Source organism: Kitasatospora sp. NPDC048365 (assembly GCF_043200835.1).
Taxonomy (GTDB): Bacteria; Actinomycetota; Actinomycetes; order Streptomycetales; family Streptomycetaceae; genus Kitasatospora; species Kitasatospora terrestris.
Genome location: NZ_JBICYJ010000008.1, coordinates 1 through 57,671 on the forward strand (window position 1 = coordinate 1; position 57,671 = coordinate 57,671).

A 57,671-nucleotide genomic window follows, 5' to 3' on the forward strand; every position below is an offset into this window, starting at 1 on the left:
CAGCGCCACCTCCACCGCGAACAGCGCGGGCTGCGTCCACCCCGTCTCGTCCAACCCCTCACCCGAGGCGATCACCTCCGCCACCGGCAGACCCAGCGCCTCCACCACCGCGTCGAACGCCGCCGCGAACACCGGGAACGCCCCGTACAACTCCCGCCCCATCCCCACCCGCTGACTCCCCTGACCGGAGAACAGGAAGGCCAGGCCGCCGGAGCCGGCGGTGCCGAGCACCACCTCGGGCCCGTCGAGGTCGAGCAGCGCCTCGGCGGTGCCGAGCACCACCGCGCGCTCCTCCAGGTGGGCGCGCGAGGCGGCCAGCGCCTGGGCGACCGCCTCGGCGTCACCACCGGCCGCCAGCGCGGCGATCTGCCCGGCTTGGGCGCGCAGCGCCTCCGCCGAGCGGGCCGAGACGACGAACGGCAGCACCGGCGGCACCACCGGCGCGCCAGACGCGAACGGCTCCTCGACCGGCGCCTGCTCGACGATCACGTGCGCGTTGGTGCCGGAGACGCCGAACGCCGACACGGCGGCCCGGCGCGGACGGCCGACCTCCGGCCACGGCTGCTCCTCGGTCAGCAGCCGCACCGCGCCCGACTCCCAGTCCACGTGCGGCGACGGGGCATCGACGTGCAGGGTGCGCGGCAGCACGCCGTGCTCGATCGCCAGTACCGACTTGATCACGCCCGCCACCCCGGCCGCGGCCTGGGTGTGGCCGATGTTCGACTTCACCGAGCCCAGCCAGAGCGGGTGTTCGCGCCCCTGGCCGTACGTGGCGAGCAGCGCCTGCGCCTCGATCGGGTCGCCGAGTGTCGTCCCGGTGCCGTGCGCCTCCACCGCGTCCACGTCCGCCGGGGCGAGCCCGGCCGCGGCCAGCGCCTGCCGGATCACCCGCTGCTGCGATGGGCCGCTCGGCGCGGTCAGCCCGTTGGACGCACCGTCCTGGTTGACGGCCGAGCCCCGCAGCACCGCCAGCACCCGGTGGCCGTGGCGCCGCGCGTCGGAGAGCCGCTCGACCAGCAGCAGACCCACGCCCTCCGCCCAGCCGGTGCCGTCCGCCGCCGCGGCGAACGCCTTGCACCGCCCGTCGGGCGACATCGCCCGCTGCCGGGAGAACTCCACGAAGGTGGTCGGCGTGGTCATCAGCAGCACGCCGCCGGCCACCGCCAGGTCCGACTCGCCGCTGCGCAGCGACTGCGCGGCCAGGTGCAGGGCGACCAGCGAGGACGAGCACGCCGTGTCCACCGTCACCGCCGGGCCCTCGAACCCGAAGGTGTACGAGATCCGGCCGGAGGCGACGCTGCCCGCGGTGCCGATGCCCAGGTACGCCTCCAGCTCCTCGGGGGCCTGCTGGATGCCGGCGCCGTAGTCGCGGCCGGAGATGCCGGCGAAGACGCCGGTCCGGCTGCCGCGCAGCGCGCCCGGGTCGATGCCCGCCCGCTCGAACAGCTGCCAGGTGGTCTCCAGCAGCAGGCGCTGCTGCGGGTCGACGGCGGGTGCCTCGCGCGGGGGGATGCCGAAGAACTCGGCGTCGAAGTCGCCAATGCCCGTCAGGAATCCGCCGTGCCGGGAGTACGAGGTACCGGGCCGGTCCGGGTCGGGGCTGTACAGGTTCTCCAGGTCCCAGCCGCGGTCGGCGGGGAACTCGGTGAGCGCGTCGACGCCGTCGCCGACCAGGCGCCACAGATCCTCGGGGGACTCGACGCCGCCGGGGTAGCGGCAGGCCATGCCGACGATCACCACCGGGTCGTCCTGGTGCGCGACCGCCGCGACCGGCCCGGCGGCGGCCGGCTCCTCGGCGCCCCACAGCTCCTCGGCCAGCCAGTCGGTCAGCGCGGCGGGGGTGGGGTGGTCGAAGACCACGGTGGCGGGCAGCCTGCGTCCGGTGGCGGCGCCGAGCCGGTTGCGGAACTCGACCGCGGTCAGCGAGTCGAAGCCCTGCTGGCGGAAGGCCCGGGCCGGGTCGATCGCCTCGGCGGAGCCGTGCCGCTGGACGGCGGCGGCCTGGGCCCGGACCACGCCGAGCAGGCTGCGCCGGCGCTCGGCGGCGGGCAGCGCGGCGAGCCGGCCGAGCAGGTCGGTGCCCGGCTGCTCGGCGGCGGCCGGCTCGGTGGGCGCGGTGCGGACCAGTTCGGCGACCAGCGGGTGCCGGCGGCCGCGGAACAGCGCCGACCAGTCGGCGTCGGCGACCACCAGGTGGCCCTCGCCGTGGTCGAGCGCCTGGCCGAGCACCTCGACCGCCCCGGCGGGCGGCAGCGAGACCAGGCCGTGCCGGAGCAGCTGCTCCTCGGCGCCGTCGGCGGCGATGCCGTCGCCCGCCCAGTGGCCCCAGGCGACGGCGGTGGCGGGCAGTCCGGCGGCCCGGCGCTCGGCGGCGAGCGCGTCCAGGTAGGCGTTGCCGGGCGCGTAGTTGCCCTGGCCGGGGATGCCGGCCACGCCCGCGAGCGAGGAGAACAGCACGAACGCGGAGAGCGCGCGGTCGGCGGTCAGCTCGTGCAGCAGCCGGGCGGCGCCGGCCTTGGCCCGCAGGGCGTCGTCGAGCTGCCGGGCGGTCAGGGTCGGGATCAGCCCGTCGTGCAGCGCGGCGGCGGTGTGCACCACGGCGGTGAGCGGCAGCTCGGCGGGGACCGCGTCGAGGACGGCGGTCAGCGCGGCCCGGTCGGCGACGTCGGCGGCGGCGAAGCTCACCCGGGCGCCGAGGGCGGCGAGTTCGGCCTCCAGGACGGCGGCGCCGGGCGCCTCGGCGCCCCGGCGGCTGACCAGCAGCAGGTGCTCGGCTCCGCGGGCGGCCAGCCAGCGGGCGACGTGCCCGCCGAGCGCGCCGGTACCGCCGGTGATCAGGGTGGTGCCGGTCGGCTGCCACGGCTCGGCGGCCTCGCCCGCCGGGGCGGCGGCGACCAGGCGGCGGGCGAACGCCCCGGCGGGGCGCAGCGCGAGTTCCACCTCGCGGTCGGCGGCGGTGTCGGCGATCAGCGCGGCGGCCTGCTGCCAGAGCCGCGCGTCGGGCGCGGCGGGCAGGTCGAGCAGGCCGCCGTGCAGGTCGGGCTGCTCGGCGGCGAGGATCGCGCCGAAGCCCCAGACCAGGGCCTGGGCGGGGTCGGTGACCGGGTCGGACGGGCCGGTGGAGACGGCGCCGGAGGTCAGGTACCAGACCGGGGCGGGTGCGCCGGTGTCGTCGAGCGCCTGGGCGAGGGCCACCGAGGCGGCGTGCGCCCAGGGCAGTGCCGGGTGCTCGGGGTGGGGGCCGTGGCGCAGGCCGAGCAGCGAGACCACGCCGGCGACCGGTCCGGCGGCGGCCAGGTCGGCGGCGAGCCGCTCCCGGTCGGGGCCGCCGACCAGGTGGGCGGTGCGGGCGCCGAGCGCGTCGAGGGCCCGGCCGAGCGCGGCGGTCCACGGGTGCGCGGCGTGTTCCTCGGCGGTGACCAGCAGCCACCTGCCGTCCAGGACGGGCGCGGCGGGCGCGGTGACGGGGCGCCAGGTCAGCCGGTGGCGCCAGCCGTCGGCGGCGGTGGCGGCCTGCCGGCGGTCCCACCAGGTGGCGAGGGCGGGCAGCACGGGGGCGAGCCGCTCGCCGTCCACACCGATCTCCTCGCCGAGCCGGCCGGCGTCGCGGCCGGCGACCAGGTCCCAGAAGCGGCCGTCGGGGGCGGGCGCGGAGGCGTCCAGGTGCTCGGGCGAGCGGCTGGCGTCGAGCCAGTACCGCTGCCGCTGGAACGGGTAGGTGGGCAGCTCGGCGGGGAGCGGGGCGGTGCCCGCGAAGGCGGGGGTCCAGTCCACGGCGACGCCGCGGACGTGGAGTTCGGCGACCGAGGTGAGCCAGCGGTGCCGGCCGCCGTGGTCGCGGCGGAGCGAGGCGCCGACCACCGGGTCGGCGACGCCGGCGGCGTCCAGGGTGTCCTCGATCGCGCCGGTGAGCACCGGGTGCGGGCTGACCTCGACGAACACGGTGTGCCCGGCGGCGGCCAGCGCCCGGGTGGCCTGCTCGAACCGGACGGTGCGGCGCAGGTTCTGGAACCAGTACGCGGCGTCCAGCCCGGCGGTGTCCTGCCATTCACCGGTGACGGTGGACAGCAGCGGCACCGTGCCGGTGCGCGGGCGGACCGGGGCCAGCAGCTCCAGCAGCTCCTCGCGCAGCGCGTCGGTCTGCACGGAGTGCGAGGCGTAGTCGATGTTGACCGGGCGGACCCGGACGCCCTCGGCGGTGTAGGCCTCGGTGAGCTCGGCGAGCGCCGCCAGGTCGCCGGAGACCACGGTGGACAGCGGGCCGTTCACCACGCCGATGGACAGCTTGCCCGGCCAGGCGGTGATCCGCTGCTCGACCTCGGCGAGCGGGCGGGCCACCGACACCATCCCGCCCTTCCCGGACAGGGTGGCGAGCGCCTGGGCGCGGCGGGCGACGATCCGGGCCGCGTCGGGGAGGGTCAGGCCGCCGGCGACGTACGCGGCGGCGACCTCGCCCTGGCTGTGGCCGACCACCGCGTCGGGGCGCACCCCGTACGCCTGCCAGAGCGCGGCGAGGGCCACCATGACGGCCCACAGGGTGGGCTGGACGACGTCGACCCGGTCCGGGTCGGGGCCGCCGGGGACGCCGCGGACCACGTCCAGCAGCGACCAGTCGGTGTGCGGGGCGAGGGCCTCGGCGCACTCCTCCAGCGCGGCGGCGAACACCGGTTCGGCGGCGAGCAGTTCGGCGGCCATGCCGGTCCACTGGGAGCCCTGCCCGGGGAAGACGAAGACCACCTTGCCGGGGCTGCCGGCGGTGCCGCGGACCACCTCGGGCCCGTCCGGGTCGCGCAGCGCCCGCGGGTCGCCGACGGCGACCGCCCGCTCCTCCAGGGCGGCCCGGCCGTGCACCAGGGTGTGCGCGGCGTCCAGCGGGTCGGTGTGCTCCAGGGCGGCGGCGATCCGCCCGGCCTGGGCGTGCAGCGCCTGCGCGGTGCGGGCCGAGACGACGTACGGCAGCACCGGCGGCACCGCGCCGCGCTCGGCGGGATCGGCCGCCGGGGCCTGCTCGACGATCACGTGCGCGTTGGTGCCGGAGACGCCGAACGCCGACACGGCGGCCCGGCGCGGACGGCCGACCTCCGGCCACGGCTGCTCCTCGGTCAGCAGCCGCACCGCGCCCGACTCCCAGTCCACGTGCGGCGACGGGGCGTCCACGTGCAGGGTGCGCGGCAGCACGCCGTGCCGGATGGCCAGCACCGACTTGATCACGCCCGCCACCCCGGCCGCGGCCTGGGTGTGGCCGATGTTCGACTTCACCGAGCCCAGCCAGAGCGGGTGTTCGCGCTTCTGCCCGTAGGTGGCGAGCAGCGCCTGCGCCTCGATCGGGTCGCCCAGCCGGGTGCCGGTGCCGTGCGCCTCGACCACGTCGACGTCCGCGGGGGCGAGCCCGGCGGAGGCCAGCGCCTGCCGGATCACGCGCTGCTGCGAGGTGCCGCTCGGGGCGGTCAGCTGGCTGCTGCGGCCGTCCTGGTTGACGGCCGAGCCGCGCAGCACGGCGAGCACCCGGTGGCCGTGGCGCCGGGCGTCGGAGAGCTTCTCCAGGACCAGCAGGCCGGCGCCCTCGCCCCAGCCGGTGCCGTCCGCGGCGGCGGCGAACGGCTTGCAGCGGCCGTCCGGGGCCAGGCCCCGCTGGCGGCTGAACTCGATGAACATGCCGGGCGCCGAGAGCACGGTCGCGCCGCCGGCGAGGGCCAGCGAGCACTCCCCGGCGCGCAGGGCGCGGGCGGCCAGGTGCAGGGCGACCAGCGAGGACGAGCAGGCGGTGTCCACGGTCACCGCCGGGCCCTCCAGGCCCAGGGTGTAGGCGATCCGGCCGGAGGCGACCGAGGTGGTGGTGCCGGTCAGCACGTAGCCGTCGGTCTGCTCGGCGGGCAGGTGGTGCATGCTCGGGCCGTACTCCTGCGCGATGACGCCCGCGAACACGCCGGTGCGGCTGCCGCGCAGCGCGTGCGGGTCGATCGCGGCGTCCTCCAGCGCCTCCCAGGCGGTCTCCAGCAGCAGGCGCTGCTGCGGCTCGGCGGCGAGCGCCTCGCGCGGCGAGACACCGAAGAAGCCGGCGTCGAACTCGCCCGCGTCGTACAGGAATCCGCCCTCGCGGGCGTAGCTGCGGCCGGGCCGGTCCGGGTCGGGGTCGTAGAGGTGGTCCAGGTCCCAACCGCGGTCGGTCGGGAACGGGCCGACCACGTCGCGCTCCTCGGCGACCAGCCGCCACAGCGCCTCGGGGGTGTCCGCGCCGCCGGGGAAGCGGCAGGCCATGCCGACGATGGCGATCGGCTCCTCGGGGCCGGTCCCGGCCGCCTTGGCCTCGGCCTCGGCGAGGCGTCGGCGGGTCTGGTGCAGCTCGGTCGCGACCTTGTTGAGGTAGTCGCGCAGCTTCTGCTCGTCCGTACTCATAATCTGCGGGCCTTCCTCAGGAGATGCCGAGCTCGTTGTCGATGAAGTCGAAGATGTCGTCGTTGCTGACCTCGCCGATCCGTACGGCCAGGTCGTCGTCGGTGTCCGCCGCGGGCCTCGGCGCACCGAGCGCGGCGAGCAGGGCGGTCAGTCGGGCGGCCGCGCCGGCGCGGGCGTCCGGGTCCTCCCGGAGGGCGTCCAGGGCCCGCTCCAGCCGGGCGAACTCCGCATCCGTGTCCGGGAGTTCCGGCTGCTCGGCCGGGGCCAGCCGCTCCCGCAGGTGGGCGGCGAGCGCCAGCGGGGTCGGGTGGTCGAAGACGGCGGTGGTGGGCAGCCGCAGACCGGTCGCCGCGTTGATCCGGTTGCGCAGCTCGATCACGCCCAGCGAGTCGAACTCCGCCTCCATGAAGCCGATCTCCGGCCGCACCGCGCCCGCGTCCGGGTGGCCGAGCACCGCGGCGGCGGTCGAGCGGACCAGTTCCAGCAGCTCCCGCTCCTGCTCGGCCGCCGGCTTTCCGGCCAGCCGGGCCACCAGGGCGGCTGCGCCGTCGCCGCCGGCCGCCCGCTGCGGGCGCCGCCGGGCCAGGCCGCGCAGCAGCGGCGACAGTCGGTCCGCGGGCACCGCCGCGGTGTCGATCCGCGCGGCGGCCAGCAGCGCGTACGGGGTGCCCGGCGTGCCGTCCGGGCCGCCCAGGGCGGCGTCGAACAGGGCCAGGCCGTACGCGTTGTCCATCGGCGCGAGGCCGGTGGCCGCCAGCCGCTCGGTCTCCGCGGCCCCGAGACCGGCCGCCATGCCGCCGGCCTCCGCCCAGTGGCCCCAGGCGAGCGACACCGCGGGCAGGCCGCGCACCCGGCGGTGCTGCGCCAGCGCGTCCAGCTGGGCGTTGGCGGCGGCGTAGTTGGCCTGGCCCGGGTTGCCGAGCAGGCCGACCGCGGAGGAGAACAGCACGAACGCCGCGAGGTCCAGGTGGGCGGTGGCCCGGTGCAGGTGCCAGGCGGCCTCCGCCTTGGGGCCCGCCACCCGGCGCAGCCGCTCGGGGGTGAGCGAGGTGAGCACCGTGTCGTCCAGGACGCCGGCGGTGTGCACCACCGCGGTCAGCGGGTGCCCGGCGGGCACCCCCGCGACCAGCGCCTCGACCGCCGCCGGGTCGGCCAGGTCCGCGGCGGTGACGGTGGTCTCCGCGCCGAGCGCCGCGAGGTCGGCGGCCAGCTCGGCCGCGCCCGGCGCGCCGATGCCCTGACGGCTCGCCAGCAGCAGGTGCCGGACGCCGTGGTGGGTGACCAGGCGTCGGGCGACCAGCCGGCCCAGTGCCCCCGTGCCGCCGGTCACCAGGACGGTGCCGCCGTCCGCGAGCGGCGCGGGCAGGGTGAGCGCCAGCTTGCCGGTGTGCCGGGCCTGGCTGAGCCGGCGGACCGCCTGCGGGGCGTGCCGCACGTCCTGCGCCAGCACCGGCAGCGGGGTCAGCGCGCCGGAGGCGAACAGCGGCGCCAGCTCGGCCAGGATCGCGGCGATCCGGTCCGGGTCCACGTCGAACAGGTCGAACGTCAGGTAGGCGGCGCCGTTGTGGTCCCGCGCGACGGTCTCCGGGTCGCGTTGGTCGGTCTTGCCCATCTCCACGAACCGCCCGCCCGGGGCCAGCAGCCGCAGCGAGGCGTCCGTGAACTCCCGGGCCAGCGCGTTCAGCACGACGTCCACGCCGCGCCCGCCGGTCGCCGTGCGGAACGCCGGCTCGAAGTCCAGCGTCCGGCTGGAGGCGATCTGTGCGTCGTCCAGGCCCTGCCCCCGGAGCGTGCCCCACTTGCCGGGGCTCGCCGTACCGAACACCGCCGAACCGCCGTGCCGGGCCAGCTGCACCGCCGCCTGACCGACACCGCCGGTCGCGGCGTGGACCAGCACGCTCTCCCCCGGCCGCAGGCCCGCCAGGTCGTACAGCCCGTGGTGCGCCGTCAGGAACGCCACCGGGACGGTCGCCGCCTGCGCGTCGCTCCACCCCTCCGGTACCCGGAACAGCAGCCGGTGGTCGGTCACCGCGACCGGCCCCAGGGTGCCCTGCACCAGACCGGCCACCCGGTCGCCGACCCGCAGGCGCTCCACGCCCGGACCGGTCTCCAGCACCGTGCCCGCCGCCTCCGCGCCGACCCTGGCCCCGCCCGGGTAGACCCCCAGCGCGATCAGGACGTCGCGGAAGTTCAGCCCGGCGGCGCGCACCGCGAGGCGCACCTCGCCCGCGGCCAGCGGACGGCGGGCCTCGGGGGCGGGCAGCGCGGCGAGGCTGTCCAGGCTGCCCGGGGTCTCGGTGTCCAGCCGCCAGGTGTCCCGGCCCGCCAGGTCGAGCAGGCCGTCGCGGTGGTCCCGGACCAGCCGCGGCACCAGCACCTCGCCGGCCCGCAGGGCCAGTTGGGGCTCGTCGGCCGCGAGGGCGGCGGGCAGCGCGGCCAGGGACTCCGGGGTGCCGTCCAGGTCCACCAGCACCAGCCGGCCCGGGTGCTCCGCCTGCGCGGTGCGCACCAGCCCCCACACCGCCCCGGCCGCGGGCTCCGGCACGTCCTCCCCGGCATGCGTGGCCACCGCGTGCTCGGTGGCCACCACCAGCGTCCCGCCGTCACCGGCCAGCCACTGCCGGACGACCCGCAGCGCCTCCTCGGCGTCCCGGACGAGTTCGAGCGAGGTGTCCCCCGGCAGCCCGGCACGCACCGACTCCAGCTCCCGAGCCCCTGCGGGCGCACCGCCCTGCGGCGGGATCGCGGCCACTGTTCCTGTCGTGGCCGCGGGGGTCGCCAGGGGCTGCCAGGTGAGGCGCAGGGCCGCGTCGGCCGCCCCGGCGGGGGTGGCGGCACGGAGGGTGAGGGCGGCGACGGTGGCGACGGGCGTGCCCGTGCTGTCGGCGGCGTCCAGGGTCACGGTGTCCTGCCCGGCCGGGGTGATCCGGACCCGCAGGGCGGTGGCACCTGCGCGATGGACCGTCACCTCGCGCCAGGTGAACGGCAGGACGGTCCGCTCGGCGTCCCGGACGACGGCGTGCAGGGCGGCGTCCAGCAGCGCGGGGTGCAGCGCGTACGCCTCGGCGTCGGCGGCCGGGGCGATCTCCGCGTACAGCTCCTCGCCGCGCCGCCAGGCGGCGGTCAGCCCCCGGAACACCGGCCCGTACCGGTATCCCCGCGCGGCGAGCTCCTCGTACAGGCCGTCCAGCTCGACCGGCTCCGCGCCGGCGGGCGGCCACGCGCCGTCCGCGGCCGGCCGCGCCGCACCACCGGGTGCCAGTACGCCCGTGGCGTGCCGCGTCCAGTCGGCGTCCTCGTGCTCGGCCTGGGAGCGGAGCTGGACCGGCCGGCGGCCGCTCCCGTCCTCCGCTCCGACGACGGCCTGCAGCCGGAGCCCGCCGTGTTCGGGCAGCACCAGCGGGGCCTCCAGGTCGAGGGTCTCGACCTGTCCGGCGCCGCTGCGCAGTGCGGCCTGGAGGGCGAGTTCGAGCAGCGCGGTGCCGGGGAGCAGCACCTGGCCCGCCACCGCGTGGTCGGCGAGCCAGGGGTGGGTGCGCAGCGCGATCCGTCCGGTGAGCAGCAGGCCCGCACCGTCGGGGAGTTCGGTGGCGGCGCCCAGCAGCGGGTGGCCGGTGGGGGCGAGGCCGCCGGCGTCCGCCGTACCGGCCGGCCGGCCGAGCCAGTGCCGCTGCCGCTGGAAGGGGTAGGTGGGCAGGTCGACGCCGGTCGGGGCGCCGGGGAGGGCGGCGTGCCAGTCGACCTCGACGCCGTGCACGTGGAGCCGGGCGAGGGCCTCGGTGACGGTGTCGCGTTCGGGCCGGTCGGCGCGCAGGACGGCGGCGAGCACGCGGGGTTCGTCGGTGTCGTCGAGGCTGTCCTCGGCGAGCGCGGTGAGCACGGGTCCGGGGCCGAGTTCCAGGTAGGCGCCGGTCCCGGCGGCCCGCAGGGCGCGGATCCCGTCGTGGAAGCGGACGGCCTCGCGGATGTGCCGCACCCAGTAGTCGGGGCTGCGAAGTTGCTCGGCGGTGGCGGGTTCGCCGGTGAGGTTGGAGATGACGGCGAGTCGGGGCTCGCGGTACTCCAGCCGCTCGGCGACGGCGCGGAAGTCGGCCAGGACGGCGTCCATGTGCGGCGAGTGGAAGGCCCGGCCGACCTGGAGCAGCTTGGTGCGGCGGCCGCGGGCCCGCCAGGCGTCGGCGATCCGCCGGACCTCGGCGCCGTCGCCGGAGAGCACGACGGAGGTCGGCCCGTTGACGGCGGCGAGCGAGACGGCTGGGCCGAGGTCGGCCGCGACCTCGGCCTCGGTGGCCTGGACGGCGGCCATCGCGCCGCCGGCGGGCAGGGCCTCCATCAGTCGGCCGCGGGCGGCGACCAGGGTGACGGCGTCGGGCAGGGAGAGGACGCCGGCCAGGTGGGCGGCGCTGAGTTCGCCGACCGAGTGGCCGATCAGGTGGTCGGGGCGCAGCCCGTACGACTCGGCGAGGCGGTGCAGGGCGACGTGCAGGGTGAACAGCGCGGGCTGGGTGTAGGCGGTGGTGTCGAGCAGGGCGGCGTTCTCGGTGCCGGGTCCGGCGAACAGGACCTCGGTGAGGGGGACGGCGAGTTCGGCGGCGAACAGGGCGGCGATCTCGTCCACGGCGGCGGTGAACACCGGTTCGGTGGCGTACAGTTCGCGGCCCGCGCCGGGTCGCTGGCTGCCCTGGCCGGAGTACAGGAAGGCCGTGCGCACGTTCCGGGCGGCGGTGGCGCGCAGCAGCCCGGCGGATTCGCGGCCGTCGGCCAGCGCCCGCAGGCCCTCGGCCGGGTCGCCGAGGACGGCCGCCCGGTGCTCGAAGTGCGTCCGGTCGGTGGCCAGCGCCCAGCCGAGGCCGGCCTGCCCGGCGAGCGGCAGCAGCCGCTCGGCCTGGGCCCGCAGGGCGGCCTCGCTGCGTCCCGACACCAGCAACGGCAGCCCGCCGTGGGCCGGTTCGGGCGCAGCGGGCTCGGCCGGCGGCTCCTCCAGGATCAGGTGGGCGTTGGTGCCGCTGATGCCGAAGGAGGAGACGGCGGCGCGGCGCGGGCGGCCGGTGGCGGGCCAGGGCGTGGTGCGCTCCAGCAGGCGGACGTCGCCGGCCGTCCAGTCGACGTGCGGGGAGGGCGCGTCCAGGTGCAGGGTGCCGGGCAGTTCGCCGTGGTGCAGGGCCTGGACCAGCTTGATCACGCCGGTGACGCCGGCGGCGGCCTGGGTGTGGCCGAGGTTGGACTTGGCGGAGCCGATCAGCAGCGGCCGCTCCCGTCCCCGGCCGTACGCGCCGATCAGGGCGCCCGCCTCGATCGGGTCGCCGAGGGCGGTGCCGGTGCCGTGGGCCTCGACGGCGTCCACGTCGCCGGGGGCGAGTCCGGCCTGGGCGAGGGCCTGGCGGATGACGCGTTCCTGGGCGGGGCCGTTGGGGGCGGTGAGGCCGTTGGAGGCGCCGTCCTGGTTGACGGCGGAGCCGCGGACCAGCGCGAGCACCCGGTGGCCGCGCCGCCGGGCGTCGGAGAGGCGTTCCAGCAGCACCAGGCCGACGCCCTCGGCCCAGGCGGTGCCGTCGGCCGCGGCCGCGAAGGGCTTGCAGCGGCCGTCGGGCGCGAGGCCCCGCTGGCGGCTGAACTCGGTGAACATGCCGGGCGTGGACATCACCGTGACGCCGCCGGCCAGGGCGAGGTCGCACTCGCCGGTGCGCAGCGCCTGGGCGGCGAGGTGGATCGCCACCAGCGAGGAGGAGCAGGCGGTGTCGACGGTGATCGCCGGGCCCTCCAGGCCCAGGGTGTAGGCCAGCCGGCCGGAGGCGACGGAGCCGAGGGTGCCGGTGAGGGCGTGGCCCTCGTAGCCGACCGGGGTCTCGTGCAGGCGCGGCCCGTACTCCTGCGGCATGGCGCCGACGAACACGCCGGTGCGGCTGCCGCGCAGGGTGGCGGGGACGATGCCGGCCCGCTCGGTGAGCTCCCACGCGGACTCCAGCAGCAGGCGCTGCTGCGGGTCCATCGCGGCGGACTCGCGCGGGGCGAGGCCGAAGAACGCGCCGTCGAAGCGGTCGGCGTCGGCCAGGAAGCCGCCCTGCCGGGTGTACGAGCTGCCGGGCCGTTCGCCGTCGGGGTCGTAGAGCGCGTCCAGGTCCCAGCCGCGGTTGTCGGGGAACGGGCCGATCGCGTCCCGGCCCTCGCGCAGCAGCTCCCACAGTTGCTCGGGGGTGTCGGCGCCGCCGGGCCAGCGGCCGCTGAGCGCGACCACGGCGATCGGGTCGTCGTCCGCCGCCCCGCCGGGGCCGTACGCGGGCGCGGCGGGCCCGGCGGACCCGGCGGCAGCAGCGGGTGCGGCCAGCCGGGCGGCGACGGCGCGCGGGGTGGGGTGGTCGAAGGTCAGGGTCGACGGCAGGGTGAGGCCGGTGGCGCCGGCCAGCCGGTCGCGGAACTCCACGGCGGCGACCGAGTCGAAGCCCAGGTCCTTGAAGCTGCGGTCGGGGTCGACGGCCTCCGGCCCGTCCTGCCCGCGCACCAGCGCCGCCGCGGACCGGACGGCGGCCAGCGCCGCCTCCTCGCTCCAGCCGTCGGCCGGCTCCGTCACCGGGGCCCGGACCGGCTCCGGGCCGACCGTCAGCGGCGCGGTCTCCCCGTCCAGCCACAGCCGGCGGCGCTGGAACGCGTACGTCGGCAGCGGCACCGGGCCGCCGCGCCCGCCGTACCGGGCCGTCCAGTCGACGGCACCGCCGCGCGCCCACAGCTCGGCGAGCGACGCCGCGAACTGCCCGGGCCCGCCGTGGTCGCGGCGCAGCGTGCCGGTGACGGCGGCCGCTCCGTCGGTGATCTGCGCCAGACCGACCGTCAGCACCGGGTGGGCGCTGGACTCGACGAAGCTGCGGTGCCCGTCGGCGAGGGCGGCCCGCACGGCGCGCTCCAGCTGCACGGTGCCGCGCAGGTTGCGGTACCAGTAGTCGGCGGTCAGCTCGGTGGTGTCCAGCAGGCCGCCGGTGACGGTGGAGTAGAACGCCAGGTCGGCGCGGCGGGGCCGGATGCGGGCGAGCAGGGCGGGCAGCGTGTCGCGCAGCGGCTCGACGTGCGGGGAGTGCGAGGCGTAGTCGACGGGCACCAGCCGGGCCCGGACGTCCTCCGCGCGGTACTCCTCGACCAGCCGCTCGACCGCCTCCCGGTCGCCGGAGACCACGGTGGCGGCCGGTCCGTTGACGGCGGCGACGCTGATCCCGCCCGGCCGGGCTGCGAGCCGCGCGGCGACCTCCTCGGCGGGGGCCGGGATCGCGGCCATCGCGCCCCGGCCCGAGGCGCCGAGCCCGGCGATGGCCTGCGAGCGCAGCGCGACCACGGCGGCCGCGTCCTCCAGGGTGAGCGCGCCGGCCACGTACGCCGCCGCGATCTCGCCCTGCGAGTGGCCGATCACCGCGTCCGGCCGGACGCCCTCCGCGCGCCACAGCGCGGCCAGCGCCACGTTCACGGCGAACAGCACGGGCTGCACCACGTCCACCCGGTCCAGCCCGGGCGCCCCGGGCTCGCCGCGCAGCACCGCACCCACCGACCAGTCGGTGTACGGGGCCAGCGCCCGCTCGACGGCGGCCAGCTCCTCGGCGAACGCCGGTGCGGTGTCCAGGAGTTCGCGGGCCATGCCGTCCCACTGGGAGCCCTGGCCGGGGAAGACCAGCACGGTCGGACCGCCGGTGTGCGCCCGGGCCTGGACCAGCCCGGCGGCCTGCCCGCCCCCGGCGAGCGCCGCCAGGCCCGCCAGCAGCTCCGTCCGGTCGGTGCCGGTGACGGCGGCACGGTGCTCGAAGGCGGTCCGGGTGGTGGCGAGCGCCCGCCCGAGCACGGCCGGGGCGAGGTCGCCCCGGGACTCGGCGAACTCCCGCAGCCGCGCCGCCTGTTCGCGCAGCGCGGCCGGGCTCCGGCCGGACACCGGCCACAACACCTGCGCACCCGCGCCCTCCGCGGTCGCGGCCTGCGTACCCGCAGGCTCTGCCGTGGCGTCCCCGCCCTGCGGACCCGCGGCGACCACGACATGGGCGTTGGTGCCGCCCACCCCGAACGAGCTCACGCCCGCGACCGGCGCCCCGCCGTCCCCGGGCCACGGCCCGGACTCGGTCCGCACCCGCAGGCCGAGCTCCCCGAACGGGATGTCCGGGTTGGGCGTGGCGAAGTTGAGGCTGGCCGGCAACCGGCCCCGGTGCACCGCGAGAACGGTCTTCAGCAGCCCGACGATGCCCGCCGCGCCCTCCAGGTGCCCGACGTTGGTCTTGGCCGAGCCGACCAGCAGCGGCGACCCCGCTGCCCGGCCGGCGCCGAGCGCGTCCCCGAGCGCGGCGGCCTCGATCGGGTCGCCGACCCTGGTCCCGGTGCCGTGCAGCTCCACGTACCCGACCCGCGCGGGCTCGACCCCGGCCCGGCGCAGCGCCCGGCGCACCACGTCCGCCTGGGCGGCGGCACTCGGCACGGTCAGCCCCTCGGTGGCACCGTCACTGTTGACCGCGCTGCCGAGCAGCACCGCGTACACCCGGTCGCCGTCCGCCAGCGCCCGCACCAGCGGCTTCAGCACCAGCACCACGCCGCCCTCGCCGCGGACGAAGCCGTTGGCGCGGGCGTCGAAGGTGAAGCTCCGGTCGTCCGGCGACAGCGCGCCGAACCGCTCCATGGCCAGCGCCGAGTCCGGCGCCAGGTTGAGGTGCACGCCCGCCGCCAGCGCGTACTCCGCCTCGCCGGACCGCAGCGCCTCCACCGCGAGGTGGACGGCGACCAGCGAGGACGACTGCGCGGAGTCCACCGTCAGGCTCGGCCCGCGCAGGTCCAGCGCGTACGACACCCGGTTGGCGATGACACCCCGGTTGAGGCCGGTCAGCGTGTGCCGGGTGGGCGAGCCGGTCCGGGCCGCCAGCGCGGCGTAGTCACCGCCGATCGCGCCGACGAACACCCCGGTCCGGCTGCCCGCCAGCCCGGCGGGCACCACCCCGGCGTCCTCCAGCGCCTCCCACGCCAGTTCGAGCACCAGGCGCTGCTGCGGGTCGGCGGCGGCCGCCTCGGCCGGGGTGATGCCGAAGAAGTCGGCGTCGAACCGGTCGACCTGCTCCAGATACCCGCCCGCCCGGACCGGCTCGCCCTCCGCGAACCGGCCCGCCGGAGGCGCCCCGACCGCGCTGCGGCCGGCGTCCAGCAACTGCCAGAACGCCTCCGGGTCCGCCGCGCCGGGCAGCCGGCACGCGGCGCCGATCACGGCCACCGCCTCCGGTGAGCCGGCGTCGAGCACGGACGGGTCGGGGAATTCCGCCATGGTGGGTTCCACTCCTGGGGCCGGTGTCGTCTTCCGTCCCGCAGCGTCCCCCGCCGACCCGACCCGCCGGGCCCCTACGCAACCCCTGTCGTACCCCTAGCCCCGAGGCCGAACGGCACCCCGACCCCGGTCCCGCCCGCCGACGCTGCCGCACCGCCGTCCGCGCCGCCGACCACCGCTGCCAGGTCCACCCGCCGGCGGACCCCCAACTTCCGGTACACCTTGGTCAGATGCTGCTCCACGGTGCTCACCGTGATGAACAGCCTGCGCGCGATGTCCCGGTTCGACAGCCCGCGGACCGCCAGCTCCACCACCCGCCGCTCGGCGTCCGACAGCCCCTCCGCGGGCGGCCCGACGGCCGGTTGCAAGGCTCCGGGATGCACGGGCACCGGGTGCGCGGCGGCCGGAGGGCCGAGCGTCGGAGCGGTGGGCGTCGGAGCGGTGGGCGTCTGCGGCTCGACGGCCGGATCGGCGACCGCCGCGTGCGCCACCGCGGCCTGCGTGAGCGCCGGGACCACCGACAGGGCCGGGCTGCGGCGCAGCCGACGGTCCGTCAGCCGGGCGCCGCCCGGGTCGCCGTCGGTCCGCTGCGCCTCGCTGAGCTCGGCCAGTGCCCCCGCCAGGTCCGCCTCCGCGCCCGCTTCCTCCAGCAGCTCCACCGCCTGCTCCAGCAGCGCGGTCCGCTCCGCCCGCTCCCCCGCCGCCGCCCGGATCCACAGCGCCTGCCCGCGCAGCCGCAGCGGACCCGCCTCGCCCAGCCTGGCCAGTTGCTGGTCCGCCAGGAACGCGGCCGCCTGCGGACGGCCCAGCGCGAGCTGCGCCCGGGCCGCGCCGAGCCGCCACGGCGCCATCGCGGGCAGGTGCTCCAGGCCCCAGCGGGCCATGGTGTCGCCGCACGCGCGGTACTCCCCCAGGGCCTCCTCGGCCCGTCCGACCGCCAGCAGGTGCCCGGCCCGGGCGTACCGCAGGTGCAGCCCGGCGGGCGTCCGCGCCATGCCGTCCGGTACGGCCAGCCCCAGGAAGCGCGCCGCGTCCTGGTGCAGGCCCAACGCCGTCCGGGCCGCCACCATCGTGGACAGCGGCAGGCCCACGGCCACGCCCCACGCGTCCGGCGTGACCTGCGCGAACGCCGCCCGCGCCGCCTCGTCGGCGGTCCGCAGGTCGCCCTGGCGCAGGGCCGCCTCCGCCCGCAGCGCGGAGTACAGCGCCTGCCACGGCGTGCCGCAGCGCAGCGTGCCGCGCTCCGACAGCACCCCGCACCAGTACGCCGCCCGGTCGGCCCGGTCCGCGTACAGCAGCACCGTCAGCGCCGCACTCAGCGCCTCCATCCCGGGCCCCTCCACCCGCTGACCCGGCCGGCCGTCCCGCAGCAGCGCCTCGGCCCGGACCACCGCCTCGCCGACCGCGACCGTCCCCGCGAGCAGCCCGGCCAGCAGCCGCATCCCGCCGGGTGCCTCGGCCTCACCGGCCGCGCGTGCCGGCAGCAGGGAGGGGTACCAGTACCCCAGCCAGGTCCGCAGTCCCGCGCTCGCGCCGGTGTTCCCCGCGCCCGCCTCGAACCGCTCCAGCGCGGCCACGCCGTCCTCCGCGCGACCCTGCCAGAACAGGTGCCGGATCTCCTTCAGCTCGTGGCGCAGCGCCCCCGCGCCGTCCCCGACCGTCCCGGGCAGCGACGGCACGCACCGGAACGCCACCGCATCCCCGTACGCCGCCCCCGCCCCGGGCACCACGGACGCGTACGCCGCCGACCCGGCCACCGGGGCGTCGGCCCCACGGCCCACCGACGGCCCGGCCGCGAACGCCGCAACGCCGCCGGAACCCACGCCGGCCGCGGACGTCCGAGCGCCGCCGGGCACCGCGACCGCCCCCTGCTCGGCGCTCGCCCCCACCCGGACGTCACCACCACCGTCGCCGGCGCCCGGACCGTCCACCGCCACCGCCACCGCCGGCCCAGCCACCTGCACCGCCGCGACGGCGGCCGCCGGCTCGCCCTCGGCCGCCGTGTCCGCGGACCACGGTGGCCGCCGGTAGCCCTCGGCCGCGCGGGCGTGGCCGGCCACGGTCCGGGGTTCGGCCCCGGCGGCGCTCAGCAGGCGGGCGGCCCGCTCGTGCAGGCTCGCCAGTTCCTCGGGCCGCATCGCGGCGAGCAGGTCCCCGGCCGCGCTGGCGTGCCGGAATCCGCCGTCCCGGAACAGTCCGGCCGCGTGCAGCAGGTACAGCGCCCGCGGCAGCGCCTCGGCGGGCAGCAGCAGCAGTTCGGCGAGCAGCGCGGGGCTCGCCGCGGCTCCCAGCACCGCGACGCCGCGGGCGTACCGCAGGGCCAGCGGGTCGATCCGGTGCAGGCAGTGCATCAGTCCGCGCCGGTAGCCCTCGCCGGCCACCAGGTCGGCCACCAGGTCGGCCGGTGTCCCGGCGCGTTCCTGATCGTCCATCAGCGCGTGGACCAGCAGCGGGTTCCCGCCGGTCAGTTCGTGCGCCGCGCGGCCCGTCCGGACGGCGGTCGCGGCCCCGAACCGCTCCCGGACGAGCTGGTCCACCAGCTCACGCGACAGCACGTCCAGCCTGACCTGCCGGTGGTGCGGCTGGCGGGCCAGCTCGACCTCGAAGAACGGGTTCGGCGGGGTCATCGTCTCGCGCGAGCTGAGGACGGTCAGCACCCCGCTGTTCCTCGTCCGGCGGACCAGGTACAGCAGGAACTCCAGCGACTGCGGGTCGGCGTCCTGCCGGTCGTCGACCGCGATCAGCACCGGACCGCGTGCGGCCAGCCCCCGCACCAGGCCGAACAGCCCTTCCAGCGTGGGCTGTCCGAGCCGGCCCTCCAGCCCCTCCGCGGATCCCGGCCCGGCCGTCCGGGCCCGCCGCGCGGCCTCCACCGCGCCCTGCGCGAGCAGGGTCTCCGCGGCGGCCTCCTCGGTCGGATCCAGCGGCGCGCTCTGCAGCAACTGCCGGGCCAGGCCCAGCGGGAAGTCCCGCTCCAGCGGGGATCCGGTGCCCATCAGGACGGTGGCGCCGCGCTCGGCCGCCACATCGCTGAAGCTGTACAGCAGTTCACTGCGGCCGCTGCCCACCGACCCGTGCAGGGCGACGACCGTGCCGACGCCGGCCTCGCACCGGTCCAGGGCCTGCGCCAGGTGCCGGTACTCGGCCTCCCGGCCGGCCGGCAGCGTTCTCGGAAGGGCGTGCGACGCACGCACGGGGGCGATGGACATCCGTACTCCTGAAGCAGGCCGCGAGGGAGCGCGGCCGCACGGCGCCCCCTACGCGGAAATCGCGAAGTTCATGGTCGGGTCCTCCTGTCGGCCCACCGGACGGCACGTCACGCGCCCCGGTCCTCGGCCGACCGTCCTCAACGACACAGCGAACTGGCACGCCTCAGCAGGTCGATGTCGAGCCTCGCCACCAACCGGAGCCCGACCGTGCGACGTCCGACCGCCCCCTGGGCCACGACCTTCTCCATCCCCGCCCCCGAGGGGCACACGACTGCGCTTGCGGCATGACGCCATGCCACCTGGCTTATCCCCGGGGCACCCCACCGCAGTGTGGGGGTTGCCGGTCAGTCGGCCGGGGCCGTGGGACTGACACTCTTCGCCGCGTTCGAGTCTAGGAAGCCGCTGGTCGGCCCGTCAATCCGATCCCGAGTCGCGGAACACCGCTCACTCGTCGAACCACACGACCAGGCGCACGTTGTCGTCACCGTGCTGCGCCGCGAGCGCCTCCATGGCCGTCCACACGGCCTGCCACTCCCCGGTCGCGGTGACGGCGTCCTTGCGGCGGAGGGTCACCGATCGGTAGAGCGTGTCCCCGACGAGCCACTCGCTCCCTTCGGGCCACTGCCGCTCCTCGCCCCTCGCCAGACCGACGGCCTCGGCGAACGCGGGACTCCAGGACGACTTGCCCGTCAGCCGGAGCCCGTGCGCGGTCCGGCGGTACTCGTGGAGCCGGCTGTCGGGCCGCTCCGCGGGCTCGTCCCAGTCGACCGCCTTCACCTCGGCCCAGCCGATCCAGGTGGTGCCGTGGAAGCCGTCCTCGCCGTACCACTCCGTCAGCTGCGCGAACCGCGCGGCCACGCCGGCCGAGGCGTCGACGGGCAGACCCCGGCCCGCGGCCAGGGGGCGGAAGTTCGCGTAGTTGCGAACCCCGAAGAGGCACCCGAACACGTCGTAGTCACGGTCCGGGAAAAGGGATTTCAGATCGTGTGCGGTGTTCCAGATCGACTCCTGATCGTCCTGCGGCGCCCGGTACTCCAGGTAGCCGCTGATATCCGTACCCATGCCGGACATCATGCCGAGCCGGTCAACTGCTTTCGCCCGCGCCGACCCGAACCGCCCCGCGGCGGGGACGGGCGACGAGCTCGCCGCCGCAGTTGGGGCAGATGTCCTGCATGGCCTCGCTGCAGGGCACGCAGAAGGTGCACTCGTACGTGCAGATCCGGGCCGGCGAGGTCTCGGTCAGCTCGGCGACCTCGCAGCGTTCGCAGCGGTCGCGCATCTCCAGGGCCATGACGGTCTCCGTTCCGGGTTCGAACATCCACCTCCATGATCGCCACCGCGGATCGCCGCCCGGAAGCACCACCCGTGACACCTTTCCGCAAGATCCCGCCACTCCGACCGGCGCGTTCACCGCCGGAGGAGCTCGCAGAAGCGGTCCAGCGCCCGGTCGGTGCGGTCACGGTCGCCGGTGTTCGCGAGGTCGAACAGCAGGCCCCGGACGACGGCCATGACCAGAGTCGGCGTGGCGGTGTCGTCGGGGCCCGTGGTGACGCCGCGCAGTGCGGCACCGAGGGTGCCGAACCAGCCGGTGATCGCCTCGGCCCGGTCCGGGTAGTTCTCGGGGTGGACGAGGCCGTCGGCGTGCACCTCGAAGAACAGCCGGACGAACGGGGCGCGCTCCGGTGCGCTGATCCAGGCCCAGATGCCGCGCAGGTGCTCCTCCGGGGTGGCCGCCTCCACCGGCAGGCAGTCGGCCATCCGGTTCGCGCCGCGGCGGCGGGCCTCGGCGAGGACGGCGGCGACCAGCTCCTGTTTGCTGCCGAAGTCGTAGAGCAGCATCCGCGGGCTGGTGTCGAGCGCGGCAGCGAGCGGCCGCAGGCTCAGCCCGGCGAGGCCGTGCGCGAGGACGTAGTCGGTGGCACGCGCCAGCGTCGCCTCGCGCCGCGCGGGATCAGGGGGTCGCCCCACGGTCGGTCGTCCCTCCTGTCGGGCGCATCTGACACTGCATCAGTATATGGTACGACTGTTTCACTAACGGGGAGGGAGACAGTCATGCACGCACCCGAGAGGGCACCTGACCGGGCACTCGTCCTGGGCGCCGGAGGTCTCGTCGGCACGGCCTGGACCGCCGGGCTGGCCCGCGGACTGCGCGACCGGGGAGTGGATCTCGCCGAGGCCGACCTGTTCGTCGGCACCTCGGCCGGCGCGATCGTCGCCGCGCTGCTGGCCACCGGCCAGGACCCCGCCCGGCTCGCCACCCCGGCACGCCCCGCCGGGTCCGCCGCCACCCCTCCCCGGGTGGACGGGCGCCGGCTGGGCGAGGTCTTCGCCGAACTCGGCAACGCCGCCGCCGACCCGGACGGCGCCCGACGCCGGGTCGGCCGGATCGCCCTCGCCGCCGACACCGGCCCCGAGCAGGCCCACGTCACCCGGATGCACGCCATGGTCGGCGCCGACACCTGGCCGGACCGGCCGCTGCTCGTCCCGGCGACGGACGCCGAGACCGGCGAGCAGGTGGTCCTCGACCGTACGAGCGGCGCTCCGCTCGCCTCTGCCGTGGCAGCCGGCACGGCCTTCCCCGGCCTCTACCCGCCGATCACCGTCGACGGCCGCCGCTACCTGGACGGCGCCCTGCACTCCACCACCAACGCCCGCCTCGCGGCCGGAGCCCGCACGCTCGTCGTCGTCGACCCGCAGGCGCACCTGTTCCCCCGCACGCTGCTCGACCGCGAACTCGCCGTCGCCGCAGCGCACACCGCGGTGACCGTCGAGCCCGATCCGGCCTCCCTGCGCGCCTTCGGCCCCGACCTCAACGACCGGACGGCCTGGGAACCCGCCTACCACGCGGGCCTCCACCAGGCCGCCGATGCCGCCGAGCAGCTCCGTGCCGCCTGGTGCGAGCCCTGACCGTGTCCGCTCCCGCCGTTAGCCTGGCGGGATGGAGAGCAGCGAGACGATCGCCGGGGTCGAGGTCCTGCCGTTCGCGGACGAGCAGGCGTTCACGGAGTGGCTGAGCGGCCATCACACCCGCACCGAGGGCGTGTGGTTGAAGCTGGCGAAGAAGGGCAGCGGGATCCCGTCGCTGACCAGTGACCAGGCGGTCGACGTGGGCCTGTGCTTCGGCTGGATCTCGGGTCAGCGGCGCGGGCTGGACGAGCGGTACTACCTGCAGAAGTACGTGCCGCGGCGGCCGGGCAGTCTGTGGTCGCAGGTCAACGTCGAGAAGGTGGCGGTGCTCACCGCGGAGGGCCGGATGCGCGAGCCGGGCCTCGCCGAGGTCCGCCGCGCGCAGGCGGACGGGCGTTGGGAGCGCGCGTACGAGTCGCAGCGCACCGCGACCGTGCCCGAGGACCTCGCCGCCGCGCTGGCGGCCGATCCGGACGCGGACCGCGCGTTCCGGGCGCTCGACCGCACCGGCCGCTACCTGGCGGTCCTGCCGCTGCTCCAGGCGCCGACGGACCTGGTCCGGCGGGCCCGTCTGGAGCGTACGGTCTCCCGCCTCGCCGACGAGGGCCGCACCGGCGCGTAGCCCCGGGCGCCCGTCAGTCCAGCAGGTCCTCCGGTGTGGCGCGGGCGACCCGGGCGAGGGTGTCGAGTGCCTGGGTCAGGACGGGCAGCGGCGGCGAGGCGAGGCCGACCCGGACCGCGGACGGCGTGGAGCGGGTGTCGACGGCGAAGGCGGCGCCGGGGGTGACGGCGATGCCGTGGCGCGCGGCGGCGGCGACGAAGGTCTCGGCGCGCCAGGCCGCCGGCAGCTCCCACCAGAGGTAGTACGAGCAGGGGTCGGCGCGCAGTGTCTGGCCGGCCAGGCAGTGGCGGGCCAGGAGTTGACGTTCCGTGGCGTCGGTGCGCTTGGCCGCCTCGACCGCGCTGACCGTGCCGTCGGCGATCCAGCGGACGGCCGCTTCCAGGGCGAATCCGCTGGGCGCCGATCCGCCGGAGCGCAGGGCGGCGCCGACGGCGGCCCGGTGCGCGGCGGGTACGACGGCGAAGCCGGTGGTGAGGCCGGGGGCGAGGCGTTTGGAGAGGCTGTCGACGAGGACGGTCCGTTCCGGTGCGAGCGCGGCCAGCGGCGGGCTGTCGGGGCGCAGGTAGGACCAGATCGCGTCCTCGACCACGGGCAGGTCGAGGCGGCGCAGTGCGGCGGCCAGGGCCTCCCGCCGCTCGGGGTCGAGGGTGGCGCCGAGCGGGTTCTGGATCCGCGGCTGCAGGTAGAGGGCGTGCAGCGGGGTGGTCCGGTGGACGGCCGCGAGGGCGTCGGGGAGCAGGCCGTCCTCGTCGGTGGGCAGCGGGACGAGCGTGATGCCGAGGCGTTGCGCGACCGCCTTGACCACGGGGTACGTGAGCGCTTCGACGCCCAGGCGCCGGCCGGGCGGAACGAGTGCGGACAGGGCCGCGGCGACGGTCTGGCGGCCGTTGGCGGCGAACAGCACCTCGTCGGCGGTCGCGCTCCACTGCGACCCGAACCCCGCACGGCCGGTGCCCGAGGCGAGGGCCGCGAACGCCTCCCGGGCGGCGGCCGTGCCGGCCGCGCCGACCGGGCGGAGGGCGGCGTCCAGCGCGTCGGCCCGCAGCATGGGGCCCAGCGCGGCGGCGAGCAGCGCGGACTGCTCGGGGACGACCGGGTAGTTGAGTTCGAGGTCCACGGGCGCGGCGGCCGGTTCGGCGAGGGCCACCGGTGCGCCGGGCCGGCCGCCGCCCGCCCGGACGAAGGTGCCGCGCCCGACCTCGCCGACCACCAGCCCGCGCCGGACCAGTTCGCGGTAGACGCGGCCGGCGGTGGATCCGGCGATGCGGCGCCGGCGGGCGTAGGCGCGCTGCGTGGGCAGCTGTTCGCCGGGGCGCAGGCGTCCGTCGGCGATGGAGGCGGCGATCTCGTCCGCGATCGCGCGGTAGTCGTCCATCAGCACATTCCTCCCGATTGCACCGAGCGCAAAGTCATCATTGCACCGAGTACGCACCGGCGCCTAGCCTCGGCGCATGGACGCTCTCACCTCCGCCGTCGACGCGCAGGCCGTACTCGGGATCGCCGCCGTGGCGACGGGCATGGTGCTCACGCCCGGGCCGAACATGATCTACCTGGTCTCCCGCTCCATCACTCAGGGACGCCGGGCCGGGCTGCTGTCGCTGACCGGCGTCGCCGCCGGCTTCCTGGTCTACCTCGCCGCCGTCACCGCGGGCATCACGGCGGTCTTCGCGCTCGTCCCGCTCCTCTACACCGCGGTGAAGCTGGCCGGCGCGGGCTACCTGCTCTGGCTGGCCTGGCAGGCCGTCAGGCCGGGCGGCACCGCGGTCTTCGCCCCGCAGCAGCTGCCGCAGGACCCGCCGCGCCGCCTGGTCGCCATGGGGTTCCTGACCTGCCTGCTCAACCCGAAGATCGCCATCATGTACGTCTCGCTGCTGCCGCAGTTCGTCCGCCCGGAGCGCGGGCACGTCGCGGAGCAGGGCCTCGTCCTCGGCCTGACGCAGATCGCCATCGCCGTCACCGTGAACGGCCTGATCGCGATGAGCGCGGGCACCATCGCCGGCTTCCTCGCCCGCCGCCCCACCTGGCTCCGCGTCCAGCGCTACGCGATGGGCACCGTCCTCGCGGGCATCGCCCTCCGCATCGCCACCGACCGCGCCAAGGCCGTCGCCGCCTGACAGGAGACGCCGCCGTCCTCCTGCGGAGGTCTGTCGCCCTTGACCCGGAGTCAGGTCGACCGACTCAGGTCGGTAGCGTGACGTGGTTCGTGGTGTGGCGGATCGGGGGTGTCGCGGTGGCCGCGGAGGTTGTCGTCAGGACGGGGCTCACGTACGGGGCCGCTGGCAAGCTCATGGACGTCTACCGACCTGCGGGTGCGTCGGAGCCGGTGCCCGCGGTGCTGCTCTGGCACGGCCGGGGCCCCGACGAACGGGACGTCCTCGCCCCGGTCGCCCGCGCCGCGGCGGGGCTGGGGGTCGTCGTCCTGGTGCCGGACTGGCGTCCCGACGCCCCGGACGGAGGGCGAACCCACCTACGGGAGTCGGCCGACTTCGTACGGCGGAACGCAGCCGATTTCGGGGGCGATCCCCGGCGGATCGTGCTCGCCGGTTGGTCGTTGGGCGGCAAGGCCGCGGTGGGTGTCGCCCTGAATCCCGCCGCATTCCTCGACTGGAGGCCGCAGGCCGTCGTGGGAATCGCCGGCGGGTACGGATCGGCAGCGCCGACCACCGGCACCGTGCCGATCGACGACCTCCGTCTGGGCGGCAGCCCGGTGCCGCCGGTACCGGTGTGGCTGGTGCACGGCACTGCCGATCCGGTGGTGGACGTCGAGCGTTCGCGCGAGTTGCGAACGGCTCTCGAGGGTCAGGGCCGGCCGGTGTCCCTGATCGAGGTCGCGACCGATCACGCCGGCGTCATCATGACCGAGTTCGTCGCCGAGCACGGCCGCTGCCTGCCCAGCACCGCCGATCACGCCGTGGAGGCGGGGTCGCGGACCGCCGACCTGCTCGCCCGTGCCGCCGGAATCACCGCGCAGCGCTTGCCGGTCGAGGCTGGTGCGGAGTGCCTGCGCTCCAGGTGACCGCGGGTGGGCGGACGGCCGCGCAGAGGGGGTGTCCCCGGCCGTCGGTGAGGCCGAGGCGGGCGATCAGCAGTCCGCACGCCTCTGCCGCTTCGAGGGTCTGCCGGTCGACGGCGTCGAGCATCAGCTTGGCGCGGCGGAACATCGTGAAGGTGCCGGCGGCGTCGACGGCGCCCCAGGAGAGGTAGACGAACCGGGCGTGCGGGCCGCCCTGGAGGTGGGGGCCGCGCAGGTCGAGGCCCTGCGGGGTACGGACGGGCGTGCAGTGGAGCGTCCAGCCGGCGCTCGGGGCGTCACCGGGGTGCAGGCCGAGCAGCTCGTCCGGACGGCCGCGGCGCTGGACGGCGACGTGGATGCCGGTCGCGCCGGGGAAGCCGGGGCCGGGTTCGCAGCTGCTGCCGGGCAGGTCGGTCGCGTCGATCCGCAGGTCCATGCGGCCATCGTGCCGCACTCGGACCGTGCCGCCCCCACCACAACACCGGCGGCGGGGGCGGCACGGCGGCGGGTCAGGCCGTGGAGCGGGTGCGGCGGAGCACGCCGACCACGACGTCGACGGCGAGGAACCCGAGCAGCGTCACGCCGAGGACGGGCAGCGCCCAGCCCACCGCCGCCACCACCGGGATCCCGACGACGAGCAGCGGCAGCGGCACGGCGCGCCAGGCGCCGCGGGCCGGCGGGGCGCCGACCCGGGCGGTGTGGTCGGCCCGGGTGGGCCGGCGCTGCCACCACATGCGGTAGCCCCACAGCGTGACGAGGGTGAGTCCGGCGGCGAGGGCGGCGAGGACGAGCTGGTTGGCGAGGCCGAAGAGGGCGCCCATGTGGCCCTGGACACCGAGCTTGCTGAGCTTGGAGAGCAGCGGGTAGTCGGCCCAGCGGGTCCGCGCGGTGACGGTGCCCGCGCCGGTGTCGACGGCGACCTGGTCGTAGTGGACGGGCCAGGTGTTGTCCTTCTGCGCCACGGTCCAGGCGCGGCCGGGCTTCTTGGGCGGGCTGATCTGGACGGTGCCGCCGAGGCCGGCGGCGCGGGCGACGGCGAGGGCCTTCTCGAAGTCGGCGGGGCCGCCCTTCGCAGGGGCGCCGGTGGCCTGGTGTTCGGCGTGTTCACCGCCGCCGGCGCCCCCGCCACCGGTGTCCGCGCCGGGCAGCTCGGTGTCGAGCACCGGCGCGTGGCCCTTGGCGGCGTCCAGGAGCTGGCCGAAGCGGTCACCGGCGTACTGGGACCAGGTCATGCCGGTGGCGCTGAGGAACAGCAGGCCGAGGGCCAGCCAGACGCCGGTGGCGGCGTGCAGGCTCCGGGTGCGCCGGACGCCGCGTGCCGCGCGGTCCGGGAGCAGCACGCCGCGCACGCCGGCGGCCCGCCGCCCGCGGCTGCGGCCGAGCCAGAGCACCAGCCCGCCGAGGACGACGACCCACAGCCAGGACGCGGCGACCTCGGAGTAGAGGCGTCCGGTGTCGCCGAGGTGGAGGTTGCGGTGCAGGTCGTCCAGCCAGGTGGTGAGCGGCGTGGAGCCGAACCAGGTGGTCAGGTCGCCCTTGACCCGGGCGGTGTAGGGGTCGACGAAGACGGTGCGCTGCTTCTCGCCGAGTTCGGGCAGCGACAGCACCACCCGGGTGGTGTCCTCGGGCCCGGGCGGGGTGATCACCTGGACGAGGTCGCCCGCGGGGTACGCCGTGCGGGCGGCGGCGATCTGCTCGGCCAGCGGGCGGACCGGGCCGCCGGTCTGTTCGACGGTCAGCCAGTTCTCGTAGACCAGGCGGTCGAGCTGCGGGGTGAAGGTGTACGCGAGGCCGGTCAGCGCGGCGACCAGCAGGAACGGGGCGACGAACACGCCGGCGTAGAAGTGCAGGCGCACCAGCAGGGCGCGGGCTCCGGCCCAGGACCGTCCCGGGCGGGGCGGGGTCGGGTCGGGCGGCAGGACGGGTGCGAGGGGTTCAGCGGTGGAGGACATCTCTGCTCCGGGGTTCTCCGCGCACGCGGGCATGGCCCACGGGCGCGCAACGGGCCGATGGATGGTGGTGGAGCCCCGCCCGACGGGGGCGGAGCGGGCAGGCCCGGGCGCACCCCCGGCACGGGGGTGTCGCGCTCAGGCCCAGGCCACCGCCGGGGGCCCTCTCCTGGGGACGCACCGGGCCAGCAGCACCCCGCGCAGGCGCGGTACGGGCGCGCTCACGACCGGCGGGGCCGGCCACCGCGGCGCGGGGCAGCGCAGCACGGGCAGGACGAGCCGCCGCACCACCAGGGCGGCGAGGCGCCGCAGGATCCGGTCGCCGTGGACGAGCAGCAGCGCGGTACCGAAGGTGGCCAGCGCGTGCGTGAGCGTCATCAGCAGGCCCATGCCGGCCGGCATGCCGGCGGCGGCGTGGGTGTCCGCGCCGCCGTCGGCCGGGGCGGGCAGCATGCCGGGCCCGAAGCCGATGTCCAGGTCGTCGGGCACGACGGCGAGGCCGTCGTGGGTGCAGAGGTACGCCGGGGCCGCCGAGGTGTGCTGGTGGACAGCGGGGCCGGCGGTGCCGTGGCCCGGGCCCGAGAGCCGGTCCAGGGCCAGGTGCAGCGTGAACTGGAGCGCCGCGAGGACGGAGACCACCAGCTCGAACCGCCGCCGGATCCGCGCGTGGAACAGCGGGACGGCGACCGCCGTCAGGACGGCCAGCAGCCCGATCAGCGCGACCGGGCCGGGCAGTCGGCCACCGGCGGCCACGTGCGCGACCATGCCCAGCAGCAGGCACGCCGAGGCGCCGAGCAGACCGTTCTCGGTCCGCTCCCGCCAGGCCTGGGATCCGCGCACCGGCTCAACCTACCGGTCGCCTGAGCACCGGTCAGCACCCCGACCGGCAGCACCGCGCACGAACGGTCCGGCGCGGGCCAGGCCCGCCGGACCGCACCCGACCGCCGCACCGTGAGCCGAATCACGATCATGGACCGCCCCGCCGCCCGAGCCGCCGCCGCGAATGGTTGACATACTCAACCATTGAGGCCTACCGTCGGACGCATTACTTGAGAACCTCAACCATCAAGGTCCTCAATCTCCCCTGGAGCAGCACCATGACCGACTCCCCCGTCACCGACCCCGCCGACGTGGTGGAGCGGCTGCGCGCCACCTTCCGCACCGGACGCACCAAGCCGCTCGCCTGGCGCCTCGACCAGCTGGCGGCCCTGCGCGCCATGCTCACCGAGCAGTCGGACGCGTTCCTCGCCGCCCTCCGCGCCGACCTGGGCAAGGGCCCCGCCGAGGCGTACCGGACCGAGGTGGCCTTCACCGTCAACGAGCTCGACCACACCGTGAAGCACCTGGCCGAGTGGCTGGAGCCGCGGCCGGCCGCCGTGCCGGACGCGTTCCGGCCGGCCGAGGCCCGGGTGGTCCGCGACCCGCTCGGCACCGTGCTGATCATCGCGCCGTGGAACTACCCGCTGCAGCTGGCCCTCGCGCCGCTGGTGGGCGCCCTGGCGGCCGGCAACACCGCCGTGGTCAAGCCCAGCGAGCTGGCCCCGGCGACCTCGGCGGCGATCGCCCGGCTGCTGCCCCGCTACCTCGACCCGCAGGCGGTCGCCGTCGTCGAGGGTGCCGTCCCGGAGACCACCGCGCTGCTGGAGCAGCGCTTCGACCACATCTTCTACACCGGCAACGGCGCGGTCGGGCGGATCGTGATGGCAGCGGCCGCCCGGCACCTGACCCCCGTCACCCTCGAACTCGGCGGCAAGAGCCCCGTGGTGGTCGACCCCGGCGTCGACCTGGCGGTGACCGCGCAGCGGATCGTCCGGGGCAAGTTCCTCAACGCCGGGCAGACCTGCGTCGCCCCCGACTACGTGCTCGCCGTCGGCGACACCGCGGCCGGGCTGGAGGCCGAGCTGGCGGCCGCCGTCCGCGCGGCGCACGGGGAGGACCCGGCCGCCGACCCGGAGTACGGGCGGATCGTCAACGAGCGCCACTTCGACCGGCTCACCGGGCTGCTCGGCGAGGGCCGGGTGGTCACCGGCGGCGCCCACGACCGGGCCGCCCGCTACCTCGCGCCCACCGTGCTCGCCGACGTCCCGCCCTCGGCCCCGGTGATGCGGGAGGAGATCTTCGGTCCGATCCTGCCCGTCGTCACCGTGCCGGACCTGGACGCGGCGATCGCCTTCGTCAACGAGCGCGAGAAGCCGCTCGCGCTGTACGCCTTCACCGACTCCGAGGACACCAAGCGGCGCCTCGCCGAGGAGACCTCCTCCGGCGCGCTGGTGTTCGGCCTGCCGGTGTCGCACCTGGCCGTCCCCGAGCTGCCGTTCGGCGGGGTCGGCGAGAGCGGCATGGGCCGCTACCACGGCGAGTACTCGCTCGACACGTTCAGCCACACCAAGGCCGTCCTCGACAAGCCGCTCGGCTGAGACCCCCGCCGCCCCTGCCCGCCGCCGCCCGCCACCGTCCGAGAGGCACCGCACCCGTGAGCACTCCCGCGCTCTCCCCCGCCGACCACCACGCCGCCGTCGCGGCCGAGACCGCCCGGTTCGTCGCCGCCGTCAAGGGCGCCGACCTGACGACCCGGGTCCCGACCTGCCCGGAGTGGACGCTGGGCGAGCTGGTCCGGCACACCGGCAGCGCGCAGCGGTGGTTCTCCGCCCTCCTGCGCGGCCGGATCCAGGAGCCGCCGCGCAGCCGGGACGTCGACCTGCGGCTGCCGGACGGGCAGGACGGGGACGACGCGTGGGCCGACTGGCTGGCCGGCAGCGCCGCCGAGGCGGCGGACGCGTTCGCGGCGACCGCCCCGGACACCCCGATGTGGGCATGGGGCGCCGACCAGCACGCCCGCTTCTGGGCCCGCCGGATGCTGTTCGAAACCCTGGTGCACCGGGTCGACGCGGAGCTGGCCCTCGGGATCCGGCCGCGGATCGAGCGGGCGCTCGCGGTCGACGGCGTGGACGAGTTCCTGGTGAACCTGCCGTACGCGGGTCTCTTCGCCCCCGGGGTGGCGAGGCTCCGGGGCGCGGGCGAGACGATCCGCTTCCGCTCCACCGACGGGGACGGCGACTGGCTGGTGCGGCTGCGGCCGGACGGCTTCGGGCTGGTGCCGGACGGGGAGCCGGCCGAGGCGGACGCGACGGTCCGGGGCCCGGCGGCCGATCTGCTGCTGCTCGTCTACGGCCGGCTGCCGCTCGACGCGGACGCCTTCGAGGTCGCGGGCGACCGGGAGCTGCCGGCGCGCTGGGTCGCCGACTCCAGGTTCTGAGACCGGGCCGTCGGCGCCGCTCAGAACAGCCCGGCGCCCCAGCCGTTGCGCCACTCGTTGGCGAGCAGCGCGTAGATCAGGGTGTCCCGCCAGGTGCCGTCGGAGCGGCGGGCGTGGCGGCGCAGCGGTCCCTCGCGCAGCGCGCCGAGGCCGGACAGCGCGAGCTGGGAGCGGATGTCCAGGTGGTCGATCTGCCACTGGACCCGGCCGAAGGCCAGCTGCTCGAAGGCGTGCCGGAGCAGCAGCAGGTGGGTCTCGGTGGTGACCGGGGTGTTCCAGGTGGAGCGGGCGGCCCAGTGCCAGCCGATGTCCAGGCGCTCGTCGGCGACCGAGACGTCGGTGTAGGCGATCCAGCCGGCGGCGCGGCCGGTGGCGGCCGGGACGATGGCGAACAGCACCGCCCCGCCGGCGGCCTGCTGGGCGAGGCGCTGTTCGACGAGCATGTGCATCTCGCCGAGGGTGTAGGGCGTGACGACCGGAAGCCACTGCCAGAGGCCGTCGTCGCGGCTTCCGGCGAGGTGCAGGTCCGGGACGTGTGCCGGGGTGAGGGGTTCCAGCCGGGTGTAGCGGCCGTGCAGGACGGCCGGCGAGGGGGGCCGTGGTGCCATGCGGAGCAGGCTAACTCCGGCGGGCGATTCTTGACAGGGGTCCGTCGGGGTTGCGGCCCCGCCGCGTGGTGCTGGTGCGGCGGGGCCCGGCTGGTACGGGATGTCAGGAGGTGGGCGCGGGCTGTTCGGGGGCGAGGGAGTTGCCGGCGGGGATGTGGCCGCAGTCGCTGGGGGCGGTCCGGCCGGCGAAGCGGTCGTTCAGCCAGCCGAGGGCCTGGGGCGCCCAGGGGACGGTGGCTCCGACGTGGCTGAGCAGGTCGTACTGCTGGTACTTGATCGCGGGGTTGCCGGTGGCGCAGTACTGCCGGGCGAGCGCCCGGACGTCGCCGGCGACCATGACGCCGTCGCCGGTGCCGATGCCGGCGGGGTTGTTGAAGGTGCCCTCCAGGACGCCGCCGTTGCCCTGCGCGATGTAGCCGGGGACGGTCGGGGTGGGGGCCGAGCCGAGGTTGACCCGGTTCACCGCGGAGAGGAAGGCGGGCACCGAGTTGGGGTCGGCGTACTGCGGCTTGGCCATCTTCTTCCAGGTCAGGCCGGGGTAGTGGCCGATGGCGTCGATGATCGACCCCTGCTCCAGCTCCCGGTAGACCGTCAGGCCGTAGTCGCTCAGGTAGGGCTTGAGGTCGATGCCGAAGGAGCGGGAGACGCCGATGATCGCCATCGGGATGACGCCGCTCCAGGCCAGCGAGCCGTCGACGTACTTGAGGTTGTGGGCCGGGGCGACCAGCAGGCCGCCCTCGGTGAAGCCGACCAGCTTGCGGTTGACGTCCGGCGCGTAGGACGGCGCCAGGGCGGCCGCCCAGTCGGTGGCGATCGCGCCGCCGGAGTAGCCCATCAGCCCGAACGCGGTGTCGGCGTTCATGCCGGTGGCCTCGGAGCGGGTCGCGGCGCGGATCGAGTCCAGCGTGTTGGTGCCGTACTCCGGGCCCGCGGCGAAGTCGGCGGTCTGCCCCTCGGTGTCCGGGATGACCACGTTGTAGCCCTGCGCCAGCAGCGGGACGACGAACAGCGCCTCGGCGTTGGGGATCAGCCCGCCGAGGCTGAGGTCGCCGGCGACGGCCCGGGAGGGGCTGTCCGCCGGGTTGAGGGAGTCGTAGAACGACTGGTACGAGACCGCCCTGGTGCTGTCGCCGGTCAGGCTGCGCACCACGGTGGTGACGTTGGCGGACGGGCGGCCCTGCGCGTCCGTGGTGCGGTAGAGCAGCTGGATCGCCTTCACCGGGGTGGGCAGGCCCACCACGTGGTAGGTGAGGGTCCGGGTCTTGAGCACGGTGCCCGGCGCGAGCGAGGACAGCGGCGTGGTGCCGTCGTACGAGTAGAACGGGTCGCTCGCCGCGGCGGCCGAGGGGGCGGCTGCCGCGGCGGCGGGTCCGGCGGTGGAGGCGAGCGCCGTCGCGGCCAGGGCGGCGGTGACGGCGGCGGCAAGCAGCCGGGAGGTGTTCCTGCGCATGACTGACTCCCCCGAGTCTGTGGGGTGGGTGGGTGAGGGTCCGGTGGACGGTGCGGTTGGGGTCCGCACATCTCTGGTGGTCCACCGGCGGGCGTGTTACCAACTGGTAAGTAACGTCCCGGAGAACATCATGGCGGCGGTACGGCGGGGGTGTCCCCGGGCCGTACACCAGAGATTCGCGAGGTGGTTTGTGACCGCGTCCAACCAGGCGGACCGCGACGCCGAGCGGCGAGACCCCGTGGCGCACGGCCCGGCGGACCGCGGCCCGGCGCCGCGGCTCGGCGGCGTGGCCGTGCACGAGCGGCTGCGGGCCGCCGCGGCGGTCCTGGCGCCCGCGGTGATGGCCCGTCTGGTCGAGCAGCTGCCGGCGTACGGGGCGCTGCCCTCGGAGCAGCTCCGCGGCGAGGTCGTCCGGGAGGTGGACCGCGGCATCCGGGCGTTCACCGAGACGCTGCGCACCGGCGAACTGCCGGGCGAGGGCGAGCTCACCCGGATCAGCGAGTCCTCGGCCCGGCGCGCCGACGAGGGCGTCCCGCTGGAGGCCGTCGTCGGGGCGTACCACTTCGGGGCGCAGGAGTGCGCGGCCCGGGTGCTGGCCGCCGCCGGACCCGACGACCTGCCGGACGTCCTGCTGGTCCAGTACCGGCTGCTGGACTACCTCCGGCTGGTCAGCTGCGCGGTCGCCGCCGGGTACGTCCAGGAGCGGCAGGCCGCGCTCGGCGACGAGCAGGTCGCCCGGCAGGCGCTGCTGTCCCGGCTGCTGGAGGGCGGCGACCCGCAGGCCGCCGCCGACCGGGCCGGACTCGCGCTGCCGCCGTGCTTCCTGGTCCTCGGGATCACCATGGGCCCGCACCCCGACGAGCTGCTCCCCGGTGTCAACCACGACGTCGCCGCCCGCCGCAAGCTCCGCCGACTGCGCAACGAGCTGCGCCACCGGACCAAGGGCGACCCGCTCTCCGCCCTCTCCGCCGCCGGCGGGCTGGTGCTCATCCCCTCCGAGGCGCCGCCCGCCGACCTCGCCGGCCCGGACCGCGACCGGCTCGCCCGGCTGGTCGAGGACCTCGCCCGGGTCTGCGGCGCCGAGCTGCTGGTGGCGGCGGCCGCCGCCGCGCCCGACGGCGTCGCCGACGCCGCCCGGCTGGTGGGCGAGGTCCGGGAGGTGGCGCAGGCGTCCGGCCGCGGACCCGGGCTGTACCTGCTCGACGACGTCCTGCTGGAGTACCAGCTGAGCCGCCCGAGCCCGGCCCGGGACCGGCTCGCCACCCTGCTCGCCCCGCTCGCCGGGCGCCCCGAACTGCTCGACACCCTGCGCGCCTTCCTCGCCTGCGGCCTCGACCGGCGGCAGGCCGCCGCCCGGCTCCAGGTGCACCCCAACACGGTCGACTACCGCCTGCGCAAGGCCACCGAGCTCACCGGCCTGGACGCCGCCCGGGGCGCCGACCAGCTCACCCTGCGCGCCGCCCTCGCCGCCCACGACACCGCCCGGCACACCGCGCCCGACCCGGGCTGACGGACGGTCACCCGTCCGATGCGGGTGCGCCGCTCCCGCCCGTGCGCCCGGCGGAGTGACCTCGCGGTGCTGTCGCCGCCGGCCGCGCGGACCGGCTGCGCATGTTGGGTCCACACCGATCACCTCGGACCACCCCGGCGAAAGGACCCGCCCGTGCCGCACCACCCCGCCTCCGGCCACCCGCCGCTGCGCCGACCCGCCCCACGAAGAGCGGCCGTCCTCCTGCTCGCCCTGCTCGCCGGCCTGCTGCTCCCGCTCGGTGCGCTCCCCGCCCGGGGCGCCGACGGCCCCCGGGCCCTGCGCCCGGGCATCGCCGGGACCGCCGTCGCCTGGGGCAAGGGCAACAACGGCCAGCTCGGCGACGGCACCGCCGTCGCCTTCCGCACCACGCCCGACCGCGCCTGCGGCGGTGCCCCGTGCACCGGGCCGCTCCAGGACGTGATCTCGATCTCCAGCGGCTCCAGCCACACCCTCGCGCTGCGCGCCGACGGCACCGTCCTCGCCTGGGGCAACAACGCCTTCGGCCAGCTCGGCGACGGCACGTTCACCGACCGCACCACCCCGGCACCGGTCTGCGCCGCCGGCCAGAGCGCGCCCTGCTCGTCCTGGCTGGGCGGGGTGGTCGCGGTGTCCGCCGGCAGCGGGCACAGCCTGGCGCTGCGCGCCGACGGCACCGTCCTCGCCTGGGGCAGCAACAGCGTCGGCCAGCTCGGCGACGGCACCCTCACCCAGCGCTACACGCCGGTCGCCACCTGCCGGTTCAGCTGCGCCAGCACGCTCTCGAACGTGGTCGCGATCTCCGCCGGGGGCGGGTCCAGCAACCTCGCCCTGCTGTCCACCGGCTTCGTCTACTCCTGGGGCGCCAACTCACGCGGCGAGCTCGGCAACAACACCACCACCAACTCCACCAGCGCCGAGTCGATCTGCGCCGACTCGGCCTGCAACGCCGCCCTGACCGGCATCATCGCGGTCTCCACCGGCGGCAGCCACAGCATGGCGCTGCGCTCCGACCACAGCGTCGTCGCCTGGGGCCTCAACTACAGCGGTGAGGTCGGCGACGGCACCAACACCGACCGGTGGGCGCCCGTACGGGTCTGCGCGGTCGGCGAGAGCGCGCCCTGCACCCAGGGCCTGACCGGCATCGCCGCCCTGGGCACCGGCGCCGTCAGCTCCGCCGTCACCACCACCGGAGCCGTCCGCACCTGGGGGGACAACTTCCTCAACGAGCTCGGCGACGGCACCACCACCAACCGGAACACGCCCGTCGCCGTCTGCGCGGTCGGCGAGAGCGCGCCCTGCACCCAGGGCCTGACCGGCGTCACCGCCGTCGTCTCCGGCACCGGCCACGCCGTGGCGCTGCGCGCCGACGGCAGCGCGGTCGGCTGGGGCTGGAACACCAGCGGCCAGGTCGGCGACGGCACCACCACCCAGCGGTCCACGCCCGTACGGGTCTGCGCCGTCGGCGAGAGCGCGCCCTGCACCCGGTTCCTCGAAGGGGCGACCGCGATCGGCGGCGGCAGCGAGTTCACCACCGCCGTGGTCCGGCCGCTGGCCGACCTCACCGTCGCCGTCTCCGCCTCCCCCGAGCCGGTCAACAACGGCAGCAACCTCACCTACACGGTCACCGTCCGGAACAACGGTCCGACGGCCGCCGAGGGCGTCGTCGTCACCGACACCGTGCCCGCGAACGGCCGGTTCGTCAGCGCCGCCACCAGCAGGGGCAGTTGCGTCACCCCGCCGGTCGGCTCCACCGACAGCGTGACCTGCACGGTCGGCACCCTCGCCTCCGGCGGCACCGTCACCGTCACCCTGGTGGTCCGCGCCCTGGGCACCGGCCCGTACGGCATCACCGACACCGCCCGGGCCACCGCCACCACCCCCGACCCGGACCCCGCCAACAACGCGGCGACCATCTCGACGCCGATCCGCTGACCCGTCCGCCGGCGCGGCGGGGCCACCCCGGGCCCGGCCGCGCCCGGCCCGTCCCCCGACCGGGGGACGGACGCCTTGCCCACCTCCGGCGCGGGCGGCTAGCTTGGGCAACTCCTGGTCAGGAGCGGAGAGATCGTGGGGGCGATGCAGCAGGTGCCGACCGACATCGGGGCCGTCGTCGACGTGTCGAACGTCTGCTGGTCCGAGCGGCTGCCGCCGCTTCGCCGGCACTACCCGCTGCTGCGGCGCCTGGAGTCGGTCCGCACGGCCTGGCACCGCCAGTACGGCGCCGGCGCCCCGCTGCTGCTGGTGGCCGACAACTCGCTGCGGCGTGCGCTGCCGCCGGACGACCGGCAGACGCTGGCCCGGCTGGAGCGCTCCGGCGAGCTGCGCTTCGCCCCGACCGCCGACCCGGTGCTGCTGCAACTCGCCCACGACCGCGGCTGGTACGTGGTCAGCGCCGACCAGTTCAAGGACCTGCGCCGTCAACACCCCTGGATCGAGCGGTCCCCCGAGCGCTTCCTCGGCTGGGAGGAGCACGAGGGCACGGTGCGGCTTCGCCCCAGCGGCATCCAGCCGGTGCCCGACCACCTGGTCTCGCGGGCGGTGGAGCACAAGGACCTCAAGCACGGGCAGCACCACATCGACACCGACGTCACGGCGCACCGCCGGGTGCTGCGCAGCCACTGGCGGTGCACCACCCGGGGCTGCATGAAGGCGTTCCTGTGGCCGGACCGGCTGCTGGACTGGCCGTCGATCGGCCGCGACGGCCGGGCCGAGTGCAGTTGCTGCGGCTACCCCCTGCAGGAGGCGGGGCCGCGCGGCGCCAGCCGGGTGATCGTCGCCTCGGACGCCGCCGACGGCCGGGAGTTCCTGCGCTTCCCGCTCAGTGTCGGCAGCGCGGTGCAGCTCGGCCGCGGGGACCTGAGCAACGGCGTCAACCTGGCGGCCACCGAGCTCCGGCCGCCGTTCGAGGTGCGGCGGGTCAGCCGCCGGCACCTGATGCTGTCGCTGGAGGAGACCTCCGGCGGGCCGCGCGCCTTCGCCGTGGACCTGGGTTCGGGCAACGGCACGCTGCTGCACCGCGGTTCGTGGCGCCGCCTGGAGCCGGGCGAACGCCTCGCCCTCGGCGAGACCGACCGCCTGCTGCTCGGCGACGCCGTCGTGGTCCGCCTCTCCGGCCGACGCCACCTCAACGCCGAGGAACAGGCCGCCCCGACCCTGGACACCGCGGGCGGCGGGCTGACCGTGCTGGGCTGATCGGCCTGATTGTCGGTCAACCTCCCACGTCAGGCGTCCCATTGGATAACCTGATCACATGTTGGTGAGTCTGACCCGGGTGGGGCCGGCACGGCAGTCCCTCACCAAGGGGGTCGCCGTGACCGGCGTGGACACCGGCGCGCTGCTGCGCTCCGCGACGCTGCCCGGCCCACCGCCCTCGGTGCCCGCTGCCGAACTGCGCGCCGACGGACGCGCCGAGGGCCTGCTGAGCGTCGCCCTGCCGGGCGCCTGGCTGGGGACGCCCGCGGCGCGCGAGGCCGCGTTCGGCTACCTCGGTGCGGTGCTGGCCGCCCTGGCGGGCAGCGCCCGGGCGCTCGGCGGCGCCCTGCACGCACCCGGCGTCCGGCTCGCCCCGACCGGCCCGCTGCCGCCGCTCGGCGGCGACCTGCACGGCCTGGCCACCGTGGACGACGCCGAGCAGGAGGTGCTCGGCAACCTGCTGCGCCGGCACAGCCCGACCCTGATCGCGCTCACCGGGCGGGTCCGGGTCGGCGGTCCCGCCGACCGGGTCGGCTCGCGGCGGCTCGCCGACTCCCGCGAGCACCTGGCCGCGCGCTACCTGGCCTCGACCGACCCCCGCCACCTGCACCACGTCCGCGCCGAACTCCGCCGCCGCCACGGCATCGCCGACCTGCTGCGGATGGACGTCGCCCCGGTGCCCGCCGGGCCCGGCACGCCGGCCGAGACCCTGGTCCGCTGTGTGGACGCCCAGGTGTCCCTGGCCGACCTGCGCGCCCAGGCGCTGCTGCTGGGCGCGCTGGCGCTCAAGGCCCGACGGACGGTCCGGGCCGGCGAGCGGGAACGCAACGTCCCGCAGAGCGTGATCGAGGCCAACCGGGCCCGCGCGGTCGTGCACGGCCTGCGCGCCCGCTTCGTCCCCGAGACCACCGGCGGCGGATCGACCGGCGGCCGGTCCACCGGCGGCCCGTCCGCCGACCCCGGCCGGGCGCAGCGCACCCGGCCCGCCCGCGAGGCGGCCCGCCGGCTGCTCACCGACCTGGTGCCCGAACTCCGCCTGCTCGACGCCACCGCCGAGGAGCTGCTGCCGCTGCTCGCACCGGTCGAGCTGCCCTCCTTCGGGCTGCCGGGCCTGCGGACCCAGGACCTGCTGCTGCGCACGGCCCGGCAGAACAGCAGCTCGGCCGCGCTCGCCCAGCAGGCCGAGTACCTGCTCCACGACCCCCGCCCCGGCGGCGAGCTCCCGGCGGTGCTGGCCCAGGACTCCCCCGGCGTCCTGGAGTTGCTGCTGAGCGACTGGCGACGCACCCTCGCCGAGGGCGTCGCCCCGGCGGCCGGTGCCGAGCCGTCCGCCCGGTCGGACCGCCCGGGCAGCGGCCGGCAGGGCAACCGGGGGAACGGCAACCCGCGCCGGCAGGGCCGCCGACCCGGCCACCAGGAACCCGGCCGCGGCCGGACGACGGGCCTGCCCCAGGACCGCCGCCCCGATCGACCCCAGCGGAAGGACGGCGCATGACCGACTACCGGGCCGGCCAGGTCGAGGCGGTCCTCGACCTGCGCGGCTGGTCCGCGCCGATCGGCGGCCAGGACGACCTCGCGGCCCTGTGGACGCAGCTGGAGCCCACCCTCTACGGCCGTCCGCTGCGCGGCGGCGCCGTGCACTCCTGGGACGCCGAGCCGGGCACCGTCCGGCTGGAGATCCTCCGGGTCGCCCCCGGCGTCCCGGTCCTCGCCCCGGACACCCGGGTCGACCTGGTCGCCGTCCGCGAGCCGGCCAGGCTGGTGCACCGCTGCGCCGCCTGCGACCGCCAGGGCCGGTCCGGCTACGGCGTGTTCCGCTGCCGCGGCTGCTCCGACGACGGCCGCCCGGACCTGGTCTGCGTGGACCACGCCGTCCTGCTCGACGGCGCGCTCACCCCGAGCTGTCCCGACCACCACCCGCGCTGCCAGGAGTGCGGCGACCACGCCGACTTCTGGTGCGCCGGCACGGGCTGCCGCACCCGCCGGTCCTGGTGCGGCCGCCACCGGACCAGCCACCCGCAGGACCCGGACACCGACTACTGCCCCGGCTGCTACCGGCTCGCCTTCCCGGTCTGCGAGGAGGGCGGCTGCGCCTCGGTCGGCACGGTGACCTGCGACTGGGCGGACCACGCCGGCCGGCCCTGCGGCCGGCAGGCCTGCACCCGGCACGCCCGCCGCTGGCAGGTCTTCGGCGCCGAACGCGTGGGCCTCGGGCTCTGCCGCGCGCACAGCGCCGTGGTCGGCCTGCCCGCCGACCGGCTGCTGCACCAGATCTGCGTGGGCGCGACCCGCAAGCCCGGCGTACGGATGCCCTCGCTCCAGGCGTTCGGCCACAACCTGCGCAACTGCGGCCACCGCGAACTCGCCGTCGACTACCGGGCGATCCGGGGCGTCCTGGACGGACTCCGGGGCCGGGTCGGCCCTGCCATGGAACGGGCGACGGCCGGCTGGGACCGGGAGCTCGGCGAGCTGCGCGGCCGCGCCGCCGAGGGCGAGCAGATCCTCCTGGCGCTGCAGCAGCTGCTGCTCCGCCAGGACCCGCGGTGGGGCGCGGAGATCGCCGCCGGGCTGCGGCTCCAGGAGTTCAAGGCGGCCCGCACCGGCGGGCCCGGCGGCGGCCGTCCGGCACTGCTCTGGGTGCACCTGCCGGCGGACCTGCAGGGCCGGTTCATCGGCCCGCAGGGCTCCCGGATCAGGTCCTACTCGGAGCAGCTGGGCGTGGACATCCGGCTGGCCGACGGGAATCGGAGGGGACGTCGATGAGCAACCCGCTGCTGAGCGCGGCCACCCACCGGCTGCACCCGGTGGTCGAGGGCGGGCCGATCACCGGCCAGCAGGCCGGGGTCGGCGCCGCCGACCTGCCGGCCGGCACCCCCGCCGCCGGCCTGCCCGTGCTGCTCACCCTGGAGAGCGGCGGCTCGGGCGTCACGGCCGAACTGCGCCTGGTCCCGCTCGCGGAGGTGCCCGCCGGGGTCGTCGCGCTCGGCGAGGAACGCGCCGCCGCGCTGGGCCTGGAGGCCTCGCCGGTCGGGCAGACCTGGCGGATCGACCGGCCGCCGGTGGTGCCGCTGCGCCGGATCCGGCTGGAGATGCCCACCGAGTCGCCGCTGGACGCGGCCGTCCGCGAGCTCGCCGACGCCGGCCTGGCCGGGCGCCTGCTCTGGCTGCCCGCCGAGCCCGACCACGAGCTGTGGCTGGAGGTGTCCGGCCTCCCGTACCGGGTCCAGCTCGCCGACGCCGACGGGCAGCGCGGGGTGCTCGGCGAGATCACCGCGCAGACCGAGGTGGAGCTGTTCGCCTCCGGCGCCCGCAACGGCGTCGACATCGTGGTGCTGGCCGACTGCAGCGGCTCGATGAGCGTGGACGACATCCCCGGCCTGCGCGAGGAGGGCGGCGGGGGCTTCCTGTCCGTCTTCCGCCGCCCCGCCGCCGCGCCGCGCCAGCAGCGGATGGAGGCGCTGCGCAGCGCCCTCCAGTACCTGCTGGAGATGCGGCTGCAACTCAGCGGCCGGGTGTCGCGCATCGCCCTGGTGCAGTTCACCCACTCCACCCACCAGGTCTTCCCGCGCGGCGGCGGCATGGCCGAACTCGACGCCGGGTCGGCCGGCACCACCGCGGCGGAGTTCCGCCAGGCGGTGGCCCTGCTGCGCCCGGTCAACGCCGGGACGGACATCGGCAACGCCCTGCACGACGCCGCCAACCTGCTCTACCACCACGGCAAGCCGGGCAACGAGAAGCTGGTGGTCCTGGTCAGCGACGGCGCGCACTGGGCGCCCAAGGGCGACCAGGGCCTCGGCGAGGTCGTCCGCGCGGCCGAGGAGCCGGTCAGCCTGATGGAGCACCTCCACCGCGACATGGGCGTGCGCCTGCACGCGATCGGCATCAGTACCCCCGCGATGTACCAGCAGTGGGTGCGCGACGGGAACCAGGGCGGCACCGCGCTCGAACCCAACCACCAACTGCTCGGGCAGCTGGTGCGGGTCGGCGGCGGGGAGACCGCCGCCATCGGCGGCTTCGACGTGCTCGCCCACGCCTTCTCCGGCCTCGGCTCCGGCACCACCCGCCGGGTCCCGCTGCGCGGGGCCGCCGACACCGCGGGCCGGCCGCTGCACCCGCGGACGGCGGCCGCCCTGCGGGCCCTCGGCGAGCAGGCGGCCGGCGGCGGGCAGCGCCCGGCGCCGGGGCCGGACACCACCGGCCTGGCGGAGCGGCTCTCCACCGCCGCCACCCGGGTCATCACCGAGTCCCAGCGGGTCTTCGGCCGGCCGCTCCTCGACGCCCGCAACGTCAAGCGGGCGGTGACCCGCTCCGTGGTCGGCGGCGACTCCGAGGACGGCCGCCGCTTCTTCGTCCGCGACCTCACCGCCGCCTTCCGCCCGGCCCGGACCGAGACCGTCCTGCCGGTGCTCGGCCCGCCGCTGGACGCGCTGCACCGCTTCCTCGACGCCGCGGCCCAGGGCGTCGAGGCGGAGTCCGCGGCCTGGCGGGCCGCCCGGGTCGAGGAGCTCACCGGCCTGCTCGAACAGGTGGCCGCCGTGCTCGCCGCCGCCCATGAGCTGCCGCCGGTCCCGGCGGTACCGCCGCGCCCGCCGGCCGTCCCGCCGGCCGTCCCGCCGCAGGCACCGGCCGCCGCACCGGCGCAGCCCGTGGACCGGGCGCCCGCCGACCTCCTGCCCACCGGCCACCCGTCCACCGGCAACCCGCCGCCGGAGCAGGTGCCGTCCGGCGTCGGTGCCGAGGCGACCTACGTCGGGCCACCGCCCGCGGCTGCGCCGACCGGCTCGTTCGCTTTCCGGTACCGGGGTGAGGAGTGACCTTCGAGTTCGAGCCCGAGCCCGGCCCCGGCCTCACCCTCGGCCCACCGCACAGCCCGGACGAGTACCGGCTGGTGCGCAGGGTCAAGGCCGGTGGCGAGGGCGAGGTCTGGCAGACCGAACGCACCGACCGGGACGGCGCCCGCGACCTGTGCGCGGTGAAGATCCTCAAGCCGTACGGGCCGCGCGCGACCGAGGACGAGATCGACCGCTGGCGGGCGCGCTGGGAGGACAGCGCGATCCGCGCCAACCAGCTGAGCATCCCCGGCCTGGTGGTACCGCTCTGCTTCATCGGCGTCGCCCCTCACCCGCCCGGCGCCGGGAGCCCCGGCCGGGTCCCGTACCTGGTCTCGCGCTGGGTCGACGGCCCGCAGCTCCAGGACTGGGCCCGGCAGACCGCCGCCGGCCCGGCCGAGCGGCTCGACGTGCTGGTCCGGCTCTGCCGGATCGTCGACGAGCTGCACGACTCCGGCTGGGCGCACCGGGACATCTCGCACGGCAACGTCCTCGTCGACGGCGCCGGACGGCCGCACCTGATCGACCTGACCTTCCTCGCCCGGCTCGACCGGCCGCTGCGCACCCGGGTGGGCACCCCCGGCTTCGGCTCGGCGGACGAGGAGAGCCCCGGCGGTCCGCCCACCACCGCCAAGGACGCCTTCTCGGTCGGCGCGCTGGCCCGGATCCTGCTGGTCCCGGACGCCCGCATCCGCGACACCGCCCGGGTCGCCGCCCTGGCCGGTGAGGAGCTCGAAGAGGCCGGCTACGCCACCGCGACGGTCGACTGGCTGCTCCGGGCCCTCGACCCGGACCCGGAGCGCCGCCCGCGCCCGCTCACCCCGTGGGCCGAGCGGCTGCGCGAACTGGTCGCCACCGGCCCCGGCCCGCAGTACACCTGTCTGTCCCTCACCACCGACGTCCGAGACCGGCCCGTCCTGGTCGCCGGCAGCGCGCACGGCCTGCACCGCTGGTCCACCTCCACCGACACCCCGACGCTGCCGGTCGGCGGCGGGCCGCGCGGCGTCCGCGAGGCGGCGGTCGTCCGGGACGGCGCCGGCAACCTGGTCACCGCCGCCGTCGACCGCTACGACGTCCTGTGGATCGGCACCGGGGCCAACGGCTGGGAGCGGGTCCGGTTCCACGCCCGCGGCCTGGCCGCCCTCGTCTCGCCCCGCGGCGAGGCGCTGGTCTGGACCGCCGCCGACTCCGGCCTGTGCCTGCACCGCGTCCGCCCCGACGGCTCCCGGGACGAGCAGCACGTCGCCCTCGCCCGGCCCGCCCGCGTCCTCTCCGCCGTCTGGGACCCCGACGGCCGGCCCGCCGTCCTGGTGGGAGAGGACGACCGCACCAGCCAGTGGACGTGGCCGCTCGAACCGGGCACCGGACCCTTCCCGAGCGTCATGCTCCACGTCGGCGCCCGCCGCGGCACCGCCGCCGTCACCGCATGGGGCGAACTGACCGCCCGTCTGCTGGACGGCGCTGGCCGGGAACACACCGTGATCTGCCACTTCTCCGGCATCTGGGAGGCCGAACCGGCGACGCCGTTCGGCCCGGAACGCCATACGCTGACCATCCGTGGAGGCCTGGCCGCCGCCACCGCCGGTCCGCACGGCTTTGCCGTGAGCACCCCGGCCACCGCCCTCGCCCACTCCCACCCGGGCACCGCCGCCCTCCCCGCTCTCCACCTCACCCGTGACGGCCGCCTGCTCGCCGCCGCCGTGGTCGACGGCGAGGTCCGCTGCTGGCACGAGGACTGGGACGGCAGCTGGCACCCCGTCGACCTGCTCGCCACCGCCACCTGACACCCGCGCCGCGACCCGTCGGGCCCGCGGTCAGGGCTGCTCGACCTGCGGGGCCAGGCCGGCGGTGCGGGCGGCGACGGCGGCCTGGACGGCGAAGAGGCGGTCGCGGTCCGCTTCGTCGAGGGCGTGGAAGTGGCCGTACGCCTCCAGGGTGACGAAGCCGTGGATGGTGGCCCAGGCCAGCATGGTCGCCTCGCCCGGGTCGGGGACCAGCGGGCCGGCGGGGCGGTCGCGCCGGGAGGTGTCGGCGACGAGTTCGACCATGTGCTCCATGGCCCGTTTGGCGGCCGCCACGGTCGGGCCGTCCGGCGGGGCGGCGTAGCCGGGCACCGGGGAGCCGAAGATGAGGGCGAAGCGCTCGGGGTTGCGCTGCGCCCAGGTGCGGTAGCCGGTGCAGGTGGCGAGGAAGCGGCCGTCCAGGTCGTCGGGCGCGACGCCGGCCCGGGTCTCGGTCAGCGCGTCGGAGAGGTTGTCGAAGGAGTCGGCGACCAGCGCGGTCAGCAGCTCGTCGCGGTCGGCGAAGTAGCGGTAGAGCGCGGGCGCCGTCATCCCCATGGTGCGGGCGATGTCGGTGAAGCGGAGGTTGGCGCTGCCGTGTTCGGCGATCAGGCCGAGGGCCGCGTGCTTGATCTCCTCGACGGTGTCGGCGCGCAGCCGCTCACGCCGGCTCAGGCCCCCTTCGTCGGTCGACCCATCCGTCATCGCATCTCCATCGGCTCGGTGCGGCAGGCGCCACGTTGACAATCCGTACCCGTCGGAGGAAACGTTACGCTTCATAAGCTGCGTTATGAAGCGTAACGCTTTCCGGGGGGCGCAGCCCCTCTCGACGTACGGAGGACATCATGTCCGAGGGACCGCGGGACGACCGGCGGGCGACCGCCGCGGAGTCCGGGCCTCACCGACCGGGACCGCTCGGCCGAATAGCCGGCTGGACCTTCCGCAACCGGGGCCGCACCGTGCTGCTCTGGCTGCTGGCCGCCGTCGTGGCGTTCGGGCTGTCGGCCGGCCTCGGCGGCAAGTACAGCGCGGACTACACCGCGCCGGGTTCGGACTCCAAGCAGGCCCAGCAGCTGCTGGGCCGGGACTTCCCGGGGCTCGGCGGCGAGGCGATCAGCCTGGTGCTGCAGTCCGACGCGGGGCTGACCGACGGCGCCACCCGTGAGAAGGTGCAGGCCCTGGTCGCCAGGATGGCGGAGGTGCCGCACGTCGGCGGCATCGACGACCCGTTCGGTCCGCGCGGCAAGGTGTCGCCCGACGGGCGCACCGCGCTCGGGCAGATCCACCTGGACGTGGCCAACGCCCCCGACATGCCGAAGGCGGACACCCAGCGGCTGCTCGACCTCGCGCGCGCCGCGGACGGCGGACTGCGCGTCCACCTCGGCGGCATGGCGGTCCAGCAGGCCGAGCAGGGCGCGATCGGCTCGGAGGGCATCGGCATCGCGGCGGCCGCGGTGATCCTGGTGGTCACCTTCGGCTCGGTGGTGGCCGCCGGCCTGCCGATGCTCACCGCGCTGGGCGGGCTCGCGGTGAGCAGCGCCCTGCTGCCGGTCCTCGCGGCGATCATGCCGGTGCCGGACTGGTCGACCTCGCTCGCGGCGATGCTGGGCATCGGCGTCGGCATCGACTACGCGCTGCTGCTGGTCACCCGGTTCCGCGAGTGGCGGGCCGAGGGGCTGGAGCCGGAGGCCGCCGCGGTCGCCGCGCTGGACACCGCGGGCCGCGCGGTGGTGGTCGCCGGCATGACCGTGGTCATCAGCATGCTCGGCCTGTTCGCGATGGGCCTGTCGTTCATGCGCGGCGCCGCGGTCGCGGCGATCCTGTCGGTGTTCGTGGTGATCGCGGCGTCCGCCACGCTCTTCCCGGCCCTGCTCGGCTACCTCGGGCGGCACATCGAGCGCCTGCGGCTGCCGCTGCCGCGGCGCCGGGCCGCCTCGGCCGGGCCCGCGGTGGGCAGCGGCTGGCTGCGCTGGAGCCGGCTGGTGGAGCGTCACCGCGTCCTCGGCGCGGTGACCGGGGTCGTCGTGCTGCTGGCGCTGGCGGCACCGTTCCTCGGGGTGCGCTTCGGCTTCCCCGACGCGGGCAACGACCCCGCCGACCGCTCCAACCGGATGGCGTACGACGCGGTCGCGGCCGGGTTCGGTCCGGGCAGCAACGGTCCGCTGGTCCTGGTCGCCGAGCTGGCGCCGGGCGCTCCCGCCGACGCGGCGACCGCGCTGACCGCCGCGCTGCAGGCGGCGCCGGGCGTCACGGCGGTCAGCCCGCCGGTGCCCGGAACGGACGGCCGGTCGCTGCTGCTGACGGTCGTTCCGAACAGCGGTCCGCAGTCCGAGGCCACCAAGGACCTGGTCCGCGACCTGCGCGACCGTGTCATCCCCGCCGCGGCCGCCCCCGGGGTGAAGGTCCACGTCGGCGGGGCGACCGCCAGCGCGATCGACAGCACCGACAACATCTCCCGCCGCATCCCGCTGCTGGTCGGCGGTGTGGTGACGGTGTCGATGCTCCTGCTGCTGGTGGCCTTCCGCAGCGTCGCGGTCGCGCTCAAGGCGGCGGTGATGAACCTGCTCTCGGTCGGCGCCGCGTACGGCGTGGTCGCCCTCGTCCTGGAGGGCGGCACGGCCGGGCAGTTGATCGGGATCGACAACCCGACGCCGCTGCCCGCGTTCGTCCCGGTGCTGACCTTCGCCGTGCTGTTCGGCCTGTCGATGGACTACGAGGTCTTCCTGGTCAGCCGGATGCGCGAGGCGTGGCTGCGCTCGAACGACAACGCGGAGTCCATCGTCAGCGGCCTGGCGGGCACCGCGCGGGTGATCACCGCGGCGGCGGCCATCATGGTCGCGGTGTTCGCGGCCTTCGTCCCCGCCCCCGACCTGCCGATCAAGGTGATCGGGGTGGGCATGGGCTCGGCGATCCTGATCGACGCCACGCTGGTCCGGCTGCTGCTGGTGCCGGCCGTGATGCACCTGCTCGGGCGCGGCAACTGGTGGCTGCCCGGCTGGCTGGACCGCCGCCTGCCGCAGCTGCACGTCGAGGGCCACAGCGAGTTCTACCAGCCGAAGGCCGCCCCGGCGGAGCCCCGCTCCCCGGCGGTGGTCGGCTAGCCTCCCGCCCGGCCGCGGGCGCCCCCGGCGTCCGCGGCCGCACTGCGCCGACGCCCCGCATGGACATCAACACCCATGTGGCGCATTGCAGTTGGCCAACCCCCCTTCCGCTGCCGCCACTCGTGGCGCACGACTTCACGGATGCCCTGGTCTCCGATGCGGTCACGGCGCCGATCCGCCGCCGTGGGAGGGCGTCGCCTGCAGGAGGAACGTCGCGATGTCGTCGGCGCGCTGGACGGACCGCAGGGCGCCGGCGACCAGATCCGTCGCCACCTTCTCCAGGTCGGGGGCAGCGTGGTCGAGTTGCCGGGCCACGGCGGCGATCGCCTCGTCCAGGTCGCCGCCGGGGGACTCGACCAGGCCGTCGGTGTAGAACAGCATCAGCGCGCCGATGTCGAACGGCACCTCGGTGATCGGGTAGTGGGCCGTGGCGTCGACGCCCAGCGGCGGGCCGGGCGGGATGTCCAGCACCTCGGTGGTCGACCGGCCGGGCGGGCGGAGCAGGGGTGGCGGGTGCCCGGCGTTGACCAGGAAGGCACGGTGGGCGGCGAGGTTCAGGTGCGCGTACAGGCAGGTGGTGAAGAGATCCGCTTCCAGGGCGCACAGCAGCCGGTTCGCCCGGACGAGGACCTGGTCGGGGGCGGCACCCGCGGTGGCCCGTACGGCGGTGCGCACCTGGCTCATCAACGCGGCCGCCGGGACGTTGTGTCCCTGGACGTCACCGATCACGGCGGCGGCCGTGGTCGGGCCCAACCGGATGAGGTCGTAGAAGTCCCCGCCGATGTCCAGGCCCCGGGTCGCGGGGAGGTAGCGGGCGGCGACCCGCAGGCCGTCGACGGTCGGCAGGGCGTGGGGCAGCAGGGCCCGCTGGAGGTCGTGGGCGAGCTGGTTCTTGGTGTCGTACAGGTGCGCGCGGTCGAGGGCCTGGGCGATCAGTCCGGCCAGTGCGGTCAGGACGGTGCGTTCGTCGCCGGCGAAGCGGTGGGGCCGGTCGTAGGCGAGCAGGCAGCAGCCGACCGGCCGGCCGGAGGTGATGAGCGGCAGCACGGCCCACGCGCTCTTGCCGGTGACCTGCGGGACCTCCGGGAAGGCGCGGGCCAGCTCCTCGGGGCCGTCGAAGAATCCGGGCACCCCTACGGTGAGGGCCCGCATCATCGGGGCGGTGCGCTCGTCCAGCGGGATCTCGTGGAAGCGTGCGATCTCCTCGGCGCTGTACCCCCGGTAGCCGGTCACCTGGAGGCGGCCGTCCTCGGCGCTCAGCATGGCGAGCCCCTGGGCGTCGAAGGCCGGCAGGACCTGTTCGGCCACCAGGCTGATCACGTCGTCGACCGTGGCGGCCTCGGTGAGGGCGGCCGCCAGGTGCATGATCTGGTAGAGCTGGCCGGCGCGGGACACCGGAGTCGGCCGGTGGCTGCCGGGGGCCGGGGAGGCCGAGGGGCCGCTCCCGGCCGGGGTGATGCGCACGCTGACCCCGCTGCCGTCCGTGTAGAGCCGGAAGTCCAGCCACTGGTCCGGTGGGCGCATCGCGGTGAACGCCACCGGCTGCCGACTGATGATCGTCGCCCGGTACCGGTCCTCGAACTCGGGGTCGTCCAGCCAGGGCAGGGCCTGCCAGGGGATCGCGCCCAGCAGCTGTTCCTTCTCGGCTCCGAGCAGGAAACATGCCGTGTCGGTGAGGAAGGTGATCCGCCCGTTCAGGTCGAGGGCGCAGCTGCCGCCCGGGAGGCGTTCCGCGAACCCGGTCGCGGCTTCCTCGGGAAGTTTGGCGGCGGCCAGTCGGCGGGGGAGGACACGGGGCCGGAGGGGTGCCTCGACGGGTTGCCGGGCGGATTCGGCACGGGCCAGCAGCTCCGCCAGCCGATCGCAGCCGGCAGCGATCCGGTCGCGTTCGGCCGCGACGAGGTGTGACGGGCGGGACCCGGGCCACAGCAGCAGCAATGCGCCCCACCGCCGCCCCTCCCGGCAGATCGGAGCGGCCGCCAGCGCGAAGTGGTAGGGCATCGCGACGGCGATGCGCGGGTACATGCGGGCGAGGTCCTCGTGGCTGCCGGACCAGACCGTCCTGCAGTCCCGCACCGCGTCGCTGCTGGGGGCCGGGGCGGTGAGCGCGACCCTGGTCCACGGCGCGATGAACTCGGCGGGCAGGCCCCGGACGACCGCCAGGTCCAGCACGCTTCCGTCGGCCCGCAGGAGGTACACGCCGCCCGAGGACGCGCCGCACTGCTCCACCGCCGCGGTCAGCTCGTCGTCCAGCCGCTCGTCCCACCCGGCCGCGTCACCGGCGGCCGGCACGAGGTTCTCCCGCACACCGTCCCGCTTTCCGCCACTGGTTCGGGGCCGGACCCGCGGAGCGCTCCGGCCGGCACCCGTACCAGTGACGCTACGCCCACCGCGGTGGTCGGGCACACGGACCGCCCCGCACAGCCGCAGGTCGACGTGCCCGCGGTCACCCGCCGTCGGCGGCGCCCGGAGGCGCCTGCGGCATCTCCTTCAGTCGGCTGACGGGCGAGACGATCAACCCGAGGACCACGACGGCGGAACCTGCGGCCGCCACGGCCAGCGCACCGTGGGCCCCGAGCCGCCCGGCGAGCAGACCGGCCGAGAGTCCGCCGAGCGCGCCGCCTCCGAACAAAAGGGTCCGGAACGCCGCCGTCATCCGGCCCATCATCGACTGCGGGGTCAGGGTCTGGCGGAGGCTGACGATGACGACTCCCGCCACGCCCAGGCCCAGGTACGTGGTGAAGAACGACAGGACGAACAGCGCGAGCATCAGCGGCCGCGGTCCGACGGCTGGCACGAGGAGGGTCGGGCCGAGGAGCAGGGCCGACTGGGCGAGCAGGTAGACCCGGCCGATCGGGAAGCGTGCGATGACCCTGCGGGAGGCCAGCGAGCCGATCAGTCCGCCGACCGAGGCCGTCGCGAGGACGGCCCCGAGGGTGGAGGAGCCGAGGTGGAGGTCGTTCGTCCCGTAGAGCAGGAACATGGTCCAGATCGTGACCATCGAGAAGTTGCAGCAGAAGCCGACGAGCGCGAGCGCCCGCAGGACCGGACTGGCCATGACCCAGCCGAGCCCGTCCCGGAGCTCGCGCAGCAGGTGCCGCTCGACGCTCGGCTCCGGGCGGGGTTCGCGCGTGCGAATCAGCAGCAGCGAGAGCAGGGAAACCGCGTACGAGCAGGCGTCCACCACCAGCGCGACCGGTGCGGTGAGTGCCGAGACCAGGAGACCCGCGAGCCCCGGCCCGGCCACCTCGGCGGCGGAGGAGGAGCTCCCCATCCTGGCGCTCGCCTCGACGTAGTGCTCCGGACTGCGGACCAGCGTCGGCACGTAGGACATCCAGCTGACGTCGTACACCACCGAGGCGATGCCCACGGCACAGGCGATCACCAGCAGGAGCGTCAGATCGAGGGCGTGCCACCAGTACAGCAGCGGGACCAGTGCGATCAGGACCAGCCGGACGAGGTTGGCGCCGATCATCACCGGCCGGCGGCGTACCCGGTCGGTCCACACACCGATCAGCAGGGCGAGTCCCAGGTACGGGACCAGCTGCAGGAAGCGCAGCAGACCGACCTGCTCGTCGGTGGCGCCGAACGCGTTGATCGCGGTCAGCGGGACGGCGAGGTTGGTGACCTGGGTCCCGAGCAGCGACACGGTCTCGCCGAACCAGAACGCGAGGAAGTCGCCGTTGCGCCACAGGCTCTCCCTCCGCCCGGAAGTGCCCGACGCGTGGCCGGCGACCGCGGCGACGACCGCGGCGACCTCGTCCTCGGTGTTGTAGTAGTGCGGCGACAGCCGCAGGCACCACTCCACCTCCTTGTCCGCGAAGTCGAACTGCGCGAACTCCCGGTGGCTCAGGGCCGAGTTGATGCCACGCGCGTCCATCGCGGCCTTGAACGGCTCCGCCTGCCACCCGTCCACCGCGAAGGTGACCAGCGCGGCGGGAGCCGCTCCCCCGTCGAGTGTCCGTACGCCCGGCAGCTCGGCGAGCTGCCCGCGCAGCCGGGCGGCGAGTGCCGGTGTGCGCCGGGCCACCGGTTCCAGGCCGACCCGCAGCGCGTAGCGGACGGCCGCGGCGCAGCCGAGGAGGGTGGCGTACGGGAATTCCCACTCCTCGAAGCGGGCAGCCGTGTCGACCGGCCGGTAGTGGCCGGGGGCGGTCCAGCGGGCGCCGTACATGTCGATGAACAGCGGTTCGCACCCGGCGTCGAGCAGCCGGTCGGAGACGTACAGGAAGCCCGAACCGCGCGGCCCGCGCAGGAACTTGCGGCAGGTGGCGGTGAGCAGGTCGCAGCCGGTCTCCGCCACGTCGACCGGGTACTGGCCGACCGACTGGCAGGCGTCGACGTGGTAGAGCAGGTCGAGTTCGCGGCAGTGCCGGCCGATCTCGGCGACCGGCTGGACGAGGCCCGAGTTGGTGGGGATGTGGGTGACCGACACCAGGCGAGGGCGGTGGCTGCGCATCAGGCGGGCCATCGCGTCGACGTCGACGCCGCTGCCGTCGGGGTGGTCGGGAGCGTGCACGATCCGGACGCCGTGACGCTTGCGCAGGGCGAGGAAGGCGATCTGGTGGGAGATGAAGTCGTTCCTCGTCGTCAGCACGACGTCGCCCGGCCGGAAATCGATCGCCGAGAGCGCCTTGGTGAAGGCGTGGGTGGCGCTGCCGGCGAAGGCGATGTTCCGCGCCCCGGCGCCGATCAGCTCGGCAACCGACGCGTGGAAGTCGGCGACCTCCGCGGCCCGGGCCGCGGACGCCTCGTAGCCGCCGATCTCGGCCTCCAACCGGAGGTGGTCGAGCATCGCCCCGAGCACCGGCCGGGCGAGCAGACCGCAGCCGGCGTTGTTGAAGTGGATCACCGATGCGCAGCCCGGGGTGTCGGCCCGCAGGGCGGCGAGGTCGAGGAGCGGTTCCCCCTGCGATCCGAAAGCGCTATTCTTTATCTTCATGTCCGACGGTAGCAGTACTGAAGCGCTCACGGCCATCCTCCGGACCGGGATCGCCGCCCTGGCACCCGGCGACCGACTGCCCTCCAGCCGGGAGCTGATCACCCGTCACGGAGTCGGCCCGGTCACGGTGTCCAGGGCGATCGCACAGCTGGCCGCCGAGGGCATGGTGGTCACCCGCCCGGGCAGCGGCACGTACGTCGCCGACCGCCGTCCGGCGTCGGACGAGGGCGCCGCGGACACCTCCTGGCAGACGGTGGCGCTGGCCGGACGGTCCTTCGACCCGGGCGCGGCGGACGGCCCGTCCGAGGAACTGCCGCCCGGCACCATCGCGCTCTCCGGCGGGTACCTGCACGAGAGCCTCCAGCCCACCCGGGCGCTCGGCGCCGCGCTCGCCCGCGCAGCCCGCCGCCCGGACGCCTGGCACCGGGCACCGGCCGCCGGCCTCGCCCCGCTGCGCGCGATCTTCGCCCGGCAGGCCGGGGGCACGGTCGACCCCGAGGACGTCCTGGTCACCGGCGGCGGTCAGGGCGCCCTGTCGATGCTGTTCCGCGCCATGGCCGCCCCCGGCAGCCCGCTGCTGGTCGAGTCACCGACCTATCCGGGCGCGCTCGCCGCCGCCCGCGCGGCCGGCCTGAATCCGGTGGCCGTGCCGATGGACGGCGACGGCATCCGCCCCGACCTCCTGGCCGATGCCTTCGCCATGACCGGCGCCCGGCTGCTCTACTGCCAGCCGACCTTCCACAACCCGACCGGCACGGTGCTCTCCGCCGAGCGCCGCCGGCAGGTCGCGACCGTCGCCCGGGCGGCCGGGGCGTTTCTGATCGAGGACGACTTCGCCCGCCACCTCGGCCACGGCGCCCCGCTCCCCCGTCCCCTGATCGCCGACGACCGCGACGGCACCGTTGTCCACCTGACGTCGTTGACCAAGCCCTCCTCACCCAGCCTGCGGATCGGCGCGATCGTTGCACGCGGCCCGGTGATGCACCGGCTGCGCGGCATGCGCCTGGTGGACGACTTCTTCATCGCCCGCCCCCTGCAGGAAGCCGCCGTCGAACTGCTCTCGGCCCCCGCCTGGGACCGCCACCTGCGCGCCCTGTCCACCGCCCTGCGCCAACGCGCCGCCGCGCTCACCACCGCACTCGGCCGCGAACTGCCCGACTGGGCACTCGCCTGCCACCCGGCCGGCGGACTCCACCTGTGGCTCCGGCTGCCGGCCCACCTCACCGACACCGCCGTCGCCGACGCAGCCCGCCTGCACGGCGTGTCCCTCGACGCGGGCCGCCGCTACTTCCCCACCGACGCTCCCGCCGCCCACCTGCGCGTGGGCTTCGCCGCCGCCGCCGACCCCGCCGAACTGACCGAAGCCGCCCGCCGCCTCGCGACCGCGGCCCGGACGCTGGGCAGGCCCTGAGGGCGCCCGGCCGCGGCTACTGCCCCGGCGGGCCCGTCAGTTCAGAAACCGCACGGTGGTCGACACGAACCTGTCGGCGTCGTCCAGCCACGGGTAGTGGCCCGCGCCCGGTTGGACGACGAACTCGGCGCGCGGGAACATCGCGGCGAGGCGGGCCGTCACCTGCGGGGGCGAGGCCAGGTCGAACTCCCCGGCGAGGACCAGGACCGGCGTGTCGAGCGCGGCGAGCGCCGCCCGGGTGGCGTCCGGGTCGAAGGCTCCCTGCGATCCGAAGACTTCCGCCGCCGCCGCGTTCCACTGGACCTCCTCGGCCGCCCGGTGGGCCCGCGCCGTCCCGTCCCAACGGCCGTAGAGGAACGGCGCGACGGCCACCCAGTCGTCGGCCGCGGCTTCGCCTGCGTCGATGGCGTCGAATGCTGCCGACGCCGCCGCGTACCAGGGCTCGTCCGTGCGGAGCCGCGCGACCTCACGCCGGTCGTCGCCGTTGACGTCCACGCCGACGGCGTCGGTGCCGGGCGTGACGAGGACGAGTCGGCCGACCCGGTGCGGGTACTGCTCCGCGTACCGCACGGCGAGGTTGGCGGCGGCCGAGTGCGCGAGCAGGTCCATGCGGTCCAGGCCGAGGTGTCCGCGCAGCGCCTCGACGTCGCCGACCAGGCGGTCGCAGCGGTAGGAGGCGGGGTCCTGCGGCGTCGCGGACAGCCCGGCGCCCCGCTGGTCGGCCACGATCAGCCGCCGGTGCGCGGGGAGGCCCCCGAGGTCGCCGAGGTAGACGGAGTCCCGCATCGGTCCGCCCGGCAGGCAGACCAGGGGGGCGCCGGTGTGCTCCCCGAGGACACGGTAGGCGAGTTCGGTGCCGTCGGGGGCCATGAGAGTAGGCATGGTTGTGCTCCCACCAGGTGTGCGGTGTCGTCGTGGAGTCGAAGCGGTCCGGAGCGCCGGGGAGGCCGGTCGGGGGCGGACGGCGCGCCGTGGGTGGCCGTGCGTCAACCGCGCAGTGCGGCGGTCTCGACTTCGGGGGACAGTCCCAGGACCGGGCGGTCGGGACGCTGCGGCGAGACTCCGCCGAGCCCCTTCAGCCACTCCCACGTGTCCGCGACGGTCTCGGCGACCGGCCGGCAGCGCAGCCCGTCCGTGAACGCCCTGGACGTCTCGGCGCCGTACAGGAACTCGTGCAGTTCGCCCGGCGGTGCCCAGATCGGCAGCTCCGTCCACGGCGCGATTCCGGCGGCGGCGATCCGCTCGGGGTCGGTCCAGCGCAGCTCCGCATCCGATCCGGTCGCGGCCACGCACGCCTCCAGAAGCTCTCCCATGGTGGCGTGCCCGGGCCTGCTCACCAGGTTGTACGGGCCGGACAGCCCGCGCACGGCGGCGTCCAGGGCCCAGATCGCGAGGTCGCGCGTGTCGACGTACTGGAGCGGCAGGTCGCGCGGGCCGGGGGCGAGCACGGGGCCGCCGCGGGCGATCCGGTCCAGCCACCAGGTCAGTCGGCCGACGTCCTCTCCCGGGCCGAGGATCAGACCGGCGCGCAGCAGCAGCGAACGGTCCGCGCCGAACGCGCCGGTGACGGCGAGCTCCCCGCCGCGCTTGGCCTGCGGATAGGGGACGTCCCCGTCGTCGGGCGAGCCGTCCACCAGGACACCGTTCTCCGCGGCGCTGTGGTCGACCGGGTCGGCGTACACGGAGCCGCTGGAGACGTACACGTACCGACCGGCGCGCTTCGCGAGCGCGTCCGCCGCGTCCCGTACGGCCGAGGGCCGCGCGGACCAGGTGTCCACGACCAGGTCCCACTCGCCGTCGCCGAGCGCGGCCAGTCCGTCGGGGGCGGTCCGGTCGCCCCGGAGGACGGTGGCTCCGGACGGCGGGCGGCGGTTGCCGCGGTGAAGAAGGGTCACGTCCCAATCGCGGGACAGGGCCTCGTTGACAACGGCGCGTCCGACGAAGCCGGATCCACCGAGCATGAGAAGTCGCATGCCAACCACTGTCCACACCGATGTGCCGCTTGGTCCACCCCCATCCGCCGTCAGCGGAATCGCCGTCAGCTGAACCCGGATGCGCGCTCCGTCGGTGGTCCGGCCGCTCGCCGCCCGGCCCTCTCCACGGCCGGGCGGCGAGCGGTGTCAGCGGGCGGCTGTGCTCAACGGCCGCACGGTCTCAGCGGGCCGGGTCGAGGAGCACGCCGGGGTTGAGGATCCCCGACGGGTCGAGGACCGCCTTGCCGGCCCGCAGCGCGGCGGCGAACAGGTCGGGGCGCTGGCGGTCGTACCAGGGCCGGTGGTCCCGGCCGACCGCGTGGTGGTGGGTGATGGTGCCGCCGTGGGCGAGCAGGGCCTCGGAGACGGCCGCCTTGATCCCGTCCCACTGCTCGACGGTCCGGCCCCACCGGCCGGCCGCGTAGACGCCGAAGTAGGGGGCGGGCCCGTCGGGGTAGACGTGGGTGAAGCGGCAGGTCACCACGCCGACGGCGCCGACCTGGCGCATCGCGTCCTCGGCCGCGGCGGTGACCGCCGCCCGCAGGGCGTCGAACCGGTCCCAGGTGCAGGCCGTCTCGAAGGTCTCCACGATCATGCCCTGCGCCGCGAGGGCGTCCCGCTGGTAGGGCATCCGCAGGAAGGACGCGCGCCAGGTGTCGGCGGCGGCGTCGCGGGCGGCCCGGTCGGCGCCGTCGGTGGAGCGCGGCGGCCCGGAGGGGACGCCGCCGTGGTCCGCGCACAGTTCCAGGGCACGCTCCAGCCGCGCGGTGACGGGGTGGTCGGCGGATTCGAAGCCGAGCACCAGGACGGAGCTCGGCGAGCCCGCGTTGATCAGGGCCTCCATCGGGTCCAGCAGGCGGCAGTTGGCCGGATCGAGCCCGGACTGGGCGAGTGCCCGCACCGCCCGGACGCCGGCGTCGTGGTCGGCGAAGGCCACCGAGGCGCCGGCCCGCCACCGCGGGCGGTCCTGCAGTCTGACCCAGGCCGAGGTGATGACGCCGAGCGTCCCCTCCGACCCGAGGAACATCCGGTCCGGTGACGGCCCGGCGCCCGAGGCGGGCAGCCGGCGGCTCTCCACCACGCCGGCGGGCGTGACCACCCGCAGCGACTCGGCGAGGTCGTCGATGTGGGTCGGCCCGGTGGCGAAGTGGCCGCCGGCCCGGGTCGCCAGCCAGCCGCCGAGACTGGAGAACTCGAAGGACTGCGGGAAGAACCGCAGCGTGTACCCGTGCGGGCGCAACTGCCGCTCCAGGTGCGGGCCGAGCACCCCGGCCTGGACCAGCGCGGCCCGGCTGGTGCGGTCGACCTCCAGGACGCGGTCCATCGCGGTGAGGTCGAGGCTGACCGTGCCCGCGTACCCGTCGCCCACCCGGGGCTCGACGCCGCCCACCACCGAGGTGCCGCCGCCGAACGGGACGACCGCGACGCCGGCCCCGGCGCACCAGTCCAGCACCTGGACGACCTGCTCCTCCGAGGTCGGGCGCAGTACCAGGTCCGGCACGTGCGGCAGCCGGCCCAGCAGGGCGCGGGCCACGTCGCGGAACGCCTGGCCGTGGCTGTGCGCGAGCCGGTCGCGCACGTCCTGCGAGGCGATCCCCGCCAGCGCCGTCGGCGCCTCGATGCGGGCCGGGCCCACCCCGAAGGCCTGGATCGGCGGCGCTCGATGGACCGTCAGGTCGGCGTCGGGCAGCATCGCGGCGGCGCGCCGGGTCAGCTCCGCGCGCTCCGCGCCGACCACCGCGTCCTCGACGTTGCCCCATCCCCACCACGACCGGGTCGCGCTGCCGCTCACGTCCACCCCTCATCTGAACGCCGGGTAAGTTACCGAGCGGTCAGATTGGCATAGGATGCGGCCATGAGCAACCAGTCCGGCACCACCCGCAGGGTCGGGACCAAGGGAATGCCCCGCCAGGAGCGGGAGCGGCTGATCCTGGACGCGGCGGCGGAGGAGTTCGGCCGCAAGGGGTACGCGCGCGGCTCGACCGCGGAGGTGGCGGCGCGGGCCGGGATCACCAAGCCGATGATCTACGAGTACTTCGCGTCGAAGGACGGCCTGTACCTGACCTGCCTGGAGCGCGCCGGCACCCGGCTGGTCGACGCGGTGCGGTCCGCGCAGCAGGGGCCCTCGGACCTCACCCGCGCCGCCCGCACCCTGGAGGCGATCTTCCGGACGCTCGAGTCGCGGGTGTACGAGTGGACCCTGGTCTACGACACCACCGTGCCCGCGCACGGCCCGCTGCACGAGGCGGCC

General features: G+C 76.2%; 34 protein-coding genes and 1 riboswitch (1 of these 35 running past the window's edge). Of the genes, 16 read left to right on the forward strand and 18 right to left on the reverse strand.

Features of this window, described 5'->3' with window-relative positions:
• The 6 genes from ACGFX4_RS10370 to ACGFX4_RS10395 all read right to left on the reverse strand — a co-directional run.
• The coding region (locus tag ACGFX4_RS10370) for a type I polyketide synthase (protein ID WP_393071973.1) at window positions 1-6,399 on the reverse strand (6,399 nt) is incomplete at its 3' end.
• Window positions 6,400-6,412: 13 nt separating this feature from the next.
• Window positions 6,413-15,667 (reverse strand): type I polyketide synthase, encoded by a 9,255-nt coding sequence (locus ACGFX4_RS10375; protein ID WP_393071632.1) that lies wholly within the window; start codon window positions 15,665-15,667, stop codon window positions 6,413-6,415.
• Window positions 15,668-15,741: 74 nt separating this feature from the next.
• A complete protein-coding gene (locus ACGFX4_RS10380; protein ID WP_393071634.1) occupies window positions 15,742-18,876 on the reverse strand; it encodes an AAA family ATPase in 3,135 nt (1,044 codons plus the stop codon).
• A gap of 268 nt (window positions 18,877-19,144) precedes the next feature.
• Window positions 19,145-19,257, reverse strand: a riboswitch (SAM riboswitch).
• Between the two features lie 63 nt (window positions 19,258-19,320).
• Window positions 19,321-19,938, reverse strand: coding sequence for a hypothetical protein (locus ACGFX4_RS10385; protein ID WP_393071636.1), 618 nt, complete (start codon window positions 19,936-19,938; stop codon window positions 19,321-19,323).
• Window positions 19,939-19,960: 22 nt separating this feature from the next.
• The gene (locus ACGFX4_RS10390; RefSeq protein WP_393071975.1) at window positions 19,961-20,167 is read right to left on the reverse strand and encodes a DUF1272 domain-containing protein; all 207 of its coding nucleotides are present in this window, start codon (window positions 20,165-20,167) and stop codon (window positions 19,961-19,963) included.
• A gap of 116 nt (window positions 20,168-20,283) precedes the next feature.
• Complete coding sequence (locus ACGFX4_RS10395) at window positions 20,284-20,844, reverse strand: TetR/AcrR family transcriptional regulator (RefSeq protein ID WP_393071638.1); 561 nt, start codon at window positions 20,842-20,844, stop codon at window positions 20,284-20,286.
• An 84-nt stretch (window positions 20,845-20,928) separates the two neighbouring features.
• Between ACGFX4_RS10395 and ACGFX4_RS10400 the strand changes: the two genes are divergently transcribed.
• A complete protein-coding gene (locus ACGFX4_RS10400; RefSeq protein ID WP_393071640.1) occupies window positions 20,929-21,783 on the forward strand; it encodes a patatin-like phospholipase family protein in 855 nt (284 codons plus the stop codon).
• Window positions 21,784-21,814: 31 nt separating this feature from the next.
• The gene (locus ACGFX4_RS10405; protein WP_393071642.1) at window positions 21,815-22,405 is read left to right on the forward strand and encodes a YdeI family protein; all 591 of its coding nucleotides are present in this window, start codon (window positions 21,815-21,817) and stop codon (window positions 22,403-22,405) included.
• Between the two features lie 13 nt (window positions 22,406-22,418).
• On the opposite strand, the gene ACGFX4_RS10410 is transcribed toward ACGFX4_RS10405, so the two are convergent.
• Window positions 22,419-23,780, reverse strand: coding sequence for a PLP-dependent aminotransferase family protein (locus ACGFX4_RS10410; RefSeq protein WP_393071644.1), 1,362 nt, complete (start codon window positions 23,778-23,780; stop codon window positions 22,419-22,421).
• A 76-nt stretch (window positions 23,781-23,856) separates the two neighbouring features.
• Here ACGFX4_RS10410 and ACGFX4_RS10415 point away from each other — a divergent pair, with 76 nt between their 5' ends.
• Together ACGFX4_RS10415 and ACGFX4_RS10420 are read left to right on the forward strand one after the other, a co-directional pair.
• A complete protein-coding gene (locus tag ACGFX4_RS10415) occupies window positions 23,857-24,519 on the forward strand; it encodes a LysE family translocator (protein ID WP_393071646.1) in 663 nt (220 codons plus the stop codon).
• An 89-nt stretch (window positions 24,520-24,608) separates the two neighbouring features.
• Window positions 24,609-25,421, forward strand: coding sequence for an alpha/beta hydrolase (locus ACGFX4_RS10420; protein ID WP_393071648.1), 813 nt, complete (start codon window positions 24,609-24,611; stop codon window positions 25,419-25,421).
• On the opposite strand, the gene ACGFX4_RS10425 is transcribed toward ACGFX4_RS10420, so the two are convergent.
• From ACGFX4_RS10425 to ACGFX4_RS10435, 3 genes are all read right to left on the reverse strand, one after another.
• Window positions 25,366-25,854, reverse strand: coding sequence for a DUF5990 family protein (locus ACGFX4_RS10425; RefSeq protein ID WP_393071650.1), 489 nt, complete (start codon window positions 25,852-25,854; stop codon window positions 25,366-25,368). The two genes, ACGFX4_RS10420 and ACGFX4_RS10425, sit on opposite strands and share 56 nt — an antisense overlap.
• 73 nt (window positions 25,855-25,927) lie before the next feature.
• Window positions 25,928-27,370 carry a PepSY-associated TM helix domain-containing protein gene (locus ACGFX4_RS10430; RefSeq protein ID WP_393071652.1) on the reverse strand — a complete coding sequence of 481 codons (1,443 nt, stop codon included), beginning with the start codon at window positions 27,368-27,370 and terminating at the stop codon, window positions 25,928-25,930.
• A gap of 135 nt (window positions 27,371-27,505) precedes the next feature.
• Window positions 27,506-28,207, reverse strand: a complete 702-nt coding sequence (locus ACGFX4_RS10435; RefSeq protein ID WP_393071654.1) for a hypothetical protein — start codon at window positions 28,205-28,207, stop codon at window positions 27,506-27,508.
• Window positions 28,208-28,464: 257 nt separating this feature from the next.
• On the opposite strand from ACGFX4_RS10435, the gene ACGFX4_RS10440 reads away from it, so the two are divergent.
• Both ACGFX4_RS10440 and ACGFX4_RS10445 read left to right on the forward strand, forming a co-directional pair.
• Window positions 28,465-29,784 (forward strand): aldehyde dehydrogenase family protein, encoded by a 1,320-nt coding sequence (locus tag ACGFX4_RS10440; RefSeq protein WP_393071656.1) that lies wholly within the window; start codon window positions 28,465-28,467, stop codon window positions 29,782-29,784.
• 56 nt (window positions 29,785-29,840) lie between these two features.
• Window positions 29,841-30,623 carry a maleylpyruvate isomerase family mycothiol-dependent enzyme gene (locus ACGFX4_RS10445; RefSeq protein WP_393071658.1) on the forward strand — a complete coding sequence of 261 codons (783 nt, stop codon included), beginning with the start codon at window positions 29,841-29,843 and terminating at the stop codon, window positions 30,621-30,623.
• Window positions 30,624-30,643: 20 nt separating this feature from the next.
• Here the strand turns inward: ACGFX4_RS10445 and ACGFX4_RS10450 are convergent, their stop codons facing one another.
• Window positions 30,644-31,231: a GNAT family N-acetyltransferase gene (locus tag ACGFX4_RS10450; RefSeq protein ID WP_393071660.1), complete on the reverse strand. Its 588-nt coding sequence runs from the start codon at window positions 31,229-31,231 to the stop codon at window positions 30,644-30,646.
• Between the two features lie 103 nt (window positions 31,232-31,334).
• Complete coding sequence (locus tag ACGFX4_RS10455; RefSeq protein ID WP_393071662.1) at window positions 31,335-32,681, reverse strand: lipase family protein; 1,347 nt, start codon at window positions 32,679-32,681, stop codon at window positions 31,335-31,337.
• A 190-nt stretch (window positions 32,682-32,871) separates the two neighbouring features.
• On the opposite strand from ACGFX4_RS10455, the gene ACGFX4_RS10460 reads away from it, so the two are divergent.
• The 7 genes from ACGFX4_RS10460 (at window position 32,872) to ACGFX4_RS10490 (ending at window position 43,996) form a co-directional block, all read left to right on the forward strand.
• A complete protein-coding gene (locus tag ACGFX4_RS10460) occupies window positions 32,872-34,191 on the forward strand; it encodes a PucR family transcriptional regulator (protein ID WP_393071664.1) in 1,320 nt (439 codons plus the stop codon).
• A gap of 153 nt (window positions 34,192-34,344) precedes the next feature.
• Entirely contained in the window at window positions 34,345-36,123 is a 1,779-nt protein-coding gene (locus ACGFX4_RS10465; RefSeq protein ID WP_393071666.1) for a CARDB domain-containing protein, read from the forward strand.
• Window positions 36,124-36,267: 144 nt separating this feature from the next.
• Entirely contained in the window at window positions 36,268-37,383 is a 1,116-nt protein-coding gene (locus tag ACGFX4_RS10470) for an FHA domain-containing protein (RefSeq protein ID WP_393071977.1), read from the forward strand.
• A 58-nt stretch (window positions 37,384-37,441) separates the two neighbouring features.
• Window positions 37,442-38,878, forward strand: coding sequence for a hypothetical protein (locus ACGFX4_RS10475; protein WP_393071668.1), 1,437 nt, complete (start codon window positions 37,442-37,444; stop codon window positions 38,876-38,878).
• Window positions 38,875-40,146, forward strand: coding sequence for a KH domain-containing protein (locus tag ACGFX4_RS10480; protein WP_393071670.1), 1,272 nt, complete (start codon window positions 38,875-38,877; stop codon window positions 40,144-40,146). Before ACGFX4_RS10475 ends, ACGFX4_RS10480 begins: the two co-directional genes overlap by 4 nt.
• Entirely contained in the window at window positions 40,143-42,197 is a 2,055-nt protein-coding gene (locus ACGFX4_RS10485; protein ID WP_393071672.1) for a vWA domain-containing protein, read from the forward strand. Before ACGFX4_RS10480 ends, ACGFX4_RS10485 begins: the two co-directional genes overlap by 4 nt.
• Window positions 42,194-43,996 (forward strand): serine/threonine protein kinase, encoded by a 1,803-nt coding sequence (locus ACGFX4_RS10490; protein ID WP_393071674.1) that lies wholly within the window; start codon window positions 42,194-42,196, stop codon window positions 43,994-43,996. The genes ACGFX4_RS10485 and ACGFX4_RS10490 overlap by 4 nt, the downstream gene beginning before the upstream one ends.
• 30 nt (window positions 43,997-44,026) lie before the next feature.
• On the opposite strand, the gene ACGFX4_RS10495 is transcribed toward ACGFX4_RS10490, so the two are convergent.
• Window positions 44,027-44,698 carry a TetR/AcrR family transcriptional regulator gene (locus ACGFX4_RS10495; RefSeq protein WP_393071676.1) on the reverse strand — a complete coding sequence of 224 codons (672 nt, stop codon included), beginning with the start codon at window positions 44,696-44,698 and terminating at the stop codon, window positions 44,027-44,029.
• Window positions 44,699-44,838: 140 nt separating this feature from the next.
• Between ACGFX4_RS10495 and ACGFX4_RS10500 the strand changes: the two genes are divergently transcribed.
• Entirely contained in the window at window positions 44,839-47,094 is a 2,256-nt protein-coding gene (locus ACGFX4_RS10500) for an MMPL family transporter (RefSeq protein WP_393071678.1), read from the forward strand.
• Between the two features lie 162 nt (window positions 47,095-47,256).
• Here the strand turns inward: ACGFX4_RS10500 and ACGFX4_RS10505 are convergent, their stop codons facing one another.
• Both ACGFX4_RS10505 and ACGFX4_RS10510 read right to left on the reverse strand, forming a co-directional pair.
• The gene (locus tag ACGFX4_RS10505; RefSeq protein WP_393071680.1) at window positions 47,257-49,401 is read right to left on the reverse strand and encodes a SpoIIE family protein phosphatase; all 2,145 of its coding nucleotides are present in this window, start codon (window positions 49,399-49,401) and stop codon (window positions 47,257-47,259) included.
• A gap of 139 nt (window positions 49,402-49,540) precedes the next feature.
• Window positions 49,541-52,036, reverse strand: coding sequence for an aminotransferase class V-fold PLP-dependent enzyme (locus ACGFX4_RS10510; RefSeq protein ID WP_393071682.1), 2,496 nt, complete (start codon window positions 52,034-52,036; stop codon window positions 49,541-49,543).
• Here ACGFX4_RS10510 and ACGFX4_RS10515 point away from each other — a divergent pair.
• Window positions 52,035-53,447, forward strand: coding sequence for a PLP-dependent aminotransferase family protein (locus ACGFX4_RS10515; RefSeq protein WP_393071684.1), 1,413 nt, complete (start codon window positions 52,035-52,037; stop codon window positions 53,445-53,447). The two genes, ACGFX4_RS10510 and ACGFX4_RS10515, sit on opposite strands and share 2 nt — an antisense overlap.
• Before the next feature lie 36 nt (window positions 53,448-53,483).
• Here the strand turns inward: ACGFX4_RS10515 and ACGFX4_RS10520 are convergent, their stop codons facing one another.
• From ACGFX4_RS10520 to ACGFX4_RS10530, 3 genes are all read right to left on the reverse strand, one after another.
• Window positions 53,484-54,329, reverse strand: coding sequence for an alpha/beta fold hydrolase (locus ACGFX4_RS10520; protein ID WP_393071686.1), 846 nt, complete (start codon window positions 54,327-54,329; stop codon window positions 53,484-53,486).
• A gap of 104 nt (window positions 54,330-54,433) precedes the next feature.
• A complete protein-coding gene (locus ACGFX4_RS10525; protein ID WP_393071688.1) occupies window positions 54,434-55,420 on the reverse strand; it encodes an NAD-dependent epimerase/dehydratase family protein in 987 nt (328 codons plus the stop codon).
• Between the two features lie 181 nt (window positions 55,421-55,601).
• Window positions 55,602-57,212, reverse strand: coding sequence for an FAD-binding oxidoreductase (locus ACGFX4_RS10530; RefSeq protein ID WP_393071690.1), 1,611 nt, complete (start codon window positions 57,210-57,212; stop codon window positions 55,602-55,604).
• Window positions 57,213-57,275: 63 nt separating this feature from the next.
• Between ACGFX4_RS10530 and ACGFX4_RS10535 the strand changes: the two genes are divergently transcribed.
• A protein-coding gene (locus tag ACGFX4_RS10535) for a TetR/AcrR family transcriptional regulator (RefSeq protein WP_393071692.1) crosses the window boundary here: on the forward strand, window positions 57,276-57,671 show its 5' portion. 234 nt of this gene lie beyond the right edge of the window; only the first 396 of its 630 coding nucleotides appear in the window; it begins with the start codon at window positions 57,276-57,278; its stop codon lies beyond the right edge, outside the window.

Coding starts and splice junctions, on each gene's coding strand:
- ACGFX4_RS10375 (WP_393071632.1), bottom strand. CDS start 15,667: ATGGCGGAATTCCCCGACCCGTCCGTGCTCGACGCCGGCTCACCGGAG.
- ACGFX4_RS10380 (WP_393071634.1), bottom strand. CDS start 18,876: ATGTCCATCGCCCCCGTGCGTGCGTCGCACGCCCTTCCGAGAACGCTG.
- ACGFX4_RS10385 (WP_393071636.1), bottom strand. CDS start 19,938: ATGGGTACGGATATCAGCGGCTACCTGGAGTACCGGGCGCCGCAGGAC.
- ACGFX4_RS10390 (WP_393071975.1), bottom strand. CDS start 20,167: ATGGCCCTGGAGATGCGCGACCGCTGCGAACGCTGCGAGGTCGCCGAG.
- ACGFX4_RS10400 (WP_393071640.1), top strand. CDS start 20,929: ATGCACGCACCCGAGAGGGCACCTGACCGGGCACTCGTCCTGGGCGCC.
- ACGFX4_RS10405 (WP_393071642.1), top strand. CDS start 21,815: ATGGAGAGCAGCGAGACGATCGCCGGGGTCGAGGTCCTGCCGTTCGCG.
- ACGFX4_RS10410 (WP_393071644.1), bottom strand. CDS start 23,780: ATGGACGACTACCGCGCGATCGCGGACGAGATCGCCGCCTCCATCGCC.
- ACGFX4_RS10415 (WP_393071646.1), top strand. CDS start 23,857: ATGGACGCTCTCACCTCCGCCGTCGACGCGCAGGCCGTACTCGGGATC.
- ACGFX4_RS10425 (WP_393071650.1), bottom strand. CDS start 25,854: ATGGACCTGCGGATCGACGCGACCGACCTGCCCGGCAGCAGCTGCGAA.
- ACGFX4_RS10430 (WP_393071652.1), bottom strand. CDS start 27,370: ATGTCCTCCACCGCTGAACCCCTCGCACCCGTCCTGCCGCCCGACCCG.
- ACGFX4_RS10440 (WP_393071656.1), top strand. CDS start 28,465: ATGACCGACTCCCCCGTCACCGACCCCGCCGACGTGGTGGAGCGGCTG.
- ACGFX4_RS10450 (WP_393071660.1), bottom strand. CDS start 31,231: ATGGCACCACGGCCCCCCTCGCCGGCCGTCCTGCACGGCCGCTACACC.
- ACGFX4_RS10455 (WP_393071662.1), bottom strand. CDS start 32,681: ATGCGCAGGAACACCTCCCGGCTGCTTGCCGCCGCCGTCACCGCCGCC.
- ACGFX4_RS10470 (WP_393071977.1), top strand. CDS start 36,268: ATGCAGCAGGTGCCGACCGACATCGGGGCCGTCGTCGACGTGTCGAAC.
- ACGFX4_RS10475 (WP_393071668.1), top strand. CDS start 37,442: ATGTTGGTGAGTCTGACCCGGGTGGGGCCGGCACGGCAGTCCCTCACC.
- ACGFX4_RS10480 (WP_393071670.1), top strand. CDS start 38,875: ATGACCGACTACCGGGCCGGCCAGGTCGAGGCGGTCCTCGACCTGCGC.
- ACGFX4_RS10485 (WP_393071672.1), top strand. CDS start 40,143: ATGAGCAACCCGCTGCTGAGCGCGGCCACCCACCGGCTGCACCCGGTG.
- ACGFX4_RS10495 (WP_393071676.1), bottom strand. CDS start 44,698: ATGACGGATGGGTCGACCGACGAAGGGGGCCTGAGCCGGCGTGAGCGG.
- ACGFX4_RS10500 (WP_393071678.1), top strand. CDS start 44,839: ATGTCCGAGGGACCGCGGGACGACCGGCGGGCGACCGCCGCGGAGTCC.
- ACGFX4_RS10515 (WP_393071684.1), top strand. CDS start 52,035: ATGTCCGACGGTAGCAGTACTGAAGCGCTCACGGCCATCCTCCGGACC.
- ACGFX4_RS10510 (WP_393071682.1), bottom strand. CDS start 52,036: ATGAAGATAAAGAATAGCGCTTTCGGATCGCAGGGGGAACCGCTCCTC.
- ACGFX4_RS10520 (WP_393071686.1), bottom strand. CDS start 54,329: ATGCCTACTCTCATGGCCCCCGACGGCACCGAACTCGCCTACCGTGTC.
- ACGFX4_RS10525 (WP_393071688.1), bottom strand. CDS start 55,420: ATGCGACTTCTCATGCTCGGTGGATCCGGCTTCGTCGGACGCGCCGTT.